The sequence below is a fragment of the Mesorhizobium yinganensis genome, from assembly GCF_040081985.1.
GTDB lineage: Bacteria > Pseudomonadota > Alphaproteobacteria > Rhizobiales > Rhizobiaceae > Kumtagia > Kumtagia yinganensis.
In genome coordinates this window covers 1-57,671 of record NZ_JBEBMH010000033.1, presented here as the reverse complement: position 1 = coordinate 57,671, position 57,671 = coordinate 1, and the positions used below count along the sequence as shown (strand labels likewise).

Genomic DNA, 57,671 nt, shown 5'->3' with positions numbered 1-57,671 from the left:
TTCGCCGTGCCCACCGGCGAAGGATTTTCCACGAACGCACCACCGATCGGAAGAAGGGAAATGCTCTCAAGCTTGAGCTTGAGTTCGTTCATTTGTTGTGCTTTCGGGCGGAGGCCCCGCTCACCCTGCAGTGGTGGAGGCGGAGGCGCACATTGTTCGTCTGATCTTCGCATGGGTCGGCCTGGAACGCATGAGCCTGCGGGAGGTGTGCCGGCGGCTCGAGCAGATCTGTTGCCAGACGCGGGCAGGAGCCATGCATTGGCACGCCTCCACGATCCGCGGCATGCTTGCCAATCCCGCCTATGTCGGACGCGCCGCTTTCGGGCGGGCGCGCTACTTGCCACCACGACCACGGTTGCGACCAATCCGCGGCCATCCGCAGCCCTCGCCGCGCGCCACTTGCCGCGTTCCCGTTCCGCCTGACGAGTGGATCGCGATCCCTGTTCCCCCACTCGTTGATCCGGGCGTATTCGAGGCAGCCCGTGCGCAGCTTGAGGAGAACCGCAAGCGCAAGCGCCAACGCATGCCAGGCGCGGACTGGCTGCTGCAGGGCCTCACGGTCTGTCGGCGTTGCGGCTACGCTTATTGTGGCAAGCGCGCGCCGCGTTCCCGCACATATGACCCGACGGACACACTGCGCTACTATCGCTGTATCGGTGCGGATGGCTACCGCTTCAGCGGCCACACCGTGTGCAACAACCCGGCGGTACGCGGCGATCACCTGGAGGAAGCAGTGTGGGATCAGGTGAAAGGCCTTCTGGAGGACCCGCATCGTGTGGCAGACGAATATCGCCGCCGCCTCCGCCAGGCCTGCGACGAAATCCGGGAGCCGGATGAGATCGTCCGCCTGGAACGACAGATGCTCACCTTGCGTCGCGGCATCGGCCGGCTGATTGACAGCTCTGCGAAGGATGTCATCGACAAGGCGGAGTTCGAACCGCGTATCGCGGGCCTGAAACAACGCTTCTCCCAGCTTCAGGAGCGACACCGGGCGGCGGTCGAAGTGGTCGAGAACGAACGCGACCTCTCACTCCTCATCAGCCGTTTGGAAGACTTCTCCGCCAAGGTGACAGCAGGGCTCGCCCGCCTTGATCGGGCCGGCATGCGGCAGATCATCCGCTCCGCGGTTCGTCGGGTCGAAATCGACGACGCCAACATCGAGATCATCTTCCGGGTTCCCCCGCTCGATGGACCAGTCCGCCCAAAATCACCAAGAAAAATGACCAGTTCCACGCAACATTGTACAGATGTTCGTGAAGCGGATCTTCGGATGGATGATCAGACGGCGGCGCCTCGTGCGCGACTACGAGCGCCGCATCGACGTATCAACCGCCAAGGCCCTCCTGGCCAGGGGCGCAAATCTCACGCGAAGAAACGCGCCCCCATGATTTTCCGAACGCGCACTAAGCTACAGACGGAGCGGAGGCGCGCTCCTGCTGACCGTATGTCTTGTAGCGCGCCTTGACGACATCGAGTTCCTGCTGCGTCAACATCACCGGCCGGCCGATCGATCTCGCAAGCAGATATTGCTTCACAAGAGTCTCGAGCTTTTCGGTCCTGGCCAAGGCCGTCGCGAGGTCCGGGCCGTAGGCGATCATGCCATGATTGGCCAACAGGCAAGTGTTCCTTTCGGCCAGCGCGCGCACCGCCGCCTGCGCCAGTTCATCGGTGCCGAAGAGCGCGTAGTCGGAACAGGGCACGTCATCGCCGCCAAACGAGGCGATCATGTAGTGGAATGGCGGCAGCGCCTCCCGCAGGCAGGAAAGTGCGACGCAATGGTCGGGATGGGCGTGCGAAATGGCATGAGCCTGGGGAAACGCCTTGTAGACAGCCGCATGCATGCTCCATTCGCTGGATGGACGCATGCCGCCGCTCCATATTCCGTCGAACGACATCTCCACCATTGATGCCGGACCGAGGCTGGAAGGCGCCACGCCTGTCGGCGTGATCAGCATCCCGGTGGGTGTCCTGACGCTGATATTGCCTGACGTGCCGCTGTTCAGCCCCTTGGCTTCGACATAGCGCGTGGCATCGACCAGGGATTGCCGCGACTCTTCTTCATCGATCATCGCATCCTCGCTTGCGGCGGCCATTCGTCGACATAGGGTTTTATGCTGACCGGCCGTGTCATCTCGTCCAGAACGCTGGAAAAGACGTCCAGCGCGCCCAGCTTTCCGGATTTCAGCATCAGCGCCACGGGAAATGGCATCTCGGCCACCATGCGTCCGGTCCCGAGCCCCTGATAGGGGCCCACAATGAAACGCGTGATCGGCAGCTTGGGGACGATTGCTCCGGCGGTCTCGCCGCCTGCGATGATCAATCGTCGGACACCAAGCTCGAAGATCAGCCGATGCGCCATGCCGGTCAAAAAGTCTTCCGCAGTCCGTGCGGCCACTTCACGCCCGTGCTGGCGCTGCAGGCGTTCTACTTCTTCCTGAGGAACGGTGGTCGCTATGGCAATCGGACGATCGCGCCTGATGGCGTCTTTGGCCGCTGCAAGCGCAGCGCCGGCAATATCTTCGCCCGCCAGCACGCGCGACAGATCGACGGTGAATATCTCGCCCTGTTTGCCGAATTCGGCCAGCTGATCGTCAGTCCGGGGGGCCACGCTCCCTGCCAATATCGCAGCCGACCCGTCGACGGCCGGCAGCTCGGCTGTCCTCGCCTCGTCCAACCGGCCGCTACGCCGCCAGACAGGAGGCAGATGCGCCGCGACCGATGCATTCCCAGTCAGCAGCGGCATATGGGCGGCCGCCTCGGCGATTGCCGCCAAGTCTCGTTCGTAGATAGTGTCGACGATGGCAAATCGGCTGCCTTCGTCAATCAGCTCGGCGCAGCGATCTCTTATCGCCTGTGACCCTCGATCGACCACCGGATGCGCAAGCAGCCCGACGGGAACGGTGCTTTGCACGGCCAGCACACGCACAAGATTGGAATCCGTCATTGGCGTCAGTGGATCGAAGCGTTTCGGCGACTCCGAAAGTATCTGCGAAACACCGAACATATACCCCTGGAAGATCGTCCTTTGCGTCTCGCAAAGGGCCGGGCTGAACAGGACGAGTTTGGCACCGAGCAGGTCCGCCAAGGCTTCCGCGCACGGCCCGATATTGCCGGCGGGCGTGGAGTCGAACGTCGCGCAGTACTTGAAAAAAATCTGCTCACAACCGACGGACAGAAATTTTCGTGCGGCCCGCAAGACGAGGTCGACCGCATCGTCGGCGGGAATGACGCGGGTTTTCAGTGCGATAACGTGGGCAAGCGAATCCGGAGTGATATCCGCGTCCAGATTGGTGGAAAAGCCGGTCGGCACACCCCGCGCGACCATCATCGCGGCGAGCTCCGAACCACCCGTCAGATCGTCGGCAATCGCGCCGAAAAGAAGCGGGCGCTTGCGTTCTATCGCCATAGGCTGACCCGCCTCCTGAGTTCAGCGCCGGTCGGCGCTGAATGAATACGCCTATCGTGGCTCAGGGCGAGCATGAAATCAAAGCCCCATAAACTCACGAAGCAGAGCCAGTTGCCCATCCATCATCTGCCGTCCGAAGATCAATCGGCACCCGTTCTGCTCGGCTGCCTCGAGCAGCCTGGTCTTCTCGGGCGACATCACGACGTCCGCGACGATCATGTCCGGAGAGAGGGTTTCGAAGTCGATCGGGTTTTCTTCGCCCTTCCCGACCATGCCAAGCGATGTGGCGTTGATGACCATGTCGAAACCGGTCGCATCGGCGTCGGCGACTTGAACCCATAAATCCTGATGCACATTGACGACGGCGGCGGCCAGCTTCAGCGCCTTTTCACGGTCGCGGTTGGCGATGACGAGTTCGCGGATGCCGGCTTCGGCCAAGGCGAAAGCAAGGCTGCGCCCCGCTCCGCCGGCCCCGACAAGCAGCACACGGAGCCCTTCGAGGTTCACGCCGGCTTCGGTCGCACCCCGAACAAAGCCGCTCCCATCGACATTGTCGCCCGTCAACGTTCCATCGGCGTTGCGACGGATATAGTTGACGCTCCCGATCCCGCGCGCCCTCGGCGTCAGGTCGTCCAGCAGGGCAGCCACGGGAATCTTGTGCGGGATCGTGACGCCGGACCCGACGCAATTTCGAAGCTTCCGCAACATGTCGATCATCGCCGGCAGATCGTCCGAGCCGACATGGGTCGGCACACAGATGAAGTCGTGGCCATGCGAGCGCATGAACGCCGTTATGGCTTCCGACCCCACCACATGAGCCACCGGATCCGCCATCAGCAGCATGATCTTGGTCTGCCCGGTAATGCGGCGCGCGTCCATTCAACCCTCCCCCACCTAGTCCTTCATTAATATGAGAAATATCGATTATCAATCGCCATGGCAGGAATACCGCGCGACCCATCCCGAGAGCTCAGTTCAGCCGCCTTCGCATAACGAAAATCGACGTCAAACAAGTGATTTGGTTATGAGAAAGTTTCTGTATTTACAATGTGATAGCACGTAAATGCAGATTGATAGCGAATAATTTTATCTGTAATCATAACGCAGCGCCGCACCCAGACGCAAAAAGGACGCAACTCATGTCGCATCGGCAAATGCATCTCGTCGGTTATGTCCTCGCCGGACCTACGTGGCATCACTACGGCGCATGGCGCCATCCGGAGAGCGACGGTCTGGATATGCTTGATCCTACACGCTACGAGGAAATCGCGAAAATACTCGAACGCGGCAAGTTCGACGGCCTCTTCTTCGTCGATTTCCTCATGCTGTTCGATTCCTATGCCGGCGGTTACCGCACAAATCTGCGCGAAGGCGGCCAGCAATGCATGATGGACCCGATGCAGCTGCTGTCGGCGATGGCGCGCGTCACGTCGAGGATCGGCCTCGCGTCGACCATGTCGACGACCTTTTATCATCCCTTCCACATCGCGCGAGCCTTCGCATCGCTTGACCACATCAGCAAAGGACGCGCCGGCTGGAATGTCGTCACCTCGGCGATGGACCGCGAGGCCAAGAATTTCGGCATGGACGCGCTGATGGACAAGAACAAGCGCTACGACATGGCCGATGAGGCGCTCGAAGCCTGCAACAAGCTCTGGGAAAGCTGGGAACCCGGCGCCTTCGTAGGCGATCGCGAAAACAATGTCTTCGCCGACGCCGACAAGGTCCACTACGTCAACTATGAGGGCCAGTACGTCCGCACGTCGGGGCCGCTGACAATACCAAGCTCACCGCAAGTCAAGCCGGTGATCATGCAAGCCGGATCATCGCCGCGCGGCCGTGAGTTCGCGGGACGCTGGGCCGAGATCATTTTCACTTTGCAGAACTCGAAGGAGCACATGCAGGCCTTCTACCGCGACATCAAGGAACGCGTCGTCGCGAGCGGCCGCAAACCCAAAGAATGCGCCATTCTTCCAGCCGTCGACATCGTGCTGGGCGATACGGAATCGATAGCCAGGGAACGCGCCGAGGCAATCAACAAATATGCTAGCCCGACCTTGGGCGTGGCCGAAATCTCGAACGCGCTTGGCGTCGACATGTCCAAGGAGCCGATGGACAAGCCGCTCGAGGATCTTGAACTGACGCAGGGTTGCCGCGGCATTCTCGACATCATGCTCCAGGGCACAAAGAAGGACGGGCTGACGCTCGGACAGGCCGGCAAGGCGTGGGCGACGAGCCAGATGACGCCGCAGCTCATCGGCACGCCGACGATGATAGCCGACCATCTGCAGGATTTCTTCGAAGCTGAATGCTGCGACGGGTTCATGATCTGCCCGTCCATGAGCCCCGGAACCTATGTCCAGTTCGTGAAGACGGTTGTGCCTGAATTGCAGCGTCGTGGGATATTCCGGAAAGAGTATCAGTACGCCACGTTCAGGCAAAATTTGCAAAACTGAGGCGTTTTGTCGACCGGCGACGCCGTCGGCCGATAGCTTTGCGTTTCAGCTGGCATGTTCCCGTGGGATCAGGATTTCGGGGAGGTAGCATCGCAGGTAAGCAACGCCAGCCTGGTGCGCCTCTGCGATATAGTCGTCCCGTATGAACCCGTTCTCGCTGTATGAAAGCGAGAATACACCGTCGATCAGCGCGAAATAGGTTGCAAGCCGCCGCTCCCAATCCGGAACCATCGGCATGTGGAAGTAGTGGTTGAGGAGTTGCGAGCGCCCATCCACCAGCCGGTGATACTGCGAGATGTCAGCGCTTTTCACCTCCACGCTGATGTTTGCTCCCAGGAACAGGCGCAGGGCGGCGGGATGACTGTTGTGATACTGCGCGGCGCTTGTCACTTTTTGTCGGAAAAGATCCTGCCATCGGAGTGGGGAAACAGGGAGGTATTCCTTTGAAAGCTCCAGAAGCGCGTTGTGATGGACCTCCGCCAGCGCCAAGAGCGCAGCTTCGGTACTTGGAAAGAAGTGATATATCGATGCATTCGGCACTTTCGCCTGGGCAGCGATCTGGTAGAGGCCGATGTCCTGCACGTTCTTGTCTGCAAGCAACTGATCCAGGGCGTCCAGCAGCTTGCGGAAGCGGACCTGACCGGGCTTACGCTGCGGCTGGCGGGCGACCACCCGTTTCAGTGGGCGATCGGCGATGGAAAATCCTTCGACGTCGTTTTTCATATCGACCTCGCGTCGCGCGAATGCAAAGCCGACACAAGGAGAGTCTTTCCTAAAGGTCAAGGTACCAACTCAAGATAGGCATTCGCCTGGATTACGCTCCTGCCTCAAAAAATGGCGATGCAGTCCTTCTCATCGGTTGCTGGCGCCGCCCTAAAGCGTCAGTCACTTGGAAGGGAAAGTCTCTGTCAGGAGGCGCTCCGTTCCGGTTGCCGCCGCATCCCGTCGGATCCTGTCGTAGAGCCAGTTGCAGAACTTTTCGCAGCTCTGCTTGCGAACCTGGCCAAGCGGTTCAACCACATAGTAGTTGGACGCGCGAACCCGATAGGGAGCCATGTCCATCGCCGGGACAAGAACGCCGCTGGCGAAGAGATCGTCAACGAGCGGGCTTCCTCCAAGGGCAATACCATGGCCGCTCAGGGCCGCCTGGATAAGCACGGAGAAACTGTTGACCGTTATCTGGTGCTTGCTCTCGGCGGTGTCGACCCCCTGCGAGGCAAACCAGTCGCTCCATCCACCGCCCTGCACCGACGTTCCCTCGATGCCGAGCAGCATCTCTCCGAGAAGGTCCGACGCTTCGAATGGGCGCTGCCGACCCTGCCAGTATGAAGGGTGGCACACTGGCTCAATCTCACAACCGATCAGGAACTTGGCCGACATCGAAGGCCAGTTTCCTCCGCCAAAGCGGATGGTCATGTCGATGCGTTGTTTCGTGATGTCGACCAGCTCATCGTTGACGGCCAGACGCAGGTCCACATCGGGGTTTAGCTTGCTGAATTCGGCCAACCGTGGCGCAAGCCAATAGGTGCCAAATGCGTATGTCGTGCCGACAACCATCACCTGAGGGTCGCGCAACTCCCGGATTCGATCCGATATCGAAGCAATCGCGGTCAAGTGCGCCGGCAGGGAGCCATTCAACATCAGGCCGGCTGAGGTAAGTTCGATCGAGCGATGGCCGCGCTCGAAGAGCGCGACCTGGAGAAAATTTTCCAGCTCGCGGATTTGCCGGCTGATCGCCGCCTGGGTGATGTTTAGCTCGTCGGCCGCCTTAGTGAAACTCAGCAGCCTCGCCGCGGCTTCGAACGATATCAGCGAGACAAGGGATGGTATGCTTTGGCGGAGCGATGACATAATGAATGTTAATGCCAGCGGGACGAAGTGCGCAAGGTGACTCTTTGTGACTGAGAGCGGGATCCCTGGGAATCATGGGCCAAATCATAACGATCCAGCTTGGCCGTCTTAGCCCTCGCTTTATAAAACCTTCCGACGCTTGGCGCATTATCGCCCTTTGGCAAAAGGAATAGTTATGGATGTCCAAGGATTTTACGCGTTTACGCGCTTGTTTTCCTTGGGCATTGTGAAGCTACGAGCAACTCGTGTCAGGATCGCAATGCCCATGAACGCTCCCGTACTCGACACACGCGCTCACGTGGCGCTGTCGACGGAACCGGACCTTTTCAAGACGGTGTCGAGCCATTGGCCCTCCGGCGTCGCCGTGGTAACGACGACCGCCGATGACGGCAGCCTGCATGGCTTGACCATGAGCGCCGTCATCGCGCTATCGCTGGACCCGATGCAGTTCCTGATTTCCGTCGACCGAAAATCGAACACCTTGCCAGTGCTGAAAGCGACGCGTCGCTTCTGCATCAACTTTCTCAGCAAGGAGCAGCGCAACGTCTGCATGACGTTCGCCAGCAAGGCGGAGGACAAATTCGCCTCCGTGGGGTATCGCCTGTCCAAGATGGGATTGCCGGTCATCGACGGCTCCATGTCGTGCATCAATTGCGACGTCAACAGCATCATCCCCAGCGGCGATCATGAGATCATGATCGGCGACGTGCGTGATATCGAGCATTTTGGCGGAGAGCCGCTCATCCACTTCAAGCGCACCTTCCATACGACAGTTAGCGCATGAAGCTGTCGTGCCAGAAATATTGGTCCGACAGGTCAAACACAGCATTTTCCGACGTTTGAAAATCGCCTCTGTCAAAGACGGTCGCGCGCGAAACGCCGGCGCAGGCGGCGCTTCCATCGCCCACTCGTCTTCCGATCAAGCAGCCAGAAACTCTTCCGCAACGCTCCTGATTCCGGCGGCGTCCAGCCTGTAGTGGGCGTAGAGATGCGTCGGCGGCGCGATCAGACTGAATTCGTCGTAGATGCCGTGACGCTTCAGCTTGACGCCGATGCCTTCGTCGGTCAGCACCTCGGCGACCGCCGAGCCGAGACCGCCCAGAACGTTATGTTCTTCCACGGTCATCATCTTCCGGCTGTGCGAGGCGGCCTCCAGGATTGCGTCGCGGTCGAGAGGCTTGATGGACGCCATGTCGATGACGCCGACGGATCGGCCAGACGCGTTCAGCGCCTTGGCGGCCTCCAGCGCGCCATGCACCGCCATGCCGCAAGCGATGATCGTCAGTTCCTCGCCCTGCTTGTGCTTGTAGGCCTTGCCGAACGTGAAGCTCGGCCTCTCTGCATAGACGACGGGGTCGCGTCCGCGTCCGATGCGAAAATAGATCGGCCTGTCATAGTTGGCGGACGCCTGGATGATGGCTTCCAGTTCCAGCCCGTCGGCCGGCGACACCACCGCCAGATCGGCAATGGACCGCATGGTTGCGATGTCCTCGGTGGCGTGATGAGAGGTGCCATAGAAGCCAAGCGAAATACCGGTGTGATGACCGATCAGACGGACCGGCTGTGCGGAATAGGCGACGTCCATGCGGATTTGTTCGCAGGCGAGCAGTGCCAGAAATGAGGCGAAGGTGGCCACGAACGGCACCACGCCGCAGCTTGCGATGCCGGCGGCCGCGCTGACCATGTTCTGCTCGGAAATGCCGAAATTGATGTAGCGATCCTGGTGGACGGCGGCGAAGCGGTTCAGCCCGTTGGAATATTGCAGGTCGGCCGAGCCGGCCACGACGTTATGCCCGGCTTTGACAAGATCGATCAGGCCGTTCGACAGATGATCGAGGCCAGGATTGACGGCGTTCAGGCCGCGGTACTGCCAGGAATTGGGGGAAAGAGGACCGTTCATGTCAGGCGTCCAAGGCATGGATTTCGGCGATCGCCTTTTCGGCGTCGGATGGGTCGAGATAACCGAGATGCCAGCCCGGCTCAGTTTCCATGTAGGAAACGCCCCTACCCTTGCTGGTCCTCGCGATGATCACGCATGGCTTGGTGCGCTCATCGTCGGCGCGCACCCGCCGGAGACACTCGGTCACCTCGGCGACGTTGTGGCCATCGACCGTGTGAACTTCCCAGCCGAAGGAACGCCATTTGTCGTCGAGCGGCTCGATGTTCATCAGATCGTCGACCTTGCCGTCGAGCTGGTAGCCGTTGCGGTCGATGATCGCGATGAGATTGCGCGCTCTATGCTGCGCGGCGTTCATGGCGGCCTCCCAGACCTGGCCTTCCTGCATCTCGCCGTCGCCCATCATACAGAAGACCTTGTAGTCCTCTCCGGTCCAGCGCTGCGCCAGCACCATGCCCAGCCCATTCGACAGCGCGTGCCCGATCGAACCGGAGGAAAAGTCGACCCCTGGCACCTTTCGCATATCGGGATGGTCGCCCAGGGGACTGCCGAGGCGCGTGTAGTCATCCAGCCATGATTTGGGGAAAAAGCCGAGATCGGCATAGATCGGGAACAGTCCGACGGCCGCATGGCCCTTGCCGATGGTGAAGCGATCGCGCGACGGCCAGCGCGGCTCGCCTTTTCGCAACCGCATTACGTCATAGTAAAGTGCGGCAAAGATTTCGGCGGCGGAAAATACCGACGTGTAATGCCCGGTCTTGGCAATCTCGATCAGCCGGACGGTTTCGAGGCGCACGAAACGCGCGCGCTCCTTCAGCATCGCCACCACGTCCGGCGACGGATCGAAGCTGTTGCGAGGCGCGGAAAGAACCTGAGTGGTTGGCGGTGCTGTCATTTCGGTCGTCCGATCGGTATGCGGAAAATTGTCGTTGGCGCTGTCATGAGCGCAGATTTTCCCGGAACGTCTTGCCCGCATAATCCTTGCGGTAGATGCCCCGGCGCTGCAGTTCCGGCACAACCGACTTGACGAACTGGTAGAACGAGCCGGGCGTGATCGACGGGCAGATGACGAAGCCGTCGCACGCCTCCGCCTCGAAAAGCTCGTGGATGTGGTCGGCGATCATCATCGGCGTGCCGATCAGTTGCGGCGACATCTGGGTGGTCGCGTACTGGTAGCCGGCGTCCCGCAGCGTCTTCCCCTTGCCGCCGCTCATGATGATGTCGAAGACGCCACGCGCGCCCTGCGTGATCTCCATCTCGCTTAGGGGCTTGTCCATGTCGAAGCCCGACAGGTCGACGCCAATGTGGTTGGACATTTCCGACAGGCCGAGTTCCGCATTGGCAAGCGAGTTGATGTAATTGGCGCGCTCCCGCGCAATCGATTCCGTCTCGCCGATGACAATGTCGGTGGCAGGCAGGATCGCGCATTGCGACGGGTCGCGTCCTGCATTGGCGACGCGGTCCTTCACGTCGCGATAGAATTTCTGCATGTCGGCCTTGTTGTTCTGCAGCGTGAAAATGACTTCGGCCCAGCGCGCCGCGAACTGCCGGCCCCGCTCGGACGAACCGGCCTGCATCAGGACCGGGCTGCCTTGCGGTGAATGCGGCGTCATCAAAGGTCCACGCGTCTTGACATACTTTCCCCTGTAGTTGGCGTAGTGGACCTTCGACGGATCGCCGAAGATGCCCGCCTGACGATCGAGGACCAGCGCATCGGCCTTCCAACTGTTCCACAGGGCCTGGCATGCTTCGACCACCTCATCAGCGTGGTCATAGCGCAGCGACTTTTCGAGCAGCTGGTCCATGCCGTAGTTCTGCGCCTCGCGATCGGTCGCCGAGGTTACGATATTCCATGCCGCCCGCCCGCCGCTGATATGGTCGAGTGAAGCGAAGGCGCGGGCGATGTGGAAGGGATGGTAAAGCGACGTCGACATTGTCGCCGACAGGCCGATGTGTTCCGTCACTCGCGCCATTGCCGTCAGCATCTGCATGGGATCGAGCATGCACATGTGCCCGCCATACTTAATGCACGGGTCTACGGAGCCACCGAACGTGTCATAGAGGGTCTGCACATCGACAAAGAACAGGCCGTCGAATTTTCCGGCCTCTAGAATCTTGGCAATGTTCTCGTAGCGAGCCGGATCCAGGAAGTCGGTCCCGTCGCTCTCGTCATGACGCCAGCTACCATTGTTGTGCCAGGACGGTCCTATCGTGCAGTAACCAACGAAATGTACCTGACGTCCCATTCAATTCATCCCCAGCCGGCTCTTTGGGATGTGGCCGAGCCGGCATTTCCGCTAAGTTTCCCAGGCATTTCGTGCTGGGTATCCCAGAAAATCTTTATGCTTGCTTCGTTTGAGAAGGCCAAACCTCCGGCCATCATTCCCAACGGGCGCAAGGTGATTTAGGCATTCCGGCGGCTACTCGTGTACTCGCAAAAATCTTTCTCTGGGATACCAGCCGGTTATGCGAAACCTATCGGAGCGGCTTCGACAAAATCGAAGCCTCCGCCCCCGCGCTTTCCGCTAAGTGTCGCTGCGTCAGCCAGACTTCACGCCGCCTTTTCGGCCACATATTGGCGGACGACGCCGTGGCTGATCAGTTGCTCGATCTCGCTCTCGCCATAGCCCAGGACGTTGCTGAGCACCGCCATGGTATCCTCGCCGAGCATGGGCGGCGCCTTGAACCGAGCGTTCTGTTGCGCAATTAAACCTTGCGCCGGTCGAACGAGCGATACAGGGCCGAGATGGGGGCTTTGCAACGTCTGGACCACTCCGCGCGCCTTGACGGACGGACTCTCGAACGCCTCCGGAACCGATTTGACCTCTCCCGCCGGAACTCCGTGCCGCAGGCACGCTTCCATCCAGTGGCTACGCGTGTTCTGAAGAAACGATTTGCCAAGCGTTGCAAGCAAGCTTTCGCGGTTGATAGCGCGCGCCGCTGACGTGGCGTAGAGCGGATTTCTCGCGACATCGGAGATGCCGAGCACCTTTTCGCACAGGGCAACGAACTGTTTGTCGTTGCCGACCGCCAGCGCGAAATTGCCGTCCGAACATTCGCATATCTGATAGGGCACCACCGTCGGATGCGCGTTGCCGTAGCGCTTGGGGATCACACCGGCGTTCAGATATCCGCTGCCGACATTGATCAGCGTGTTCAGCGCGCATTCGAGCAGCGAAATGTCGATATACTGGCCTTGTCCGGTGCTTTGGCGCTGGTACAACGCAGCGAGCACGGACTGCACCGAGACCATGCCAGCAATGATATCGGTCATCGCGACCCCTATGCGCTGCGGCTCGCCACCCACGGGACCGGTAATCGCCATCAGGCCGCTTTCCGCCTGGACGACGAAATCGTAGCCGGGTCGATCCCATTCCGGACCCGTCTGGCCGTATCCCGATATCGAACAGTAGATGATCGCAGGATTGATAGCCTTCAGCGTTTCGTAGTCGATCTTCAGACGGGCGACCGTACCAGCGCGAAAATTCTCGATGACGACATCGGCCTTGGCGGCAAGCTCGTGAATAATCTTGAGCCCTTGTGGGTGCTTGAGATCCATAGCGATGCTCGATTTCCCCCGATTGGCGCTGAGATAGTAGGTGCTGACGCCCTTGAAGTTTGGAACTGACCAGGCGCGGGTATCGTCTCCGCCATCGACATTCTCGATCTTCCAGACCTCGGCCCCCATATCGGCAAGGCTCATCGTCGCCCAAGGGCCGGCCAAGACTCGGGACAAGTCCAGAACCTTTATGCCTTTGAGCGGCAAAGCGGGCGCGGCCCCGCCGGAGGGGCTGCCCTCAACGAACTGCGACATGTGTCCTCACTCCCTGGCGTCGACTGTACGCCGTTTTTTCAAGCCGGCAGCGCGCCTTCGATGGGCGCTGGAAAATGACATGCGGCGTAGTGGCCCGGCTCTATCTCGGCGAGCCGCGGCTTCACCTCAGCACATATGTCTTGTGCTTTGAAACATCGCGTCCTGAACGGGCAGCCGGACGGCGGGTTGATGGGACTCGGCACGTCACCCTTCAGCACGATCTGCTGTCGACCGCGCTCCAGGTCCGGATCAGCCACGGGCACGGCCGACATCAGGGCCTGCGAATAGGGGTGCAAGGGACGCGCATAAAGACTGTTCGCTGGCGCGACCTCGACAAAATTGCCGAGATACATCACCGCGACCTTGTGCGAGATGTGGCGCACCACCGAGAGGTCATGCGCGATGAACACATAGGCGGTGCCCATCTTCTCCTGGATCTCCTTGAGGAGATTGAGCACGCCGGCCTGTACCGACACGTCGAGCGCCGACACTGGCTCGTCCAGCACAAGCACTTCCGGCTTCAGCGCGAGCGCCCTGGCGATTACGACGCGCTGGCGCTGCCCGCCAGAGAGCTGGTGCGGATAGCGCTTTCCATGCGCCTCGCTCAGGCTGACCAGCTCAAGCATCTCCAGCACGCGCTCGCGCCGATGGGCGCGCGTCATCTCGGTGATGCGCAGCGGCTCGGCGATGCTGTCCTCGACGCGCATGCGCGGATGCAGCGAACCGTAGGGATCCTGGAACACCAGTTGCAGATGCCGGCGCATCTGTCGCATCTCCGCCGCGCCAAGCGTCACGATGTCGACGCCCCGCGTTTCGATGCTGCCGGAAGTGGGCTCAATCAACCGCAGCAGGCAGCGCCCGAGCGTTGACTTGCCACACCCGGACTCGCCGACAAGGCCGAGCGTCTCGCCACACTTCAGATCGAAGGAGATATCATCCACCGCTTTGAGCTGGGCGACCTCGCGGCGGATCACCCTGCCGCCCATGATCGGGAACACCTTGCGCAGGTTCCTGACCGAGAGGGCGGCGCCTTCAGACTCCGTTCGCGGCGAGGCAGAAGACGTCTCAGCCATTCCCGGCGCCCTCCAGAATCTTGCTTGGCTTGCCTTCGCGCCAGGGCGGAAGACTATCGGCGCAGTGGCAGGCGGATTGGTGCTTTCCAAAGCTGGTCGTCGGCGGATCAACCTTGCGGCAGATGTCCTGCGCATAGGCGCAACGCAGGTGAAAGGCACACCCCTCCGGCAGCGCGCCCAGCATCGGCGGCGCGCCGGGGATTGAGTACAGCTTGTCCTCGGAGACGGTCAGTTTCGGTATCGAGGCAATCAGACCCCGCGTGTAGGGATGGCGCGGATTGGCGAACAGTTCGTGGACGTCCGCCTCCTCGACAACCCTGCCCGCATAGATCACCGCCACGCGGTCGGCATGGCCCGCGACAACACCCAGATCATGGGTGATCAGGATCAGCGCGAGGCCGAGCTTTTCTTTCAAATCGCGCAGCATCAGCATGATCTGCGCCTGGACGGTGACGTCGAGCGCCGTGGTTGGCTCGTCCGCGACCAACAGTTCGGGGTTGTTTGCAATCGCCATCGCGATCATGACGCGCTGGCGCATGCCGCCGGAGAATTCATGGGGATATTGGCCGATCCGCCGGTCCGGCTGGGGTATCGCGACGAGCCGCAACAGTTCCATCACCCGTTCCGTGGCTTTCTGCTTGGTCATCCCCTCATTGTGGAGGAACAGTGCTTCCCTGATCTGGTCGCCGACCGTCATGACCGGATTGAGCGACGAGAGCGGGTCCTGGAAGATCATGCTGATCTGCGATCCGCGCAGACCACGCAAGTCCTTGCGGGCACGGCCGACCAGTTCCTGTCCCTTGAACACCACCGAACCGCCGACGACCGCGTTGCGCGCCTGCAGGCCGAGAGACGCCAGCATCGCCAGCGACTTGCCAGAACCCGACTCGCCGACGATGCCGACGACTTCGCCGCGCGAGACTTCGATGCTGAGCCCGCGAACCGCCGGCAGAACGCCGTTCCGTCCGGAAAAGCCGACGGTCAGGTCGCGGATTCGCAGAAGCGCTTCATTCGGCTGCGTTTCGTTCGCCGTGGTCGATGTCATTTCGAGGACCTCGGATCGAAGTAGTCGCGCAGTCCGTCACCGATGAAGTTGAAGCCAAGAACAACCGTCAGAATTGCCATTCCGGGGCCGAAGGCTATCCACCAGCTGTAGAAATAGGTTGCGCCGTCGGCGATCATGGCGCCCCATTCCGGCGTCGGCGGGGTTGCTCCAAGCCCGATGAAACTGAGGGATGCGGCCAGAAGGATGACTTGGCCAATATCCATTGTCGCGCTGATCAGGATCGGCGTCCAGCACAGCGGCAGGATGTGCTTGCTCAAGATGCGAAAATGCCCTGCGCCGGCGGCTACCGCGGCCTCGACATGTTCGCGCTCGCGCACTTCCAGAACCTGCGCGCGCATCAGACGCGCATAAACGGGCCACCACACGATAACCATCGCAATCGCTGCATTGCCCAGACCCGGCCCGAGCGACGCGGCCACCGCCATGGCAAGCAGCATCGGCGGAAACGACAGCGTGATGTCGACGAGGCGCATTATGGCAGCGCCAATCAATCCGCCTCTGTATCCCGAAATCGCACCGGCCAGCGAACCAATGACGACCGCGCTGACCACGACGACGAGCGCAATCGGCAGCGAATGCCGCGCGCCGTACAGCGTTCTCGAAAGGACATCGCGCCCCAGGGCGTCGGTCCCGAGCCAGTGGTTGGCGCTCGGCGCCTGCAGCCGCCGGCCGGCCAGTTCCAACGGGTCGTATGGCGCCATCCAGAACGGAAAGGCCGTGGCCGCCAGCCAAAACAGCACGACGACACCGCCGACAATGAAGACAGGAGACGCCCAGGCCGGAAGTTGAATGCGCGCACGCACCGTTTGAACCGCTGACATGCGTCTCTCCGTCAATTCAGCCGCACGCGCGGATTGGCCAGAACATAGGCGATATCCGTGAGCAGATTGGTGATCAGGAACATGACGCCGCCGACGATGGTCACGCCTATGATTGCCGGAAAATCCAGCGAACGGGCCGCGGTGACCGCGTAGCTTCCGACGCCCGGCCAGGCAAAGACCGCTTCGGTCAGCACCGCTCCGGTAATGAGATAGGCGAAGGAATAGCTGATCACCGTCAACACCGGCACAAGGATGTTGCGAAATGCGTGGCGCATAACGACCCGCAGTTCGCCTGCGCCCTTGGCGCGCGCCGTGAGGATGAATTCACGCTCCATGACCTCGAGCATATTGGCCCGCACCAGGCGCGAAATTGTACCGGCAACGGTCCAACCCAGGACGATCGAGGGCAAGACGAGATGCGCCTGCGCGTCCTTGAAAGCCGCGAAGTTTCCGGCAAGCAACGAGTCAATCGTCATGAATCCCGTCACGACAGGCGGCGGCGTCATGCGCGGGTCGAGGCGTCCCGGTCCGGGAAGTATCTGGAAATGCACCGAAAAGATGAAAAGCAGCGCCAATCCCATCCAGAAGATCGGCACCGAAGACCCGAAAAGGGAAAACAGCCGCGCCCCCTGGTCGACGGCCGAGTCACGGTAGTAGGCGGCCAAAAGTCCGAAGACGATCCCGACGACGCTGCCGATGATCATCGCCGAAATCACCAGTTCGAATGTGGCCGGCAGGCGAGCCATGAGATCCGTCGACACGGCGCGGCGCGTCACGAAGGAGGTGCCCATATCGCCCCTCAGCAGATTGCTGACATAGATGACGTACCGTTCGGGCAGCGAGCGATCGAGACCCCAGCGTTTCTTTGCCGCCGCGACGATTTCCGGGTTCGTCATCTGCTGTTCGCTGACGACTGCGGTCAGCGGGTCGCCCTTCGTGATGGTCGTCAAAAGGAACGCCATCGTCACGATGCCCAGGAGAATGAAGGGCATCGCGATGCTGCGTCGAAGAATGTAGTTCAGCATCGCCTTCTCACTGGGTTGTTATTCGCCTGCGCCTCCTCAAGCGAAGCCTTTTTGGCAATATTGACAAGGCTGGAAACACACGTCAATAGAAATGAAATTAAGTTCCAACTTTGCACAAAGGCAGGCTGGCGGCCTTGAGGGCCAGCGCAAAAGCTAATGCCGGATATTGCCGGAATGTCGCGATGTAGGCAGGAGCAGCATGCGAAAACGCAATAAGCCCATTGTCGCGCCAACTGAAGACGATGCAGGCCAGCATTCCCTCGCGCTCGTCCGCGGCCTGCAGATTCTGCGCACCTTCACGCCCGCTGATTCGAGCCTTGGCAACCAGGATCTGATCGAGCGAACCGGGCTGCCGAAGGCGACGATCTCCCGCCTGACCTACACATTGGTCGGGCTTGGCTACCTTCTCTACGACCCTGCCCTGGGCCGATACCGGATCGGTCCGGCCACCGTATCGCTCGGTTACTCCGGCCTCAGCACCAGTGCCGTGATCTACATGGCGAAACCGTTGATGCAGGCCCTGGCGATCGAGACCGGCGTCGCCGTCGCCATGGGCATGCGGGACGGACATGAAATGGTATACGTCGCCAATTGCCGGCCTGAAACGCCTGTCACGCTCCGACTGAATGTCGGATCGCGGTTGCCGATATGGCAGACATCGATGGGACTGGCCTACCTCGCCGCCATGGAAGAAGGGGCGCGCGACAAAATCATAGGCAAGCTGCTGGTCGCCTATCCCGACATTCGTGACAAGATGCTTGGCACGATTGATCGTGCACTGGAAAGCTATGCGCGGCAAGGGTTCGTCACCTCGTTCGGTGAATGGTACAGCTACATCAACGCGGTGGGCATGCCGTTCAGGCCGACTGATGGGTCGCAGTTGGTCGCCATCACATGCGGCGGCATAAAGGATCTTGCGCCGGTCGAGGAATGCCTCACCAGCTTCGCCCCCAAGCTGAAGGCCCTGGTCGAGGAACTCCAGAGCCGCCTCCTGCGCTCGGATCCACCATCCCAGCCTGAGACGTTTGGAGCGCCCCTGCAGGGGTTCTCATACGAAGGATAGCCCCATGCCAGTTGCCGTCGTTTTCCCGAAGGTCAGCCTGGAAACGGATGTCGGCGCCATAGCGCGCTGGCTCAAGGATGATGGCGTCGTCGTCAGGGAAGGCGAGGCGCTTTTCGAGATCGACAACGACAAAGCGGCAGTCGAGGTGGAGGCCAAGGCGTCGGGCATCGTCGCGCATCTGCGCAAGGCCGGCGACCAGGTCCAGGTCGGCGAAGTCGTCGGGCATATTTTAATGGCGGGAGAACAGCCGGCCGGCGACGTCAAGCCCGCACGAAAGGAGGCGTTCCCTCCTGTGGCCGCAACGGCTCAACAAGTGGCCACACAGATAGTGCTTCCTGGCTCGTCGCGCATCGTAGCGACGCCTCTTGCGAGACGGTTGGCGCAACAGCGCGACATTGACCTGTCGACGATCCAAGGCTCCGGTCCGCGGGGCCGCATCCAGAAACGCGACGTTCTGGACGTGGACAGCGCGCCCACCGAGCCGGTAGTTGTCGCACCACGCAATGCGATGTTGAACTCCGTCTGGTTGCAGAGGGAAGGAGCGGCAACGGTGGTCGCCCTGCACGGATTCGCTTCCGACCATAACGCCTGGCGCAGCCTGCTGATCGCGGGTCGGCCGAAGGCGCGCATTCTCGCGCTGGACCTCCCAGGGCATGGGCGTTCTCAGAGAACCACCCCGCCCGACCTGGATGCGATCTGTGAAATGGTCGAGCAGCGCCTTACGGCGGAAGGGGTCGAGTCAGCCACCATCGTCGGCCACTCCTTGGGCGCCGCCGTGGCGGCGCGGCTTGCAAGCCGTGGCTTCGTCTCTGTCCGTTCGCTCCTCCTTATCTCTCCCGCCGGCCTCGGCCCGGAAATCAGATCGGAGTTCGTCAAAGGATTCGTGGCGGCCAAGCAGGCGTCAAGTCTGATGCCATGGCTAAAGGAGCTCGTATTCCGCCCCAACGTCATATCCCAGGCTTTCGTTCGAAGTGTGGAGGAGCAACGAAAGGACGATGACCTCTCGCGTGCTATGCGGAGGTTTGCGGAAAACTACTTCTGCGATGGCACACAGACCTTCTCCATCCGCACCGACCTGGAGCGCATCAGACTGCCGGTGCGGGTGATCTTTGGCGCTCAAGACAGGATCATCCCCTTCTCCCACTGCCACTCGTTGCCAGGCCGCGTCGGGCTGCACGCCTTTCAGGAGTGTGGCCACCTGCCCTATTTGGAAGAGCCGGAAATGACGATGTCGATCCTCGATGAAATGCTGACCCTCGCTCATCCGGGAGGACTGATCGCATGACCATAGACGCAGACGTTTTCCAGCAATTGCTCCAGATGGTGAGCCGCTTCGTAAGGGAGCGCCTCATCCCGCTCGAAGCCGAGGTGGCCCGTTCGGATCGGGTTCCCGAAGAGATCAAGCAGGAGATGCGCGATCTCGGCCTCTTTGGCCTCTCCATTCCGGCGGAATACGGCGGTTCGGGCCTGAATATGGAAGAGGAAGTGCAGGTCGCTTTCGCGCTCGGCCATACCTCGCCCGCCTTCCGGTCGGTGTTCGGCACCAACAACGGCATCGGCGCGCAGGGTATCGTCATGGACGGTACAGAAGAGCAGAAAAACTACTATTTGCCGCGCCTCGCGACTGGCGAGATCATTAGTTCCTTCGCCCTGACAGAACCGGAAGCCGGTTCGGACGCTGCGTCCCTGCGCACCTCCGCGCGAAAGGACGACGATACATACGTACTCAACGGTACCAAGCGTTTCATCACCAACGCGCCCTACGCCGATATTTTCACCCTTTTTGCCCGCACGGAGTCGTCGGAGCGGCCGGGAGGGGTCGTCACTGCGTTTCTCGTCGAAGCAAAGACGCCTGGCTTGTCGCTTGGGAAGATCGACAAGAAGATGGGACAGGCGGGCTCCCACACCTGCGATGTCATCTTCGACGAATGCCGGGTCCCGGCATCGGCGGTGCTCGGCGGCAAACCCGGACAAGGGTTCAAGACCGCGATGAAAGTGCTCGATCGCGGAAGGCTCCACATTTCGGCGTTTTGCGTCGGCGTCGCAGAGCGGCTGATCCAGGACAGCCTGGCCTATGCCATGCAGCGCAAGCAGTTCGGCCAACCCATCATCGAATTCCAGCTGATCCAGGCGATGCTGGCTGACAGCCGGGCGGAAGCCTACGCCGCGAAATGTATGGTACTTGAGACAGCGCGCGCCAAGGACCGCGACGCCAACGTGTCCACGGACACCGCATGCTGCAAGATGTTCGCCAGCGAGATGGTCGGACGGGTCGCCGATCGCGCGGTGCAAATTCATGGCGGAGCCGGATACATGGAGGAATACGGCATAGAACGCGCCTATCGCGACGTGCGGCTGTTTCGCATCTATGAGGGCACGACGCAGATCAACCAGATCCTCATCGCGCGCAACATGGTCAAGGAAGCGGCGGCGGCGGCGTAGACTTCCCCGGAGACCTGCCCGCGCGCGATCTGACCTATAAACGCCTGCCGCAATGGAAATATCTGACTGACCTTACCCCGCGATTGAAAATCAATTTTTTTATCATTAGGCTTTCACGGCTCCTCCGGTGATCAGGTGAATCCTCCCATGCTTTCGAATGGACAATCCGAAACCAAAGCAACAGATCTCGCCTACCATTTCCATTCCCAGACCAACCCGCAGACGTTGTCGTGCGAAGGCGCCTATGTCGTCGTGAAGGGCGATGGCCCACATGTCATCGACGAGGACGGCAAACGATATATAGACGCAATGGCCGGCCTTTGGTGTGCGGCGCTGGGCTTCAACAATGAACGCCTCGGGCAGGTCGCGGCCGCGCAATACAAGGAGCTCGGCTACTATCATAGCTTCTACGGGCGCACGAACCCGAAGGCTGCGTCGCTCAGCAAAAAGCTCGTCGAATTGACTGGCATGGAGGGAGGGCGGACATTCTTCGTGACGTCAGGCTCCGAAGCCAACGAAACCATGGTCAAGCTCGCCTGGCTCTATCATCTGTCGCGCGGTAAGCCAACGAAGCGCAAGATTATCGCGCGCGACCGCGCCTTTCATGGATCGACCATCGTCGCCGGCTCGATGTGCGGCCTGGAGATGATGCACCGCGAGTTCGGGCTGCCCTTGCCCGGCTTCCTGCACACGCTTCATCCCAACACATACCGTGTAAAGATGCCGGACGAGAGCGAAAGCGAGTTTGTCGCCCGTCTTGCCACCGAACTCGAACGGATGATCGTGCGCGAAGGGCCGGACACGATTGCCGGCTTCATCGCGGAGCCGGTCATGGCCGCCGGAGGCATCCTTCCGCCGCCGGCCGGCTATTTCGAGGTCGTGCAGAAGATCCTTGCCAAGTATGACATCCTTTGCCTCGACGACGAGGTCGTCTGCGGCTTCGGCCGGACAGGCAACTGGTTCGGCCGCCAGACGGTCGGGATGAAACCCGACATGATGTCTCTGGCCAAGGGCATCACCTCCTCCTATTTCCCGCTCGCCGCCGTCGTCGTCTCGCCGAAGATCATTGAAGCCGTGGAACGTTACAATGAAGGCGGCACCGCCTTCGGCCACGGTTTCACCAACGCCGCCCATCCCGTCGGGGCGGCGGTCGCGTCAGAAGCGATAGCGATCTACGAGGAACTGGATATCGTACCGCACGTCCGCAAGATGGGCGCTCTCCTCTTCGACAGGCTGAAGCAGGCGACGAAGGACTCACCCATCGTCGGAGATGTCCGCGGCGTCGGGCTGATGTATGGCGTCGAACTGGTCGAGGATCCGGCCGCCAGGACGCCCTTTGCGCCAGCCCGGATGATCGGCGCCAAACTCGCCGCCAGCGCTTATGAACATGGTCTCGTCGTTCGCGCCATGCGCGACACTGTCGGCTTCTGTCCACCTCTCATCATCGATGAGCGGCATGTTGAGGAAATCGGCGGCAAACTGGAAAAAGCCTTCCGCGATGTTGAAAAAGCCCTGAAGGAGAAATCTTTCTAGAATTCTGCTGACGCGTTGCGCCGGCATCTTTTTTCATGGCGCCCGCCTCTGGTGGGCGTCCATCCATCGACAAGCAGCCGCATTGATGTCGAACAGGCAATCCCTTCTGACCAATGTCTATGCCTGTGCCTTTGCGGCCTATGCCTGCTTCTCAATGTCGGACGTGTTCACGAAGGCCATTACCGGCCAGCTGAGCGTTTTTGAAATCGGCTTCTTCGAGAATTTTTTCGCGGCGGCGGTTCTGCTGACCACCCGCCACGATAACGAACGTTGGATCGAATTCTGGAGGATGGAGCGGCCTTGGCCCATCCATCTCCGTGCGCTCTGCGGCGTCCTCTCAAGCCTGTGCGCCATTTACGCGTTCACGACAGTTCCGCTGGTCGACGCCTACGCGCTTATCTTCCTCGCGCCTTTCTTCGTGACGATCATGTCGGTCGTGATCCTGAAGGAGTATGTCGGCGCCTGGCGTTGGTTCGCGGTGGTCCTTGGCTTCATCGGCGTGCTCCTGGCGGTCAAGCCAGGCTTCCGGCAATTCCAACTCGGCCATTTTACCGCCGCGATAGCTGGGCTTTCCACCGGCACATCGATCATCATCATGCGGAGGCTTGGCTCCAGTGTGAAGAAGACGAGCATTCTGGGAATGCTCTTTCTCTACCTCGTCGGGGTCAATGCCATCGGCATGTTCGTTTGGGGCTTCACGCCGCCATCCTCGCGTGACCTGTTGTTCATGGCGTTGTCCGGGCTGTTCATCGGTCTCGGACAATTGTGCTTCGTTACCGCGGCCAGAATTGGAAATGCCAACCAGATCGCGCCTGTCGCCTATTCGCAGCTGGCGTTAGCAATGCTTTTCGGCATTGTCGTCTTCAACGAGTATCCGGATTTTCTTGCGATCCTCGGTGTGACCATCATCGCCACAGCTGGCCTACTCACCGTCGTGCGCGAGCGCATTAGGCGCATCAAATCCGAGAATCCTCCCGGCATATGCTGAACAGGGCGGCCACAACTCCAGTTCCTGGACCGCCCCCGCGCGGGATGGCTATGATGTTTTCATCTTGGCGAGCGCGGCGGAGAACACATCGGCCGGACCGATTTTGCCGGGCTTGAGAAACAACGAGATGCGCCTTTCGTCGAGGGATATGCACGAACCGGCGCCCAACGCATCGAACGGCCGCACCTGCATTCTCTGAATTCCGAGCGCCTCGACGATCGCGCCCGACGTCTCGCCGCCGGAAACCACAAATTTGCGAAAACCGAGCCTAGCGAGCTCCTTCGCAATCGCCGCGAGGACACGTTCGGCCTTGCGCGCCGCGCCCATTACGCCAAATCTGCTCTGAGCACGGGACACCCCCGCCGGATCGCCTGCCACCGAAAATCCCAACGCCTGGCCTGGATCCGCGAACGTCCTGGCCCATTCCAGCGCCTGGGCTACAAGCAGGCCCTCCTCGCCTTCGCATATGTCGATGTCGAGCATTGGATTCGATCTGGCGAAGTGGTCGCGCTGATTGAGCGTGATTTCGCTGCAACTGCCAACCAGAACCGCTTCCCTGCCCGTTCCACGTACAGTTTTTTCCCGCTCTTCCGCAACGAATTTGCCTTCGGAATCTCTCCATTGCATCGCTAGTTCGATGGCCAGAGCATCCGCGCCAGTCGTGACCCGATCATGTCGAAATATCGTGGCCCCGCATCGGACATCGTCGTTGTCGACGCAATCCATCAGGAAGTAGCTGATACCCTGCGCCTGCTGCTCCTCGACATAGGCGCGCGCCGCATCGACGCCGCCATGCAGGACGCGATGTGGCAGCAAGCCGACCTTGGACTCGGTCTGCCGTTGCAACACCCGCACCATGTCCGGATCATTCATTGGCGTGATCGGATCGAAGCGTTTGATGGACTCGGAAATCAGGCGATCCTTGTAAAACAGGTAGCCTTCATGAACGTAGGTACGAAAATCGGGATATCCCGGGCTGAAGACGAGGCGATCTCCGCCGTATCTCTTCAGCAGGAAGTCTGCGCAGGGCCCAATGTTGCCGTCGTCGGTGGAATCAAAGGTGGAACAATATTTGTAGAAAATCTGCCGTGTTCCGATAGCTTCGAGCGCGGTCGTCACCGCATCCAACAGGAAGACGGCTTCCGCCGCCGGCATGAACCGCAGTCGGGTCGCAACAACCACGACTTCCTGTTCACCGACATCCGGCAGGACATGGAGGTCGCTCACATAAACCACCGGGATGCCGAGCCGCTCCAAATGGCTCGCCACGAAAAGACCGCCTGTGAAATCGTCGGCGATGACCGCGAACCTGACGCTCATGCGACCGCCCCTCCCCGAGTGTCCTACAACCTGATCTATGGTTCTGAAATCCCGCCGGTAGCGCCACGCGGCCAAGCTTTCCGAGTAGCGCGGCGAAACGCCTAACCGACCTGGAGATGCGTGACGAACTTGGTGTTCAGGTAAGGTTCAAGCGCATCCGCGCCGCCCTCCGTACCATAGCCGGAATCATTGACCCCGCCGAAAGGCACCTCGGGCAGCGCAAGGCCTAGATGATTTATTGAAACCATGCCCGAGCGAATGCCGCCCGAAATCCTTGCCGCATTCTCTGCCGAACTGGTGAAGGCGTAGGCCGCGAGTCCGTAGTTCAACCTGTTCGCTTCTTCCAGCGCCTCGTCAAGGCCGCCAACAGGCACCATCAGGGCGACTGGCCCGAACGGCTCCTCGTCCATGATCCGCGAGGTCGTCGGAACCTTCGACAGAACCGTCGGCTCAAAGAAATAGCCGGAATTGCCGATTCGCTTGCCGCCGGCGAGCAATTCGGCGCCGGACTGCACGGCATCCTGCACCAATGCGCCAACAGCCTCGATGCGGCGTTCGCTGACCAGCGGACCCATCGTCGTTCCCTCGGCCAGACCGTCGCCAACCTTCACCGACTTCGCCACGGCCGTGAAGGTTTCAACGAACTCGTCATAGACGCCCTTGTCGACCAGGAATCGGGTCGGCGAAACGCACACCTGCCCGGCATTGCGATATTTGGAAGCTGCGATCAGCTTCGCCGACCGCTGTATGTCCGCGTCGGGCATAACGATGACCGGAGAATGGCCGCCAAGTTCCATGGTAACCCGCTTCATGTGCTGGCCAGCCAGTCCGGCCAGTTGCTTGCCAACCGCGGTCGAACCCGTGAACGAGATTTTCTTGATGACCGGATGCGGGATCAAGTAGGAAGAAATCTCGGCCGGCACGCCATAGACGAGGTTGATGACACCGGCGGGAGCGCCTGCGTCGACAAATGCCCGGATCAGTTCCGCCGGAGATCCCGGCGTCTCCTCGGGGGCCTTGACGATGATCGAACAGCCGGTCGCAAGCGCCGCCGACAGCTTGCGTACGACCTGGTTCAGCGGAAAATTCCAGGGCGTGAACGCGGCAACCGGACCGACCGGCTCCTTGACCTCGATCTGGCTTACTCCACCCGTCCGAGCCGGGATGACGCGGCCATAGGTGCGCCGCCCCTCCTCGGCGAACCAGTCGATCAGATCGGCCGCGGCAAGCGTTTCCATCCTGGCTTCGGCCAGTGGCTTGCCCTGCTCCATAGTCATGATGCGCGTAATCGTCTCGGCACGCTCGCGAACGATCTCCGCAGCCTTGCGCATCAGTTTGTAGCGCTCGAAAGCCGACGTCCTGCTCCAGGTGGCAAAGCCTTTCGACGCAGCCGCCAACGCCTCGTCGAGGTCCGCCGTTTCGGCGTGAGCCAGTTGCCCGAGCACCGACTCATTGACCGGATTGATGATTGGCAAAGTCTTGCCGGCAGCGGCAGGCTTCCACTGCCCGTCAATGTGCAGAAGCACCTCGTTCGGATAAGACATCTCGATTCCTTCGGTAAGCTATTAAGTTCTGTTGAGTGGCCGCTCCGAGCCAAGCTGGCCAAGGCTTCGGCCACAGTCGCAACGCCCGCATTCATGTGGGCCGGCACCCGAACCAGCACAATAGAGCATTCCAGGCGATCTCTACCAGTTGAGTTTGGGAGTTAGTCGATTTTTTTCGTGCTAATCTGCGTGGCGTTAAGTGGCAAAGTGCAATTTCAGGCCAGGCTCATGCCAGTCGAGACAGACGAGGCGCGCCTGATGCGACAGCGTCGCATAGCATTTTCGCATATCGGCGCCGCCGAAGCAGAGATTTGTTACCAGCAAGTCCGGCACCGGATGGACGATGGCCGCGTTACCGTGACCTCGGAACTCCAGGATCGCGCAGAGATCAAGCGCCGCGGCGCAAACTGCTCCGGACTGCGTAACGGCAAGACCATCGAACCGCGTACGGCCGCCGGGACTGGCGAACAGTTCGCCGCCGGCCGACGAAGGCCACGCCAGTTTGCGAACCTGGCCCGGGCCATTCACCTCCCAGGACCAGATGCGGCCCGTATAGGTCTCGGCGACGTAAAGCGTGCTTCCGTCGGGCGAAAGCGCGATGCCGTTCGGGGAGATAAGGCCGGAAATGACCTCCCTTATCTCAGACCCATCCGCCGCCGCCCAGTAGACGGCGCCCAGGTCCATATCGCGCTGCCGGCGCTTGCCCATGTCGGTGAACCACATGCCGCCGGCGCTGTCGAAGACGAGGTCGTTCGGCCCACGGAGAAGGTACTCGCCGCACCTGTCGTAAAGGCGCTCAACGCGAGCGCTTTCAAGGTCGACAACATCGACGCTGCCTCCTCGATAGTCGGCGCGCTGCGGTCCCGTACGCAGACGCCCACCCTGGACATCGATCCACTCAACGCCGCCATGGTTACAAATGTAGACGCGGCCGTCCGGCCCGAGCGCGGCGCCGTTCGGACCGCCCGGAACCGCAGCGATGAGCTCGACCCTTCCATCGGGCAGAACCCGTTTCAGGCTTTCGTCCGCTATATCCACAAGGATGACCGAACCGTCCGCCATTGCGATGAGGCCTTCGGGATAGACCAGTTTGTCGGTAACAACCTGCATGTACTGCCCCGACTATGCCACTGGCTGTGAGGAATGCGCCAGCTCCCGCAGATAGAGATCGGCGTCGACGTTGCGCCCGCTGAGAACAACCGCCACGTTTCTTCCCTTTGCGTCGATCTTTTCGGCCAGGGTCGCGCCAAGCGCAAGCGCGCCGCTCGGCTCGGCGACAAGACCGAATTCCTCGAACGCAGCCCTCATTCCGGCCCGGGCGTCGTCGTCGCTTGCCAGGGCTATTCCGGACAACACGGTGCGATTGATCTCGAATGTCAACTCCCCGGGGACCAGGGAGAGCAAGGCGTCGCAAATGGTCTCGCCAGATGCGGGAACGGTTACGCGGCTACCGACCGCGAGGCTGCGGGCCGTGTCGTCAAACGCCTCGGGCTCGACGCCCCAAATCGCTGTCTCCGGCGACAGCGCGCCAAGCGCCAGCGCACTGCCGGCAACCAAGCCGCCGCCGGAACAAGCCGCCGCGAAGAGATCGATCCTGATGCCTGCGGCGATGGCTTCACGGGCAACCTCATACGCCGCGGTCGCCGCGCCCGCGATGATATGGGGATCGTCAAACGCCGGGATGAAGACCAGTCCCTCGTCGTCGCGCCATTTTGCCACGAGCGCGCCACGGTCGGTGCTGCGGCGATCATAGGCCACCACGTGCGCACCGAAAGCCCGCGCCTGCTCGATCTTATTGATCGGCGCGTCCGCAGGCATCAGCACGACCGCCCGTTCGACGCCGGCCTCCTTGGCAGCATAGGCCACGGCCAGTCCATGATTGCCCGAGGAAAGCGCGAGCACCCCGCGTGAACGTTCGTCCGAAGATAATTGGGCGATCCGGTTCCAGGCGCCGCGAATCTTGAAACTGCCCGTCGTTTGCAGCGTCTCGGCTTTGACGAACAGGCGTCCGCCAATACGCCGATTGAGCCGCGCGCTCTCGAATAGAGACGTCCTTCTCAGGACTGGAGCCAGTCTGGCGACGGCCTCCTCGATGGCTCGGATATCCGGCGCCATTGTCACTTTGCAGCCTTGCGTTCGGCCAGCATTTTTGTCCCGATCTCCTCGTTTTTCCGCACCACGTCGAAAAGCCTGCGCGGATTGGTTCCAATGGCCTTCACCACACGGCCTCGCGCCGAGGGGATGCAGACTTCGATCTTTTTCGCGCGGATTGCCTTCAAAATGACGGTCGCGATTTCCTCGGGCGACGCGGGTGTCCGCGAGAATGCGGCGACGACGCCCTTTTCGGCCTCCTGCTCGAGCATCGGCGTCTCAGTCGCGCCGGGATGAACGATCGTGAAATCGAACGGCGACCCGCGCTCTTCTAGGGCGATGCCAAAATGCATCGCCCGTAAGGCATGTTTGGACGCCGCGTAACTCACCAAGCCGGGCAGCGCCAGGAACGAGGTCATCGAACACACGGTCACGAGATGACCTGAGCCTTGCGACCGAAAATGAGGAATAACAGCCATCATCCCAAGCATCGGGCCAAGGGCGTTCACCCGCAGCGTACGTTCGTGCAATACATAGGGTACGTCCTTGGTCGGCCCGGGATGCGCAATGCCCGCGTTGTTGATGAGGATATCCAGTCCGCCGAAGCGAGAAAGAATGGCTGCAAGCGCGCGCTCCCAGCCGTCCTGCGAACAGATATCGAGATCGACGGCGAACGCCGCGTCGCCGAGTTCGGCCGCGAGCGCCGTCGCCGCCTTGGTATCGATATCGCCGATCGCCACGCGGTAGCCCTGTCGGACGGCAAGCCTGACGATTGCCGCACCGATCCCGCTCGCCCCGCCGGTCACCAGCATGACCTTAGCCATGACCTGGGCTCGTCGTTTTCCATCAGCCACGGCGCGATGTGTCCCTATGCATTGTCAAATCCCCGAAATTCGGCTGTGAAAGGTTCGATTTGGCGGCTTTTCGAAAAGGTACAACCGCCTGTTCGCCGCAAGGACATCGGCGGGTGCGTGGCCTCCGAGTTTGAGGCAACGGGAACATCCGCGAAATGCGCCTTTTTGCGATTATGGCTGGTCCAAGAAACAGGCAATCACGACATCGGTTTTTTTGTTGCAGCTCCAATTTCCCCTCACTATATTTCGAACAAGATATGAAATTTAATTCCAGGCACGTTAAACTTGATTCGAGTGGTGTGACCCAGGTCGTTATCGAAAGTCTGCTCGTTGACGGTGTCGGGTTGGTTGAAATCGACCGACCGGAAGCGCGCAACGCCATCAATCTCGACGTTCGCGAGCAACCGGCGGACGCCGTCGCAAAATTTGCGGCGGACAAGGTCATCCGCTGCATCATAATCCCTGGACGCGGTGGAAACTTCGCCACTGGGACCGATATCAAGGCTTTCGAAAAGCTCGGTTCAGCCGACATGCTTGCACAGCGGACACATCGCTACTGGGAGGCGATCGCACGCTGCCAGAAGCCGGTCATCGCGGCTGTCGAAGGCTATGCGCTCGGCGGAGGATGTGAGCTTGCAATGCATACCGGCATCATTGTCGCTGCGCGCACGGCAACGTTTGGACAGCCCGAAGTGAAGCTCGGCCTGATGCCCGGCGCCGGTGGGACGCAGCGCTTGCTGCACGCCATCGGCAAGTTCAAGACGCTGATGCTGGCTCTGACAGGCGACCTCTTCCCGGCGGAGGAAGCAGAGCGCGCCGGCCTGGTCAGCATGCTGACCGAGGAAGGCGAAGCACTGCAGCACACGCTGCGGATCGCCGGAAAAATCGCAAAATTCCCGCCGTTTGCCGTCGAGCAGATCAAGGAAGCCGTGTTGAACGGCGAGGACGCGCCACTGGAGACTGCGTTGCGGGTGGAACGCAAGGCGTTCCAACTCCTCTTCGACACAGCCGACAAGCGCGAGGGAATTGCGGCGTTTCTTGAAAAACGCAAGCCTGAATTCAGAGGCCTCTGAGACCATGGCGGCTGCGTCGCGTGCGTTAGACATCGACACGGCGGGCATTGTGGGCGCCGGCGTCATGGGCGCCGGCATCGCCGAGGTCTTCGCTGCAGGTGGGCTCGATGTGTTTCTGGTCGACAGCGAACCTGGAAAAGCCAAGTCAGCCATTGCCCAGATCGCTTCCAGGCAGCTTGCGAGAGCCGCGGCTGGCAAGGCCGATCCCGACACCGTGGAAAAGCTGGTCGCCCGGATCAGGCCGCTGGAAAGTCTCAATGGCCTGGTAAAGGCCGATCTGGTCGTGGAGGCCATCGTCGAACGCCTGGAGCCCAAGCAGGACCTCGTCCGCTCCTTGGAAACAATTGTTGGTCCACAAGCCATCATTGCGACGAACACATCTTCCCTTTCCGTGACAGGCATCGCGGCCGCGGCCAAGCGGCCGGAACGGGTGGCGGGCTACCATTTCTTCAATCCTGTCCCGGCCATGAAACTGGTCGAAATCATCCGCGCTGCCCACACCGCACCGGAGGTCGAAGACGCTCTGGTGAAGTTGACGGGGCGCTTCGGACATCGCGCGGTGCTGGCCGCCGACACGCCGGGCTTTATCGTCAACCATGCCGGTCGGGCCTTCGGAACGGAAGCCCTGGCCATACTACGCGAAGGCGTCGCATCTATTCCTGAAATCGATGCAATCCTGCGCGACGCGGCCGGCTTCCGGATGGGACCGTTCGAACTGATGGATTTGACCGGACTGGACGTTTCACATCCGGTCATGGAAAGCATCTACGGGCAGTTCTACCACGACCCGCGCTACCGTCCATCCGTGATCGCCGCGCAGCGCGTCGCCGCGGGCCTGCTGGGGCGCAAGACCGGCCGGGGCTTCTACGAATACGAAGGCAACCGCCAGATTCTGCCGGATCCGGTCGAGCAGGACCTGGAGCCTGTGGCGCCTCAAACAGTGGTTGTCGTTGGCGACGGTGAAGATGGCCAGATGCGATCGCTTCTGGAGGCGGCCGGTCATAGCGTCACGAAAAACCCCGCAGACGCAAAGTCTGGCAATGGACTCGTCCTTGTTGGTCTTGAAGGCGAAGATGTCGCCGGCGCCGTCACACGCCGTGGCCTGTCCGCCGCCTCATCCATTGGTTTTGATCCCTTCTTCGGCATCGACCGGCATGTCACGCTGGTGACATCCGGGGCGACTTCGAAGGAGGCGGCGGCGAACGCCCTTGCGCTTCTCTCGGCTACCGGACGAAAGGCCACCGTGGTCGGCGACAGTTGCGGCGCGATTTGTCAGCGGACTGTCGCCATGATCGTCAACATCGGCTGCGCTATCGTCGAGCAGAATATAGCGTCGCCAGTGGATGTCGACGCAGCCGTTAAGCTTGGTCTTGGCTATCCCCATGGTCCTTTGGAATGGGGAGACCGCGTGGGAGCAACTCGCATTGTCCGCATCCTCGACGCGATCCATGATCGCACACGGGATCCGCGCTACCGGGCAAGCCTGTGGTTGCGTCGAAGAGCGGAGCTTGAACTGACGCTTAGCGAAAGCCGGACGGGAGGACGGTAGTTGGTGCAAAAGCATGAATTGAGCCCGTCGGCGCCATGGTACAGGATCGAGACGGACGAAGCCGATTGGGCGGCGATTCCGGAACTGGAACTTGTGCAACTGTACAGCCAGATGCAGTTGATCCGTCGATTCGAGGAGAAGATTCTGGACCTTGAAAAGGCCGGGCTTGTCCACGGTCCAGCGCATGCCAGCATCGGACAGGAAGCGGCAGCCGTGGGGGCCATGTCGATCCTGCGAGCGAGTGACCAGATCAACGGTACGCATCGCGCCCATCATCAAGTGCTGACGAAACTCGTGAACGCGCAGACGGCGGCTGATTTCGACATCCGGGCCGAAGATTTCGCACCGGAAATGAGCGATGCGGTCTACCGGCTGATGGCTGAGATCATGGGCCTGACGCCGGGTTATTGCCAAGGCCGGGGCGGATCCATGCATATGCGCGACGCGGCGTCGGGCGTGGGGGGCACCAGCGCGATCGTCGGCGGAAATATTCCGCATGGCGTCGGCTATGCGCTGGCCGACCAGGTGCTCGGCCGCGATGGAATTTCCGTTACCTTCTTCGGAGACGGCGCCTCGCTGCAGGGCGCCGCGTATGAGTCGATGAACATCGCCGCCGCCTACAGACTGCCTGTCATCTTCTTCGTCGAAAACAATCTCTATGCCGTGTCCACGCATATCAACGACGTGACCGCCGAGCCGCGCATCGCCTCGCGCGGTCCCATGCTCGGATTCACCGGCATAGAATGCGACGGCATGGATGTGGTGGCGGTTCATCGCGCCATGGCCGACGCGGCGGAGATCATCCGCGATGGGCGCGGGCCGGTGGTCATCGAAGCAAGATGTTACCGGCATTTCCACCAAAGCGGCAGCAAGACGGGAAGCGATTTCGGATACCGCAGCCGCGAGGAGGAACAGGAGTGGCTGAAGCGCGATCCGCTCCGTTTCGCGGAGGCACGCCTAGCCACGCTCGGCATTCTCGACAGCGCCGGCTTCGCCGCAATCGATGAAAGCGTCAGCGCGGTGGTGCAGGTGGCGGCGAACCGCCTGACTGAAACCGCGCCGGGTAGCAACCACTTGCGGATTCCCGATCACCTCTGGCCCTCGCCTGGGAGTGTCGACCACGGCATCCTCGCAGACCCTTCGGATACAGCCGGTCTGAAATTCCGCGAGCTCGAGGATTATTCCGAAGACGAAATGGTCAAGACGCGGTTCGTCACCGCTGCCGGCGAGGCGCTTGCCGCTGCCATGGCGGCCGACCCGACGATCATCGTGCTTGGCGAGGACGTCCACCGGCTTCGCGGCGGAGTCAGCGGCTTCACCCGCTCGGCGCTCGAGCAGTTTCCTGGCCGGGTGCTGGCGATGCCGATCGCGGAGAACGGTTTTACCGGCGTGGCGCTTGGCGCCGCGCTACGCGGACTAAGGCCGGTCGTCGAGATCATGTTCGGCGATTTCTGCCTGGTCGCCGCCGACCAGATCGGCAATGGCATCGCCAAGGTCCGCCACATGTTCGGCGACGGCTTTCCAGTGCCCGTCGTCATGCGCGTCCGGTTGTCTCCGCACACGGGCTACGGCTCACAGCATTCCGGCGACCCGTCTGCGCTGTTCAGGCTATTCCCCGGCTGGCATATCGTGTCGCCGACCAACGCCTTCGACTATGTCGGACTGCTGAACACCGCGTTGAAATCCAACGATCCCGTCGCCATCATCGAGCATGTCGAGTTCTACCAACGAGAAAGCCTGGTGCCGCGCGACGAGCGGGACTTCTGCATATCTTTCGGCAAGGCCAAGATCGTCCGATCGGGATCCGCCTGCACCGTGCTCGCGACATCCGCGATGGTCGGCATCGCCCAGAAGGTCGCGGAGGAAACCGGCATCGACGCCGAGATCATCGACATGCGCAGCGTCGGTCAGCTCTCAACCGACTGGCCGCTAGTGCTTTCTTCCGTCGCCAAGACGAACCGGGTCATCATCGCCGAGCAGGTCGCGAGTGGTTTCACGCTCGGCCGCCACTGGATTGCCGAAATCCAGGCGCGAGCATTCGATGACCTTGACCACGAGATACTTCACGTGACTGGCAGTCTTTCGGCTCCCGTCGTGTCGGCCGTTCTCAACAAGGCCGCCCTCGGATCCGCCGACAAGCTGCGGGACGCGATGGAGTTGATCACCCAGAACGCATAACCGGGTAAACCAAGAAGGAGCATGATAATGAGAATGGGGAACTTCAAACAATTTTCAAAGCTGCGCTGGAAGAGCCTGGCTTCGGCGACGATGCTCGTCGGACTGGCAGCCATTGCAACGCCCGCGAGCGCCAAGACGCTGGTCATCGCGCGCGACATGGACATCAACTCGCTCGATATCACGCGCGGCTGGTGCGACACCTGCATGATCTACAACGCGGCCGTCTATGACGGGCTGCTCGGCCTCGACGCCAACAACAAGCTGGTTCCGGTCATCGCCGAAAGCTGGGAGGCAAGCCCCGATCAGACAACCTTCACCTTCAAGCTGAATCCGAAGGCCAAATTCTCCGACGGTTCGCCGGTCGAGGCCAAGGACGTGAAATGGTCTTGGGAACGCCTAAAGAATATCAAAGGCAGCCCGTCCGACCTCGCAGCCTCGATCGCCTCCATTGAAGCGCCCGACGCGCAGACCGTCGTCGTGAAGACTTCCGAGCCGAACTCGGAACTGCTGAACGTGCTGGCCGCCAGCTATTTCGGCGTCGTCAACAGCGATGTCGCCCAGGCCGAAGGCAAGGCGTCGGCGGCGGCGGATGCCGCGACGGCCGACCAGGCAGAGCCCTGGTTCCTGGCCCACTCGGTCGGCGCTGGTCCGTTCGTGCTCGACTCCTACCAACCTGGCGCCGAGTTGCGCCTGAAGCGCAACGAGAACTACTGGCGCGAGCCCGCCAAGGTCGATGACATCGTTATCCGCCAGGTCGGCGACGCCGTCGCGCAAGCCCAGCTGCTGCAGAGCGGCGGGGCTGACGTGGCTATGAATATCGACCCGGAAACCGCAAAGACGCTGACCGGCGACAGTGTGAAGGTCGAGTCGGCGCCGTCGAATAACTTCGTCTACATGACGCTCAGCCCCGGCGCGGTTTCCAACCCAGTGCCGATGACGCCGGAAATCCGCGAAGCGATCTCCATGGCCGTCGACCGCAATGCTCTCATCGAGTTCACCCTCGGTGAAGGCAATGGCCGCCTGATCTCGGTCCCCTTCCCGCTCGACTTCCCCGGCGGAGCGAACCACCCGATTCCGGAATACAATCCGGAGAAGGCCAAGGAGATCCTGGCGAAGGCGGGTCACGCCGACGGCTTCACGCTCGATGCGACCTACCCGAAGCTCAACGTCTACGGCGTCGACTTCACCCTTGCCATGCAGAAGATCCAGCAGGATCTGGCCAAGGTGAACATCAAGCTTGAACTGGCGCCTGTCGAGTTCCCGAACTGGCGCGAGAAGGCGACGAAGGAGCACATCCCGCTGTCCTTCGTGTTCTTCGCGCCGGACTTCTACGGCACTTCGCAGTATGTCGGCTATTTCGGCCTGGCGCCGGACTCGGCTTGGGCCAAGCGCGGCGGCGCCGAACGGGATCCGTCCTTCCTGCTCCCCGAGACCAAGGCGATGCTGGCGGAAGCGCTGAAGTCTACGCCAGAGCAGGCCGAAAAGATCTACTTCGACATTGGCGAAAAGATCCGCGCTCAGAACGTGATCGTTCCGATGATCAGCCCGAACACCATTCTTGCTTATGGCAGCAAGGTGAAAGGCGTTCGCAATTCGCCGAGTTCCAACGTTCCGCTTTACGAGATTTCCATCGAAGACTGAGGTCCCAGTGCCATGGAAAAGGCCCCTCATCGGGGCCTTTTTCTTTGTCAGAAATTCATATTTTTCTTGACAAAACAGACACTTAAGAACAGTCTGGCTTACTCGAAAAATATCGACTATCGCGGAGGTGAATTTGGCCTATACGGATTTCATTTTCACGGATTATCGCAAGCGCGTCGCGGAACTGCAGGCGAGCAACAACCCGTTCGCGCAGGGCCTCGCCTATATTGAAGGTGAGCTTTATCCGATCAACGAAGCCAGGATTCCGATCCTCGACCAGGGCTTCCTTCATTCCGATCTGACCTACGACGTGCCCTCGATCTGGGACGGGCGTTTCTTCAGGCTTGACGACCACCTCGACCGTTTCGAACGTAGCCTGAGGCTTCTGCGTCTTCGGAGCCCGCTGGATCGCCATGGCATCCGAGAGAAACTGGTCGAGATGGCGGCGAAGAGCGGCATTCGGGACGCCTATGTATGCATGATCGTCACGCGCGGCATAAAATTTGTCCGCCAATACGCGCCAGAAGAGATCGAGAACAATCTCTACCTCATCATCCAGCCCTTCCTCTGGGTGATGGGCGAGGAGATGCAGAAGACCGGTGGATCGGCGGTGATCGCGCGCGACGTGCGGCGCGTGCCCCCAGGCGCCATCGACCCGACGATCAAGAATTTGCAATGGGGCGATTTTGTCCGCGGCATTTTCGAGGCGCGCGACCGTGGCGCCAACTATCCCATCTTGACCGACGGCGACGGCAATCTGACCGAGGGCTCCGGATTCAACGTCTGCGTCATCAAGGACGGCGTTTTGCGCACACCGAAGCGCGGCGTCCTGGAAGGCGTAACGCGCAGGACCGTTCTGGAAGTCGCCAAGGCGAACGACATCAAATGCCATGTCGAAGACGTACCCGTCAGCGCCGCCTATGATTGCGACGAACTGTTGTTCGTCACCACTGCAGGCGGCGTCATGCCGATCACGAAGCTCGACGGCGCGCCTGTCGGCAACGGCGAAGTCGGCCCGCTCACCAAGACGATCTGGAAGGGCTACTGGGAAGCACACTACGACCCGATGCGCAGCTTCGCCCTCAACTACTGAGGTTGGTCCGCGCACGGCCAACAACGAACGCGAAAAGGGCGGCCTTCACGGCCGCCTTTTTGTTGGAGCATCAGGCAAGCACGCAGGCGTCATCGAACGCCAGGCGTGGCAACCTGCCGAACAATCCTGCCGGATCGCCGTAGCCAAGATTGATCAGAAAATTGCTCTTCCACGTCGTCCCGACAAAGAATTCGTCGTCGACCAGCTTGTTCTTGAACCCGGACATCGGACCTGCGTCGAGCCCCAGCATCCTCGCGGCGATGATCAAATAGGCGCCTTGCAGGCTGCCATTGCGGAAAGCGGTCTCATGGATCGTTTCCGGGCTGGACGTAAACCAGGACCGCGCATCGGCGTGCGGGAAGAGCTCCGGCATCCTCTCATAGAATTCTTCGTCATGGGCGACGATCACAGTGACCGGGGCCGCCATCGTCTTGTCGGTATTGCCGCGGCTCAACGAAGGACGCAGCCTTTCCTTGCCCTCCTTGGTGCGCACGAAAACGAACCGTCCCGGCGAACAATTCGCTGAGGTCGGACCCATTTTTACGAGATCGTACAGCCGTTTGAGGGTTTCGTCCGCGATCGGCCGATCCGACCATTTGTTGTGGGTGCGCGCCTCGGTGAATACAGAGAAATCAGTCATTGCCTGCCTTGGATCTTGTGTGGGGCGGCGCGCCAATGCCAGTCCGGCCGCGCTCCAGCCGAGCCTCGGCCGGCATGTGCGCGGTCTAGATGCCGGCCGTCACGACAGTCGGTCGACGGTCTTGCCGCCCTCAGCGGGCAAGCTTCAGGCGCGCCAGCACCAGCGGATTTTCGTTCGCGGGAATGCGCGTGCGATCCGCCTTGAGCTCGGCGAAAGCGCGCTCGCTGGCCTTCAGCGTCAAGTCGATGTCGGCCGCGGTCATTGCCGCGTTCAGGAACATATTGTGATAGGGGTGGAAATACACGCCGTGCTTGAGCGCGTTGGCCGCCCAGGCATAGCCGAGACGCATGTCCGGATCCTCGTGGAAAAGGATCTGCGGCATCTGCGACGGGCCGGTCTGGCGCAGCGAGAAGCCGAACGCCGAGGCCTGCTCGTCCAATCCGGTGCGCAACTTGTCGCCGAGTTCGACCGTCTGCTCCAGATATTTCGTCTCGCCAATGAGCCGTAGGGTTTCGACGCCGGCTGCCATAGGCACGCCGGAGAACCAGAAGGATCCCGTCGCAAAGATGGAGCGCGCCGCCGCATAGAAGCGCTGCGAGCCAACCATCGCCGAGATCGGATGTCCGTTGGCAATCGCCTTGCCCCAGCAGCTGATGTCCGGCTGGACGCCGAGGATGGACCATGACGAATCCCGCGCCAGCCTGAATCCGGCGCGCACGTCATCGACGATGAGCGGCACATCGGCTGCGTCGCAGATCTTGCGGACACCCTGGGCGAAGGCGACTGACGGGAGCATCTGGTCGGCGAACACCTCGTGCTTGAACGGCGTCGCGAAGATGCCGGCGAGGTCGCCTTCCGCCGAGCGCACGGCCGCCTCGAGGCTTTCGATGTTGTTGTACTCATAGGTGATGATGTTGCGGCGGTCGTCCTCGACGATGCCGGTGCGGTTCGGCGTGCACCAGGGCTGGCAGCCGTGGTAGGCGCCGACCGCGACGATGATCTTGCGCCGACCCGAATAGGCGCGCGCAGTCGTCATGGCCATCGAGGTGGCGTCGCTGCCATTCTTGCAGAACATCGCCCAATCAGCGTGCGAGATCATCGAAACGAGCGCCTCGGCCAAATCGACCATGACATGTGACGGACCGGTCATGGTGTCGCCGAGTTCGGCCTGCTTTCGCGCGGCGGCCTCGATATCAGCGTTTCCGTAGCCGAAAAGGTTGGGGCCGTACGCACTCAAATAGTCGATATATTCATTGCCATCGACATCCCAGAGGCGCGCACCCTTGGCGCGACTGAAGAACTGTGGGAAATCGGCAGGCAAAAGCGCTGTCGATTCATGGCCATACATGCCGCCCGGTATGACCTTGCGGGCTCTCTCGAGCAACTCGGAATTCTTACGATTCGACCAAGGCATTGGTGAATGACCTCCATTTCCTGTCTCGCGATATAGCAATAAAAATATCCACTATCAATGCGAATCGGGATGGATTGCCCGGCTCTTTTCCGCTACAAATTCTAAAGGCAGGCACCGATGCGACAGCGAACGCGGCCGTGCATGCTCCCGGAACCACGCAGCGCAGGAGGCACTGATAGTTGGAAACCCGTTGCAGACGCCGCTTCGCGGCCTGACGCGAGTGTCCGACCGACAGCAGACCGCGTGGCGCCGACAGGAAGCGCAATTCACAATCCAAAAAAGGGGAATTTCATGAAAAACATCACGAATCGCCTGAGCAGACGCACCGTGCTGAAGCTGGGAGCAGGCTCCGCCGCCGCGTCGCTCATCGGCATGCCGGCAATTGTTCGCGCCGCGCCGACCTCAATCTCGGTCGCAAACGGCGGCGGCGCCCTGGGTGACGCCTTCAAAGTGGCTTTCTTCGACACGTTCGAGAAGAAAACCGGCATCAAGATCATAAGCGCTCCATATCTCGAGGGCGCACGGTTCAAGGCGATGGTCGATGCCGGCGCGGTTGATATCGACGTCGCCGATACTGATTCCTCGGAAGTGGCGCCGCTCGCCGTGGCGGGATTGCTCGACGAGATCGACTACAGCGTCGTGCCGAAGGATACCCTGATCGCTGGATCGGCGAGCAAATACTGGACGACCTGCTATGTCGCCGGCTGCGTACTCAGTTGGAACACAGACGCCGCCGCGAAGAATGGCCGCCCGAAGAACTGGCAGGAGTTCTTCGATCCGAACGACAAGGGTCGCCGCACCCTGTGGAAGAATGCCGCCCAGACGCTGGAAGTCGCGGCGCTTGGCGCCGGCCAGCCGATCGACAAGCTCTATCCGCTCGACGTCGACAAGGCCTTTGCCGCGCTGGACGGCATCCGCGACCAGATCACTTGGTGGACCTCCGGCGCCCAGAGCGCCCAACTGCTCGCCAGCAACGAAGCCGACTACGGCATGTGCTGGAACGGCCGCGTCGATCCGATCAAGCAGCAGGGCGGACCGGTCGACTACACCTTCGACTATTCCCTGCACACCCCGGGAATCTGGAGCCTGCCGAAGGGCGGCAAGAACCGCGACACGGCGATGCAGTTCATCGCGCACTGCATGGATCCGGAGCATCAGGCCACTTTCTCCAGGCACATTCCCTATGGCCCAACCGCGACGGCCGCATTTGACCTGCTGACGCCCGAGGAACGCGCCCGCATGCCGAGCGCGCCGGAAAACTCGAAGACCGCGGTCGAGATCAACGGCGACTTCTGGCTGGAGAACGGCACGGCGATCTACGAGCGCTTCAACACTTGGGTCGTTTCGCAGTAAACGGCCGACGACGCTGCCAGGCGGCGCGCGCACCTCCAGTGCTCGCGCCGTGATCTTTCATGTGCGGCGGGTGACTATACCGTCTATCGTCATCGTCGCGTTGCTTTGCGGACAGGCCGAGCGGCCTGCGTCGGAAAGGCCTGATGTCATGAGATTGCGCAGATTCCTGCTGTTCGTACCCGCCGCGCTTCTGCTCGTGCCGTTTTTCCTTGCGCCCCTTTTTGTCATCGGCACCGAGAGCTTCAGCGGCCAGCAGGCACCGGTCGGCGAATACATCAAGGTCGTCACTGATCCCGGCATCCGCAAGGTGCTCTACAACACGTTCTTCGTTGCCCTCGTGGTCACGATCTGCTCCCTGTTGATCGGCTATCCCGTTGCCTATGTCCTTGCCCGGTTGAAGGGCAAGATGGCGACAATCGGCCTTTTCCTGATTTTCCTTCCGTTCTGGGCCAGCACGGTTATCCGCTCCTTCGCCTGGATGATCCTTCTTGGTAGGAACGGGCCCGTGAACTCGCTCCTCACTGGCGTCGGGCTGATCGACGACCCAATTCGCTTCATCGACAACGGTATCGGTCTGATGATCGCCATGACCTACATCATGGTGCCATTCATGGTCGTGCCGATCCTGAACGGCCTGCGCGCCATCGACGCCAATCTGCCTCGCGCGGCCGCCGTCATGGGCGCGAACCCGTGGCGCCAGTTTCTCGCGGTCACCCTGCCCCTCTCGATGCCTAGCATCGCAGTTGGATGCACCATCGTTTTCGTCACCGCGCTCGGCTTCTTCGTCACGCCTTCACTTCTCGGCGGCGACCGGACCGTCGTCTCGATCCTGATCAGCGAACAGGCGAACCGGTTGCTGAACTGGCCGCTGGCGTCGGCGCTAGCCATCGTCGTTCTGCTGCTGACCATCCTCGTCTTCGCGCTGCTCCGGCTTAGCCAACTGGCATCGCGCCGCAGAGGCAAGACACAGGCGGGAGTGCTCGCATGATCGGAGAAAAGCAGCTCTGGTCGGCCTGGAGCCGGTTCCTCGGCAGTTTCGTCGGCGCCGTGCTGATCGGCTTCCTTGTACCGATCCTTGTCGTCGTCGCCGTGTCGTTCCAGAGCAAGTCCTACCTTTCCTTTCCGCCTACCGACTTTTCGATACGCTGGTACGAGCAGTTTCTAGGCAATGACGATTATCGCAACGCAATCCTGAACAGCATCATGATTGGCGGGGCGGCTGCCGCGCTGGCGACGATTGCCGGCATCTGCACCGCGCTTGCCGTCGTTCGCGCGGAAGTGCCGGCCAGAACGATTGTCAGCATCCTGTCGATCGCTCCCGCCGTCCTGCCGCAAATCGTGCTGGCGATAGGGCTTTTCCCGATCAGCGTCTGGCTCGGCCTGCAGGGTACGCTTGGCGCGGTCATACTGGCGCACGCCGTGGTCGGACTGCCCTTCCCCTTCATCACCGTTTGCGGCGCATTGAGTTCATATTCCAACCGCATGGAAATCGCGTCGATGACGCTCGGGGCAAACGCGTTCCAGACGTTCCGACACATCACATTCCCAATGATCCGCGCCGCGGTCATCGCCGGTTTCATCTTCGCCTTCGCCGCTTCGCTCGATGAGTTGGTGCTGGCGCTGTTCCTCAGCAGCCCGTCGACGCGAACGCTGCCTTTGCTCCTGTGGGAACAGCTCAACTTCCAGGTGACCCCCGAAATCGCCGCTGCGGCGACCGTCATCCTTCTCGTTACAAGTGTACTCATTGTTGCGGCCACGCTGTTGCCGCGCCTCGGCAAGGGCGATTAGGATGTTGCAGATGGCACGTAGTTCGCAAGCAACAGGTCAGATGGGTGTCGGCGGCGCAGCCGTGTCCATTCGGAACCTGAGCAAGCGCTATAACAACTACAATGCGGTAGTTGCGACCACGATCGATATCGAGTCCGGCGACTTCTTCGCCATCATAGGGCCGAGCGGCTCGGGTAAGTCGACCCTGCTCGGCATGATCGCCGGCTACATCGACCCGACGGCCGGGCAGATCGTCATAAACGGCCGCGACATCGTCCCGGAGCCGATCTACCGACGCAACATCGGCATGGTTTTCCAGAACTACGCGCTGTTTCCGCATCTCACCGTCGCGCAGAATGTAGGCTATCCCTTGAAAATCCGGGGCGTTTCGTCTGCCGAAATCGCCAAACGCGTCGGCGAGAGCCTGGCCATGGTGCGGTTGGACGCCTTCGCCTCGCGCATGCCTTCGGAACTGTCCGGCGGACAGCAGCAGCGCGTCGCGCTGGCCCGCGCCTCTATCTACAAGCCTTCGATCCTGCTCATGGACGAGCCGCTCGGCGCCCTGGACAAGAATCTACGCGACGAGATGCAGGAGGAGATCAAGCGTTTCCAGCAGGAGATGGGCGTCACAGTCGTCTATGTGACGCACGACCAGCAGGAGGCCGCGTTTCTCGCCGATCGCATCGCCATCATGCGCGACGGCGCCATGACGCAGATCGGCAGCCCCCGCCAGCTCTACGAACAGCCTAACAGCCGTTTCGTGGCGGAATTTCTCGGAGAAGCCTCCATATTCCCCGTCAAGTCGGCCTCCTCTAAGGGCGACGGTCAGCTTCAATTAATCGTGCTGGAGGACGGCACGCAGGTTGCCATCCGCAGTGAGTTGGACGCAGGGCCAGGGAGCTTCGCTTGCATCCGTCCCGAGCGTGCCACCATCGGCCCGAAAGCAAGAAGTCTGAGGAATGCTTATACCGGCACCGTGCGCGAAAGCCTCTATACGCCGGGCAGCATCCGCTATCGCGTGGATCTTTCCGGCACCGGCTGCTCGCTGAAAGTCCGGGTGCTGCCCCAAGCCGCAATAGACTTCTTGGAGACCGGTTCGCTGGTCGATATCGGCTGGTCGGATGACGACATGACGATTTTGACGGAATAAGTGTCGGTTCCGAAAAGGAGTGAGTGATTTCAGCAGGTTGTGATTTGGTCGGATTGCTGAGATTCGACGGAGATCAGGACGCCCTGGACCGAAACCACTCGCCCGCACTATGAGCGACGCTGCCCTCGCTATGCAAGCGATCTGACCGACGAAGAGTGGGTGCTGATCGAACCGCTGATGCCGTTGCCGAACCGCACTGGGCGGCCGCGCAAGACGAACCTGCGCGATGTCGTGAATGCGCTTTTGTACATGGCGGCCTCCTCGGGCGATGCGTGGCGCCTTTTGCCGAAGGATTTTCCGCCGTTCTCGACGGTGCAGAAATACTTCTACCGCTGGCGCGATGCAGGCCTGCCGCGCACCATCAACAATGAATTGGTGATGGCGGCGCGCGAACGGGAAGGCCGAGAGGCAAGCCCCACCGCCGGCGTCATCGACAGCCAGTCGGTCAAGACCACCGAAAGCGGCGGAATACGGGGCTTTGACGCCGGCAAGAAGGTCAAAGGCCGCAAGCGTCACATCGTCACCGACACGATCGGTCTGCTGGTCGGCCTGGTCATACACGCTGCCGATGTTCAGGATCGCGACGGCGCACCGGCCGTCCTGGAATCGATCCGCAAGCGCTGGCCGTGGTTGCGCCATGTCTTTGCCGATGGCGGCTATTCCGGGCCGAAGCTGAAAGGGGCGCTACAAAAGGTCGGCAAGTTCACGCTGGAAATCATCAAGCGATCGGACGGCGTCCAAGGCTTCGAGGTCCTGCCCAAGCGCTGGATCGTGAACCACTGTACAATATTGCCAAGTTAGCCTTTGAGTGGTTGGTGCGCATCGAGCGTCCAAACCGTAGGCGGCACCTTGTTGAGGCTCGTGGTGGTCGTAATGCGAGTCGATTTGTCGCGGGCAAATCAGAGCCGGCGCGGGATTTTATACGCCATCGACGGCCCAGCTGCGAGCTGGCCGATGGAGGCGCACAAGGTCCGGCGCATGGATCGCCCTGTGCTGCGCGTGCACGTGTCGTTCGAAGCGACAAGAACCGGCCCCCAACATCTGCTCGAGGCCTATGGCAAGGTCGAGAACGGCCGCACCGTCAACCAGGTCGGCGCGCACGTCGAAGGCTGGAATTCAATCTCGCTCGGCATCTGCCTGATCGGTGGCATCAGCGAGGCCGGCAGGCGCTCGCCCTCCTTGGCCGCATCGACCTTCTTGAGGTGGTCGATGAGTTGGGCCGCCTGTTCGCCGCCCCCCTCGCGCACCGCCTCGAGTAGGGGCGTTGCGGGGGCGTCCCAGCAGAAGGGGTAGCGCAAAACCGCTTGTGGGTTGGGCGGTGTAGGGGAAGCGTTCCCCCAGGACCCCGTTCGAAGGCACGCACGATCCGGACTATCATCCCGACAGCACGACCTGAGGAGCCGCGCCCCCGGCGCCAGGCGACCGCAACAGACTTCCGTGGCCCGCCGCAGAGCGGATTGACCCCACGAGACCGACGGCAAGAGCTGCCGGACAAGTCGTTCCGCACGCCCTCCGCGTGGCGAACGGCCTCCTTCCCCTTCGTCGATCACTCAACGCGCGGGGACTGAAATGTTTCTCAGCATCTAAGTTTACAAATGTGCTCACGTACGAACCACGGCAGCCGCAAGAGGTTCACGCTTTAAGGATCGGCAAGCACGCAGGCCAAATTATTCCTATCGATGAGCAGATTTTCGAACAATCTATAAGTAACACCAACTATCTCATAGTTGATAGCACTATTCATTTGATCAATGTAGCCTTGCGCATTAGTACCTTTGCTTGGGGTCTTTCCATTTAGATTTGCATAGTCCAATAGTCCGTCTTCCACACCCAAATTGCCCCATTCAACAATCCCGACGCTTGGCGGAGATAAGGGAAGATCATTTTGTTGAATGCGAGTCTCCTTGCCATCCTTGAAAAGTTTTACCTTGGTGCCATAGTATAGTTGTGGCAATCGTCGTAGCTCCGTGTCGCCAGATTGACTAGCTTCGTAACGCATGAATGTGTAGTGCTCGGCGGCGGCCAGGAATAGGGGGTTGTCCCGATATTTTGCGACCGTCCTACAGGCCTTCAACCTGCTGAAGCCAAGGGCAATGGTGTTCTCATCGTAGCGCTGTGCGAGCAGCGCCTTCATTGATGCGAGATCTCCCGGGGGTGGACCACTGGCATCTGAATACGCGTCGAGAATCATCCCCGCCGTCTTACGGTTGACGGCATCGTCGAAAGGCCGCGATTCCTTGCCGCCAAATTGTTTGAGAGCCGCGCTCAAAGCCCACTTCGTGACCAGCGCAGTGCGCCCCTCTCTGTGAATCAGCACCGAACGTTGACCCCGTCCGAAATGGCAGCAAGTGCCTGACTTTGCTTGCAAACTCGCAACATAGGTGGGGTCATCATCGGCGCCGATCGTGACCCCATCCAATCTCCACTTCATCTCGCCAGATCAAGGCTTTGCGGAGCCAATAATAAGGGGGGTCAACCTTCGGTGCTGATCGACACTGATCGGCGGGAATGCAGCGAAACCGTTTCGCGGCATTGTTCACCAAGCCTAGAAGCCGGCGAGCCTTTTGACTAGACAAATAACTCCGCCGATTTCATAGCCGCAAGCTCAGGCTGTGAGGCGTCGTAAGTGACTGACGGTTTTCGCTAAAAACAGGATGGGCGCGAGAATGAGCCGGACCGCGATCAGCAGGACCAGACATAGCGTCGAGAAGACCAGGAACACCCCCAGCCAAGCAGGAATCCCGATCTGTTCAGCAACCCATCCCGCAGCGGTGGCAATGAGCTGCGGGCGGGTGATGGCTAGGTAGGGTATCGCCACCACTGCCGCAACGCCGGTCACTTTGGCGACCGCGGACAAAGATCGCACCGCCCCTCCCCCAACACGCTGCAGAGTGGCGAGCTTAGTTGAACCTCGTCCCACAATCGTTGCGGGTGTCTTGGCGACACGCAAGGATTTGACGGCAACTCCGATGCCCCCGGCGATCACGGTTGCGTCGACGGCAGCCCAGCCAATCTCGCTCCATTTCGGCAGCCTCTCGCCGCGGGCAATCACTGTCTCAACATCGGAAATTCCACCAAGGAATAGGCTCTTGGCTCCCAAGACCGTTCGAGTGAATTGTTTGCGAACTGCTTTTCCGTCGACGATCTCGAACTCCGACAGCATCTCGTGTCCGCGGGTCCGAAGCTCCTCAAGAGCAATCAGCCCGTACTGCTCAGGCGTAAGCTCCGCAACACCAAAGCCAATCGCCTCGCCGTTCCACAAGTGAGAAACACCTTGCCCGATCGTCTCCTGCAGCAGGTACTGGGTAGACCCGTTGCGGACGAAATAGGTGACGACCGGCACGACAGGTGGGCCGAGCGTCTGAAAAACCTCGTTGAATGTCCGGTCGTTGCCAAACGTAGTGAATACCTTGGCCGCATCATCACCATATCGCTGTGCCGCGTCATACCAAGCCAAACCGCCCTCAGCGCAGGCTGCAAGTAGCCATGACGCGGCTGAGTTGATTGCGCGATCCGAAAGTGGACAGCGCGAGTCCGCGGCCGTCAGCGTGTCCGCCATAGCGGCCCTGACAATCGCTTCCTCCAGGTCGATAGGACTACCGTCACGATGCCAGGCAAGGGTCAGGACCGCCGCGAGGACGAATGAAACAGCAACCCAATATCTCTTTCGCATGAAAGTCCCCAACGGGCATCAACCGCGACGCTTGCGGTTGACTATGTCGCTAGGCCGGACATTTGTTGGAAATTGGATCGACATCGTTATCGCCGGCACGATGGATCTGCCAACGCCCATCCTGAAAACGGGGACTTTGCCGAAAGCGTGCACGAAGGCCGCGATCGACGCACCCGGCCAATCGCTCGACGTCGTTGACTTCTACGCTCGAAAGCCTAACTCGGGCACGCACGCGTTGACCGGGCCGTCTCCCAAAAGGTCAAGGTGGAGCGGCCTGGTCGAGACGGCGCCAGAGACCACGTTTTCTGGACCGACGTACTTTCGGCAGCGAAAAGGTGCCATTCGGGACCGGCGGCCCAGCCTGGACCCTCCTCCCTCTGACTGGATGTCGCGTCGTGGACGGAGCGGGTCCGCAGTCTCATTGTCGCTCGAGTAGCGATACCTAGCTTGCCTGTGCTAGTGGCCATCGACCGTGCTTCTCGAACAACTCTTGCACGGCCTCATCGAATTCGCCACGGGCCATTGCGTCCACATCGATGGTCTTCTCGTGCGCGGCCTGGATAAGGTCCTGGAGGAAGGTGATCGTTTTGACCACCTTTCGGCTGGTTCCGATCGTATAACCACGCTTCACTTTATAGCCCAGCGAATGCCACTTTCCGTAGAGGACTTTCAGCAGCTCGCGTTTGGACATCGTGTCGTAGTGCATCTGACGCTGGACCATCTCCAGTGTGGAAAGCCGCAGCCTCGGCGGAATGGCCCGCTCCAGTGTAAAGACAATGACCAGCGCTCCACCAGGTCGATCCAGTGGATCTGCAGCCTCAGGTCCGGTCCACAAGCGCTCTTCAAGGACGTCCTGCATGATGAGCAGGTCCCTGAGTGCAATCGTGCCTTGCAGCCGTTTTTCTTCGGTCGCGTCCAATGGGCCAACGAAACGAGGGCCGGTTTGCAAGTCGATGATGACGTCGTCGGGGTGCGGAAACAGCTTCGGCTCCGGTTCGCCCCGTTCGCGTGCTGCGCTTAACTCCAGCGCCGCGGATTTCTTGTAGGCCTCCCAGAGTGCAATATCCTGCTGCACCTCTCGTGCTCGTTTCTCATCGATGCTTCGAAACATATCGGCCAGAAGGCCCTGAGCGCGAGCGTTGCCTTTTAGCGCTTTGGCGACGATCGACTCTGCCAAGGCTCCCCGCATGCCGATCTCGGTAACCTTGCCAGCCTCCCGTTTCTTCACAGTTTTTGCAGCAGTGTCCAAAATCGCTTGCAACATCGGCTGTTCGGCGATCGAAAGATCGGGAGCCACACGCCGGGGACGTCCGTTCGGATTGCCGGACCGGCCTTTTTGGAATCTCGTGTGCTCCGGCGGATTGCCATAACCCGTTCCAAAGATCACCTGCCGCTTGACCTGTTCCGACATGTCGTCACTCGGTCTCTTTCCGCCTTCGGGTTTTTCAGCGGCCATTGGACCGCCTCCGTTTTGCCGGCGCAGAGGACGATGCAGGCGCAAGACCAAGGCGCTGCTCCGCGACGGTCTCAAAGCTCAGATTGCTGTCGGCCACCACTGCCTGCTTACCGGTATAGGTCTGCCACCGGCTCATGATGGTGTCGCAATAGGCAGGATCGTATTCGACTATTCGCGCCAGACGGCCGCAGCTCTCGGCGGCGATCAGTGTCGATCCGGAACCACCGAACAGATCCAGCACGATCTCGCCACGCTTGGAGCAATCCTTGATCGCATCGCCAACCAGCGCCACGGGCTTGACCGTCGGATGCATCGCGAGTTCATCGCCACGTTTTGCTCCCAGGCTGCTGATGCCAGGATAGTCCCAGACATTGGTGCGATACCGCCCGGTTTCGCCAAGGCCGAAACTGTTCGTATGTGCTTCAGTCCCGACTTTGAAGACGAAGACCAGCTCATGCTTCGAGCGGTAGAAGCTTCCCATGCCGCCATTGGTCTTGTTCCAGACGCAGAGGTTCTTCAGTTCCGAAAAGACCGCCTCCCCTGCATCGAGCAGCTCGCGCATATGCCGCCAGTCCATACAAACGAATGCGATAGCCCCGTCCTTTGCGGATGATGCCGCATTTCCGAGCGTCGTAGCCAAAAACTGCGTGAACTCGGCTGGAGACATTTCTCCCGAAGCAAATGCGAACTCGCGGTGCCGGATAGATCCCAGCCCACCGACATGGCCGTCGATTGGCACATTGTAGGGCGGGTCCGTGAAGATGAGGTCCGCTTTCTCCGCGCCCATCAGACGCTGCACATCTTCACGCGAGCGCGCATCGCCGCAGAGCAGCTTGTGGCGCCCGAGCAACCAAACGTCACCCGTTCGCGAGACGGGACGCATCGGCAACGCCGGAATTCGATCTGCACTGATATCGGTCGTGGAAGTGGATGACTCCCTTGCGTGATCAAGCGTCAGGTCGATCTCCGCCAGCGAGAAACCGGTCAAGCCCAGGTCGAACTCGATGTCGCTCAATGCCTGCAGTTCGATCGCAAGGATTTCGCTGTCCCAGCCGGCATTCAGCGCCAGCTTATTGTCGGCGAGTACATAGGCGCGACGCTCATCCGCAGTCAGGTGAGATAGCTGCAGGGTCGGGACTGCACTTAGGCCAAGCTCCTTGGCCGCCATGACACGGCCGTGACCGGCAATGATCTCGCCATCGTCGCTTATCAGGACCGGATTGGTGAAACCGAAGCGTGAGATGCTGTCCGCGATCTGTCGCACCTGCTTTTTGGAGTGGGTGCGAGCGTTGCCTGAATAGGGTCGAAGTGCCGTTATCGGAACGCTCTGAATTTGGGTAGAATGGGACATCGTCCCGGTGACTTGTGTCATCTGCTTTCCTTGGCCTCGTTAGCCTTTATTAACCAAAGACAGCTACGGCTGATTTGATGATAATGCCGCCATCAGGGCTTCGGCGCATCTGTCGGCCAGTAGCTGTACGAAAGACGCTGAGCAGTTGCAGCGCCGGCGGCACGCGCGACCAGAGCGTCCGAATAGTTTCGCGTCCGCGCTGCGTTTTGCGAACGGCAGTACCTGTGACGACGCGTTGTGACCAGCGGAAGCCGATCTCATGGAAATACAGGTCGGCATGCTGCGGGCTGATATGATGAAAGACACCAGCGATGGTGCGGCGGACGCGAGAGTTGAAACCTTCGGCCGAATTGACGTGGACGGCGTCACGAACATATTCGCCGCTGGAATGCTTCACGGTCTCGTGCTCGGCGAAGCTCTCGCCAATGGACATGAACGCCTTCCACTCGTCACTCATTAGACGGGCATGGGGTTCGATCTGCGTTTCGACAGCACGCTCCGCAGCGCGCAATGAAAGGCCGGTCACGACTGCGGCGCGTGCGTCGCCGGCAGGCGTGCCGGGTGCGACGTCATTAGGGCGCTGCACCATTGTCAGAACCGACGTTTTCTCCGTATTCGCCTGACCTTTGCGGCCTCGTCCGGGAGGCAGGTCGTCCGGATGCTTCCGGGGCTTTCCACCAAGATGGAATGGTCGATCTCCACTGTACCGTCGAGCATGTGCTCCCGCGCCATCATCAGACGCAGAGCATGTCCCATCCGCCAGGCCGTCGGTTGACTCACTCCAAGGCTCTCGGCGAGCCGAACCGAGGACAGACCCTTATCCGATTGCAGGATCAGCCACATTGCCTTCAGCCAGACACGCAAGGGAAGCTTCGTGGAGTGCAGCGGCGTGTGCGTTGTAACCGTGAACTGGAACCGGCAATCGCCGCTGGAGCATTGGTATAGTCCCGGCCGGGCCCGCCGCTTGCCCATGTCACGACCGGCTATCGCGATTGAGCGCTTGTATCCGCAAGAGGGGCAGACCCGACCGTCCCGCCACACCATGCCTTCCAACAATCTCCGACAATGTTCCTCATCGCGGAAAGCCACGACCATCTCTTCGATTGTTCGGATCCTGGAAAGCATTTCGGTCATGGTCTCATGCATTCAGGCCTCCTTCGAACAAGGCCAAAGAATCGCATGTAGCAGCTGCCATTTCAAGAGAATTACTGTCTTTGGTTGATAAAGGCTGCCTCGTTAAACCGGGAACAAGGAGGGAACAGGCGCCAAGAGAAATCAACTGACACAAGTTGAAAATCGCAACGAAAAGAACGCAATGCTCGGCAGCGAGGTCGAACAGCTTTTCAAAACCTCTTGAAATACCCTTGAAAGGCCCTTCAAGGATTTCGCGTTTTTTCAAGGCGCTGTGGCTAGTGAATTTTCCACAGGGCACGTCGCGCAAAATCGACGCTCAAACCCGGAAAATGCGGGCGGCCCGCGAATCACCTGACTTCGGAACCGAGCATTGATCAGACGGCGATCGGGCTTCAGTGGGGGAAATGAAGCAGAAACGGTCGCCAGGGGGTACGCCACCTTCCCCGTAGCAGCAACCTGCAAACGCAGGGCACCAAACCGGACCGGCGATTTCCCGGTTGTCGGGCGACCGGCGCGCTAACAGCCTCTTACGAAGTCTGTCGCGAGCGACCCGGTCATTGCTTGGCTCTCGGCCCGCAGTCAACCTCCGTGTACCGAGAACCGCAAAATGCGAGGGTCGTCACCAGTTCCCTTTGCGGCGCAATCTAGTCTTGTTAAAACGGCAAATTAACTCGCAGCATGCCGGAGTTGCTGGATGTATCCTCCGAGAACTCACCGGCATATTGCAGCTCGATGTCCATGCCGCCGATCTTCGATAGGTGCAGGCCGGCACCGACCTTGAACAGCACGTCGCCCATCGGCAGCGATGCCTCGAACATGCCGACGCCGGCTGGCGCGCCGCTCAGCCTGGCGTCGGCGGTCCATTCGTCCGCCGTCGAGAAGCTGGCGCCGACATAGGCGTAGGGCCGCAGCATGTAGTCCGCGCCGAACGCTACCGAGCCGCCGATCTCGATCATCGGCGAGGCGACGAAGGCGAATTCGTCGCTGCCTTCGACCTTCAGCCCGGCGACCCCTGCCCCGCTCTCGGCGTAACCCGACATGCGGGTGTAGACCGCGTCGAGGTCGAGATAGGGTTTCACGTAATAGTCCGTGCCGGCGAAGGTTCGGGCGACGCGGAAGCGCAGCGCGCCGCCATAGACGTCGGGCGAGCTTTCGGCGGTGCCGGCAAATCCGGGAAGGCCGGTCCTTCGCATGTCGTAGCTGCCGTAGCTGCCGCTGATGACGCCGGCGAACAGCCATGGTCCCATCTCGCGCTTAAGCGCCGCACCGATGAAGCCGGCGTCGCCCGAGCCGCTGACAAAACCGTCGTCGCCGTCGATGCTGCTGTGCTGGTAGGCGCCGGCCAGGCCGAGGAACCAGCCGGGCGACAGATCGACCTGCGTGCCCATGCGATAGGTGATGGCCTCGTCGGTGTAGCCCGACGAGCCGTTCTGGTCGAAGCGACCACCGCTGATGTCGGCCCAGACGCAGCTCGTCTCGCCGAGTATCAAGCCGCCGGCCGAAGTCTTCGGGCAGCTCATCAGCGAATCGTTGAAGCCGATGATCGTCTGCTGGAAGCGGGCGGCTGGCGCGAGGCTGACGCCGGGCAGCAGGCCGGCAAGCATGGACTGATACGCTTCGTCGCCTCTTTCCGCACCGTCATAGAGGGCCGCGAACAGGCGGCCAAACTCATCATTCTGGTCGGCTTCCCAAATCTGCTGGAGATGGTCGGCGATCTCGTCTGTGTTCCGGTCCAACCCGGTTCGATCGAAGTCGGCGGAGGCTGACAGGCTGTAGTCCTGACCTGCCTTGGCGACGTCGATGTCGAAGGCAAGGTTGGATGCCGTCTTGAGCGAGCCGGTCGCCGCGCCCTCCACGCTAAGGAACACGACATCCTTGCCCGGCAGCACGCTTGCCGCATTGATGTCGAGAACACCGCCGAGGGCCGCGTCGCCGCGCACCGTGAGCCGGTCCGACTTGGCCGCCGCCATGTCGAGGTCGAGCGACAGCGTGCCTTCGGAGGTTTGGCTGAAGTCGCCGGTGATCACGGTGCTGTCGGTCTTGCCGCCATGGCCGACCGCCAGCGTGCCGCCATTGACGACATTCGCCTCGTAGAGCGACGCGCCGACCAGCACGCCGCCGGACGGAGCCGCCGCAACGGCGGATGGGCCGCCGGCCGAGGCAACGGCGGCCGCGGGATTGAGCGTCCCATAGTTGTTGACCGTGCCGGCGCTGTCGCCATCCGTGTTGTTCATGAGGATGTTGCCGGTGATCGTTCCGGAGTTGTTGACGGTTAGCAGACTGCCGTAAGCGGTAGTCGAATCGCCGCTGTAACGGATGGCCGTGCCGGCGCCGGCCGAGACGCTGCCGCCGCTGTTCACCGTCAGCACATTATGCTTGCCTGCGGATATCCAGACACCCGCGCCCTGGCTGCCACTTCCGCCGCCCGTCACCGAGCCGCTGACATTCACGGTCACCGCCTCCTGGTCTTCCGGACCCTGGCTCTGGGCGAAGATGCCGACCGAATTGTCGCCTGTCGCGCTTACCGTGTCGTTGACGGTGACGTTCACCAGACTGCCTATACCCGAGCCATCCGACGAGGTGCTGCCGGCAAACGCACCCGACTGGTCACCGCCAAAACCGCCGCCGCTCCCGATCGATTGGGCGATCACGCCGAATGCGTAGCTGCTCGTCGTCGTGACCGCGCCGTCGATCGTCACCGAAACTTCGCCGCCATTGCCGCTCCCGGTGCTCTGGACGCGTGGGGTCAGCGAAATGGGACCGGATGCATCGCCGCCGTAACCGCCGCCGCCGCCGATCGACTGGGCAATGATCGCATGCGAGCCGTAACCGCTCGTGGTGATGTAGCCTGTACCGGGAAGAGTGAGGTTGACTGTCCCGCCGTCTCCTTTGGCGTTCCCCTGCCCGCCGATATTCAGTGCCGGGCCATTGTCCGGCGTATGGATTTCCGACGCCGCGCCGGCTGCCGCGAGCCCGCCGCCGCCGCCGATCGACTGGGCGACGATACCGAAGGCCCGGCTGCCTTTCGTCGTGACGCCGACCGTCGCCGTGGACGTGACACTGCCGCCATTGCCATTGGCGCCCTGCAGTCCGCCAAGCTGGATTGCATATTCGGAGGTGCCTCCATCGGCCGAGAAGGCGCCGACACCGCCGCTGCCGCCGATCGACTGCAGAACAACGGCATGCGCGTCATCCCCGCTGGTGGAAACGTACCGGTATGCGTCCATGACGACGCTGCCTCCGCTACCCCTACCGCCGCCGCCGACCGTCAAGGTGCTGTCGAAGGAGGATGTCAGGGCGGTACCAAGGCCGCCGCCGCCGCCGATAGACTGGGCCAAGACGCCATAGGCGCCGGCCCCGTTCGTGTTGCTCGAGATACCCAGGGCCGAGCCGTAATGCACGCCGACGCTGCCGCCGTTGCCGTCGCTGCCCGTGCCGCCGCCGACCGAGACCGTCGCGGTGGCGGTGGCCTCACCGTCGGCCTGCATCGATCCGTTGCCGATGCCGCCGCCGCCGCCGATCGACTGGGCGATCGTCGCCATCGCCCAGCGGCCCTGCGTGCCGACGTAATCGTAGAGAGCGACGCTGACGGCCTCCTGGCTGGAGGTCGGAATGAAGCTGTCGCCCGATGCATTGCCGCCGCTCGCCGCGCCGCCGACGATGACCCTGGCGTCGAGCACGTCGCTGACCTGGTCGCCGGAAATGATCGTCGACATCGTGGTGCCCGCGACGCCGCCTCCACCGCCGATCGACTGGGCGACCACGCCGTGGGCCCAGTCACCCGCCGTTATGACCTCGGGCCTCACCTCTAGGTCGACCGAGTGTCCGTTGCCGCCGTTGCCGCCGCTGCCGCCGAGGTTGATGGAGAGCGTGCGGTCTCCGGAGAACGGGCTATCCTCGTTGTAACCCGCCGCGCCGAAGCCGCCGCCGCCGCCGATCGACTGCGCCAGGATGCCGACGGAAAGATCGCCATAAGTGGCGACCTGAACATGGCCGCTCGAGATGGAAACGGCGCCGCCGTTGCCGCCCTCGCCGCCGCTGCCCCCGAGATCGAGCCCCAGGCTGAAGTTGAAGCCGTTGTGGCTGCCGCTGGGATCGCCGGCGCCGCCGACGCCGCCGCCGCCGCCGACCGACTGCGCCAGAAGTCCGACAGCCCGATCGCCACTGGTCTGGATCGACAGCACGCCGTCGCACGTCAGACCGTCGGAACAGAAGCGCACATCGCCGCCGTTGCCGGCAGCCCCGCCGCCGCCGCCGATCGCCAATTCGATCGCTCCATCGACAAGCCAGGTATCGGTGGTGGTGTTGCCGACTCCGCCGGTGCCGCCGCCGTTGCCCACGGATTGCAGGATCACACCGTGCGAGTTGTCGCCGGCGGTCGTGATGGTTGCGTCCGACGTGTTGACGAACTGGACCAGCCCGCCATTGTTGCCGAAGCCGCCGCCGCCGCCGGTGCCGCTGCCGATATTGAGCGTGGCGTTGGAAATGGCCGAGCCGTCGCCGCCCATTCCGCCGCCGCCGCCGATCGACTGGGCCAGCACGCCATAGGCGGAATACCCGCCGGTCTGGATCGTCGAATTGTTGCCGAGCAGGACATCGACCTCGCCGCCGGCGCCACCGGTGCCGCCCTTGCCGCCGACCGCGACATTGGCGCTGATCAGCGACTTGTAGCCGTCGACGTCGGAAGAGCCGCCCACGCCGCCGCCGCCGCCGATCGACTGCGCAACGATGCCGTCGGCGTAGTCGCCGCTCGTGCTGATCGCACCGTCGTGGGAGACGACGACCTTCTCGCCCGAACCTCCCAACCCGCCCTTGCCGCCAACGGAGACGAAGAACTCGCCGCTCATCTGGAAGCTCATGCGATCGTAGGTGTCCTTCAGGACCTTGATGGCATTGGAAACGTTGTTCAGCGTCCAGTCGGAATCGCCGCCCAGCGAGCCGCCCATGCCGCCGCCGCCGCCGACCGACTGGGCGACGATGCCGTCGGAATCGCGTTGGGCGGTGACGATCGTGCCGTCGTTGGTGACTGTCACCGCGCCGCCGTTGCCGCCGTTGCCTCCGGTCATTCCGACATCGACCTGCATGGTCACGGACGGGATCGAGGGAAGGCCGCTCACGCTGGCGCTTCCGGTGCCATAGATGGAGAGGCCTTGCGACGTGCCGCCGCCGCCGCCGATGGACTGGGCAATGATGCCGCGCGCGCCCGCGCCGCCGGTCTGGATCACACTGTTGGCGCCGAGCGTCACGTCCACCGTTCCGCCACCGCCGCCGCCGCCCTTCGCGCCGAGACCGACCGCGACGCCGGCATTCACCGAGGAGAACAGGCTGTAGATCGAAGCACTGCCGGCGCCGGCATTGCCGCCGCCGCCGCCCGTCGACTGGGCGAGGATGCCGTTGGCGTAGTCGCCGGCCGTTATGATGCTGCTGATCGAGGAGCCGGAGGTACCGGTCGAACTGAGGTCGACAGAAACATTGCCGCCGTTTCCGCCGCCGCAATTCGAACTGGTGCAAAGCCCGCCAACGGCAGCCGCCGCCTGGAAATTGACCGAAACGGTGGCCGGGTTGTTGATGGTCAGCGAATAGACGGAGGAATCGCCGCCACTGCCGCCGCCGCCGCCGACCGACTGGGCATGAACGCCCATGGAGTACTGGCCGAATGTCGCCAGCGCAGTGTCGGTCAAATTGACGTCCACTTGCTCGCCGGCGCCCGCGGCGCCACCCGCGCCGCCGGCACCCATATTGATCGATGCCGAGAAGGTGTTGGCGTCTTCGTCGACCGGAATGCCGATCACCAGATTGTCGAGGGTGGATTTCCCTCCCGTGCCGCCGCCGCCGCCGACCGATTGCGCGAATACGGCCGTGGAATTGTCAGTCGGAGCAGCGCTGGTCCCGGTGACGACGCTGCCGCCGTCAAGGCTGAGGTTGACCGTGCCGCCGTTGCCGCCGACGCCGCCGCTGCCGCCGACAGCGACGCCAAGCGACAGTCCGACGCTGACGTCATAGGCGCTGGCGCCGCCGCCGTCGCCGCCGCCGCCGCCGACGGACTGAGCCTTGACGCCGATGGATTCCGAACCCGTCGTCGTGACCGTCAGATCGTTCTGGTCGATGGTGACGCCGCCACCCACGCCGCCGCCGCCATGGCCGCCGACTTGCACCGTCACGACCGAAAGACCGGCGGCCGTGGCGTCACCACCGGTGCCGCCGCCGCCGCCCACGGACTGCGCCAGGAGGCCAGTTGCGTGATAACCTGAGGTAGTGATCGTGCCAGTCCCGCCGCTGCTGGTGTTGTTCACGGTGACGGCGCCGCCATTGCCGCCGCCGCCGGCATTGCCGCCCACGCCAGTGCTGATCCCTGCGGAGAAGTCGAGCACATTGCCGCCATTGCCGCCACCGCCGCCGACAGATTGCGCGAGCAGGCCGAACGCGAATCGGCCGGCGGTGGAGATCGTTCCGATATGCGCGTTCGTCACCGACCCGCCATTGCCGCCAGCGCTGCCCTGGCCGCCGACGCCGATGATGCCGGTAGCGCCCGCCGCGTTGCCGCCGCCGCCGCCGATCGACTGGCCCATCAGGCCGATGGCCGCGTCGCCGGCGGTGGTGATCCGGCCGATATTGTCGACGGTCACGCTCTCGCCGTTGGCGGTGAAATCGACCGGGGCGTCGCCGCCGATGGCAATGATGCCGCCGGCCGAGCCGGCGGAACCGCCGCCACCGGCAATGGATTGGCCGATCACGCCGATCGCCGCATAACCGCTGGTACTGATGGTGCCGGAATTGTCGATATCGACCGTGTTGGTCGTGCCGCCGGCGCCACCGTCACCGCCGAGTTCGACGATGAAGCCGTTGCCAACGCCGCCGGTGCCGCCGCTGCCCGCGGTCGACTGGCCGAGGATGCCATAGGCGTAGTCGCCACCGGTCCTGATTTCGGCGCCGTTGTCGACGGTCACCGCGCCCG

At 61.4% G+C, this 57,671-nt stretch carries 43 protein-coding genes and 4 pseudogenes; 20 read left to right on the top strand and 27 right to left on the bottom strand.

Annotation, left to right across the window (positions count from 1 at the left end; all coding sequences use genetic code 11):
• Positions 1-97: 97 nt before the first annotated feature.
• Both ABMA59_RS31800 and ABMA59_RS31795 read left to right on the top strand, forming a co-directional pair.
• Positions 98-739 (top strand): annotated as a pseudogene (locus ABMA59_RS31800) (recombinase family protein); the annotation flags it as partial.
• A 514-nt stretch (positions 740-1,253) separates the two neighbouring features.
• A pseudogene (locus tag ABMA59_RS31795) lies at positions 1,254-1,388 on the top strand (IS5/IS1182 family transposase); the annotation flags it as partial.
• Between the two features lie 15 nt (positions 1,389-1,403).
• On the opposite strand, the gene ABMA59_RS31790 reads toward ABMA59_RS31795, so the two are convergent.
• From ABMA59_RS31790 to ABMA59_RS31780, 3 genes are all read right to left on the bottom strand, one after another.
• Positions 1,404-2,069: a class II aldolase/adducin family protein gene (locus ABMA59_RS31790; protein ID WP_349009389.1), complete on the bottom strand. Its 666-nt coding sequence runs from the start codon at positions 2,067-2,069 to the stop codon at positions 1,404-1,406.
• On the bottom strand, positions 2,066-3,406 hold the full coding sequence (otnK, locus tag ABMA59_RS31785; protein ID WP_349009388.1) for a 3-oxo-tetronate kinase: 1,341 nt from the start codon (positions 3,404-3,406) through the stop codon (positions 2,066-2,068). The genes ABMA59_RS31790 and otnK overlap by 4 nt, the downstream gene beginning before the upstream one ends.
• A gap of 78 nt (positions 3,407-3,484) precedes the next feature.
• The gene (locus ABMA59_RS31780) at positions 3,485-4,285 is read right to left on the bottom strand and encodes a shikimate dehydrogenase family protein (protein ID WP_349009387.1); all 801 of its coding nucleotides are present in this window, start codon (positions 4,283-4,285) and stop codon (positions 3,485-3,487) included.
• A 260-nt stretch (positions 4,286-4,545) separates the two neighbouring features.
• On the opposite strand from ABMA59_RS31780, the gene ABMA59_RS31775 reads away from it, so the two are divergent.
• Positions 4,546-5,862 carry an LLM class flavin-dependent oxidoreductase gene (locus ABMA59_RS31775; RefSeq protein ID WP_349009386.1) on the top strand — a complete coding sequence of 439 codons (1,317 nt, stop codon included), beginning with the start codon at positions 4,546-4,548 and terminating at the stop codon, positions 5,860-5,862.
• Between the two features lie 45 nt (positions 5,863-5,907).
• Here the strand turns inward: ABMA59_RS31775 and ABMA59_RS31770 are convergent, their stop codons facing one another.
• Positions 5,908-6,585, bottom strand: a complete 678-nt coding sequence (locus ABMA59_RS31770; RefSeq protein WP_349009385.1) for a TetR/AcrR family transcriptional regulator — start codon at positions 6,583-6,585, stop codon at positions 5,908-5,910.
• A gap of 162 nt (positions 6,586-6,747) precedes the next feature.
• A complete protein-coding gene (locus tag ABMA59_RS31765; protein ID WP_349009384.1) occupies positions 6,748-7,713 on the bottom strand; it encodes a LysR substrate-binding domain-containing protein in 966 nt (321 codons plus the stop codon).
• 265 nt (positions 7,714-7,978) lie between these two features.
• Here ABMA59_RS31765 and ABMA59_RS31760 point away from each other — a divergent pair, with 265 nt between their 5' ends.
• A complete protein-coding gene (locus ABMA59_RS31760) occupies positions 7,979-8,497 on the top strand; it encodes a flavin reductase family protein (RefSeq protein WP_349009383.1) in 519 nt (172 codons plus the stop codon).
• Between the two features lie 135 nt (positions 8,498-8,632).
• Here the strand turns inward: ABMA59_RS31760 and ABMA59_RS31755 are convergent, their stop codons facing one another.
• The 8 genes from ABMA59_RS31755 to ABMA59_RS31720 form a co-directional block, all read right to left on the bottom strand.
• Complete coding sequence (locus ABMA59_RS31755; RefSeq protein ID WP_349009382.1) at positions 8,633-9,613, bottom strand: transketolase family protein; 981 nt, start codon at positions 9,611-9,613, stop codon at positions 8,633-8,635.
• Position 9,614: 1 nt separating this feature from the next.
• Positions 9,615-10,505: a transketolase gene (locus ABMA59_RS31750; protein ID WP_425476020.1), complete on the bottom strand. Its 891-nt coding sequence runs from the start codon at positions 10,503-10,505 to the stop codon at positions 9,615-9,617.
• A 43-nt stretch (positions 10,506-10,548) separates the two neighbouring features.
• A complete protein-coding gene (locus ABMA59_RS31745; protein ID WP_349009381.1) occupies positions 10,549-11,856 on the bottom strand; it encodes an LLM class flavin-dependent oxidoreductase in 1,308 nt (435 codons plus the stop codon).
• 305 nt (positions 11,857-12,161) lie between these two features.
• Complete coding sequence (locus tag ABMA59_RS31740) at positions 12,162-13,424, bottom strand: CaiB/BaiF CoA transferase family protein (RefSeq protein ID WP_349009380.1); 1,263 nt, start codon at positions 13,422-13,424, stop codon at positions 12,162-12,164.
• A gap of 38 nt (positions 13,425-13,462) precedes the next feature.
• Entirely contained in the window at positions 13,463-14,497 is a 1,035-nt protein-coding gene (locus tag ABMA59_RS31735; RefSeq protein WP_349009379.1) for an ABC transporter ATP-binding protein, read from the bottom strand.
• Positions 14,490-15,542, bottom strand: coding sequence for an ABC transporter ATP-binding protein (locus ABMA59_RS31730; protein ID WP_349009378.1), 1,053 nt, complete (start codon positions 15,540-15,542; stop codon positions 14,490-14,492). The genes ABMA59_RS31735 and ABMA59_RS31730 overlap by 8 nt, the downstream gene beginning before the upstream one ends.
• Positions 15,539-16,384 (bottom strand): ABC transporter permease, encoded by an 846-nt coding sequence (locus tag ABMA59_RS31725; protein WP_349009377.1) that lies wholly within the window; start codon positions 16,382-16,384, stop codon positions 15,539-15,541. The genes ABMA59_RS31730 and ABMA59_RS31725 overlap by 4 nt, the downstream gene beginning before the upstream one ends.
• Before the next feature lie 11 nt (positions 16,385-16,395).
• Positions 16,396-17,409 (bottom strand): ABC transporter permease, encoded by a 1,014-nt coding sequence (locus tag ABMA59_RS31720; protein ID WP_349009376.1) that lies wholly within the window; start codon positions 17,407-17,409, stop codon positions 16,396-16,398.
• Positions 17,410-17,608: 199 nt separating this feature from the next.
• Between ABMA59_RS31720 and ABMA59_RS31715 the strand changes: the two genes are divergently transcribed.
• From ABMA59_RS31715 to ABMA59_RS31695, 5 genes are all read left to right on the top strand, one after another.
• The gene (locus ABMA59_RS31715; protein ID WP_349009375.1) at positions 17,609-18,472 is read left to right on the top strand and encodes an IclR family transcriptional regulator; all 864 of its coding nucleotides are present in this window, start codon (positions 17,609-17,611) and stop codon (positions 18,470-18,472) included.
• A 4-nt stretch (positions 18,473-18,476) separates the two neighbouring features.
• Complete coding sequence (locus ABMA59_RS31710) at positions 18,477-19,757, top strand: acetoin dehydrogenase dihydrolipoyllysine-residue acetyltransferase subunit (RefSeq protein WP_349009374.1); 1,281 nt, start codon at positions 18,477-18,479, stop codon at positions 19,755-19,757.
• Positions 19,754-20,914, top strand: a complete 1,161-nt coding sequence (locus ABMA59_RS31705) for an acyl-CoA dehydrogenase family protein (protein WP_349009373.1) — start codon at positions 19,754-19,756, stop codon at positions 20,912-20,914. Before ABMA59_RS31710 ends, ABMA59_RS31705 begins: the two co-directional genes overlap by 4 nt.
• A gap of 147 nt (positions 20,915-21,061) precedes the next feature.
• The gene (locus tag ABMA59_RS31700) at positions 21,062-22,447 is read left to right on the top strand and encodes an aminotransferase (protein WP_349009372.1); all 1,386 of its coding nucleotides are present in this window, start codon (positions 21,062-21,064) and stop codon (positions 22,445-22,447) included.
• 85 nt (positions 22,448-22,532) lie between these two features.
• On the top strand, positions 22,533-23,435 hold the full coding sequence (locus ABMA59_RS31695; protein WP_349009371.1) for a DMT family transporter: 903 nt from the start codon (positions 22,533-22,535) through the stop codon (positions 23,433-23,435).
• A 48-nt stretch (positions 23,436-23,483) separates the two neighbouring features.
• Here the strand turns inward: ABMA59_RS31695 and ABMA59_RS31690 are convergent, their stop codons facing one another.
• From ABMA59_RS31690 to ABMA59_RS31670, 5 genes are all read right to left on the bottom strand, one after another.
• Complete coding sequence (locus tag ABMA59_RS31690) at positions 23,484-24,755, bottom strand: four-carbon acid sugar kinase family protein (RefSeq protein WP_349009370.1); 1,272 nt, start codon at positions 24,753-24,755, stop codon at positions 23,484-23,486.
• A 101-nt stretch (positions 24,756-24,856) separates the two neighbouring features.
• Entirely contained in the window at positions 24,857-26,305 is a 1,449-nt protein-coding gene (locus ABMA59_RS31685; RefSeq protein ID WP_349009395.1) for an NAD-dependent succinate-semialdehyde dehydrogenase, read from the bottom strand.
• 189 nt (positions 26,306-26,494) lie between these two features.
• Positions 26,495-27,409, bottom strand: a complete 915-nt coding sequence (locus tag ABMA59_RS31680; protein ID WP_349009369.1) for an SMP-30/gluconolactonase/LRE family protein — start codon at positions 27,407-27,409, stop codon at positions 26,495-26,497.
• A 12-nt stretch (positions 27,410-27,421) separates the two neighbouring features.
• A complete protein-coding gene (locus tag ABMA59_RS31675) occupies positions 27,422-28,414 on the bottom strand; it encodes a threonine ammonia-lyase (RefSeq protein ID WP_349009368.1) in 993 nt (330 codons plus the stop codon).
• Between the two features lie 2 nt (positions 28,415-28,416).
• Positions 28,417-29,202: an SDR family NAD(P)-dependent oxidoreductase gene (locus tag ABMA59_RS31670; protein ID WP_349009367.1), complete on the bottom strand. Its 786-nt coding sequence runs from the start codon at positions 29,200-29,202 to the stop codon at positions 28,417-28,419.
• 299 nt (positions 29,203-29,501) lie between these two features.
• Here ABMA59_RS31670 and ABMA59_RS31665 point away from each other — a divergent pair, with 299 nt between their 5' ends.
• From ABMA59_RS31665 to ABMA59_RS31645, 5 genes are all read left to right on the top strand, one after another.
• Positions 29,502-30,317, top strand: a complete 816-nt coding sequence (locus ABMA59_RS31665) for an enoyl-CoA hydratase-related protein (protein WP_349009394.1) — start codon at positions 29,502-29,504, stop codon at positions 30,315-30,317.
• Positions 30,318-30,321: 4 nt separating this feature from the next.
• Positions 30,322-31,866, top strand: coding sequence for a 3-hydroxyacyl-CoA dehydrogenase (locus ABMA59_RS31660; protein WP_349009393.1), 1,545 nt, complete (start codon positions 30,322-30,324; stop codon positions 31,864-31,866).
• Entirely contained in the window at positions 31,867-34,044 is a 2,178-nt protein-coding gene (locus ABMA59_RS31655; protein WP_349009366.1) for an alpha-ketoacid dehydrogenase subunit alpha/beta, read from the top strand.
• 27 nt (positions 34,045-34,071) lie between these two features.
• Entirely contained in the window at positions 34,072-35,685 is a 1,614-nt protein-coding gene (locus ABMA59_RS31650; protein ID WP_425476019.1) for an ABC transporter substrate-binding protein, read from the top strand.
• A 127-nt stretch (positions 35,686-35,812) separates the two neighbouring features.
• Positions 35,813-36,778: an aminotransferase class IV gene (locus ABMA59_RS31645; protein ID WP_349009364.1), complete on the top strand. Its 966-nt coding sequence runs from the start codon at positions 35,813-35,815 to the stop codon at positions 36,776-36,778.
• 70 nt (positions 36,779-36,848) lie between these two features.
• On the opposite strand, the gene ABMA59_RS31640 is transcribed toward ABMA59_RS31645, so the two are convergent.
• Positions 36,849-37,418 (bottom strand): malonic semialdehyde reductase, encoded by a 570-nt coding sequence (locus tag ABMA59_RS31640; RefSeq protein ID WP_349009363.1) that lies wholly within the window; start codon positions 37,416-37,418, stop codon positions 36,849-36,851.
• 130 nt (positions 37,419-37,548) lie between these two features.
• Positions 37,549-38,832 (bottom strand): aminotransferase class III-fold pyridoxal phosphate-dependent enzyme, encoded by a 1,284-nt coding sequence (locus ABMA59_RS31635; protein WP_349009362.1) that lies wholly within the window; start codon positions 38,830-38,832, stop codon positions 37,549-37,551.
• A 291-nt stretch (positions 38,833-39,123) separates the two neighbouring features.
• Here ABMA59_RS31635 and ABMA59_RS31630 point away from each other — a divergent pair, with 291 nt between their 5' ends.
• The 6 genes and pseudogenes from ABMA59_RS31630 to ABMA59_RS31605 all read left to right on the top strand — a co-directional run bounded on the left by ABMA59_RS31630 (position 39,124) and on the right by ABMA59_RS31605 (position 44,395).
• A complete protein-coding gene (locus ABMA59_RS31630; protein WP_349009361.1) occupies positions 39,124-40,185 on the top strand; it encodes an ABC transporter substrate-binding protein in 1,062 nt (353 codons plus the stop codon).
• 148 nt (positions 40,186-40,333) lie between these two features.
• Positions 40,334-41,173 carry an ABC transporter permease gene (locus ABMA59_RS31625; protein ID WP_349009360.1) on the top strand — a complete coding sequence of 280 codons (840 nt, stop codon included), beginning with the start codon at positions 40,334-40,336 and terminating at the stop codon, positions 41,171-41,173.
• Positions 41,170-41,973, top strand: a complete 804-nt coding sequence (locus tag ABMA59_RS31620; RefSeq protein ID WP_349009359.1) for an ABC transporter permease — start codon at positions 41,170-41,172, stop codon at positions 41,971-41,973. Before ABMA59_RS31625 ends, ABMA59_RS31620 begins: the two co-directional genes overlap by 4 nt.
• A 10-nt stretch (positions 41,974-41,983) precedes the next feature.
• Complete coding sequence (locus tag ABMA59_RS31615; protein ID WP_349009358.1) at positions 41,984-43,102, top strand: ABC transporter ATP-binding protein; 1,119 nt, start codon at positions 41,984-41,986, stop codon at positions 43,100-43,102.
• A gap of 72 nt (positions 43,103-43,174) precedes the next feature.
• Positions 43,175-43,876, top strand: a pseudogene (locus tag ABMA59_RS31610) (IS5 family transposase); the annotation flags it as partial.
• Between the two features lie 180 nt (positions 43,877-44,056).
• Entirely contained in the window at positions 44,057-44,395 is a 339-nt protein-coding gene (locus ABMA59_RS31605) for a peptidoglycan recognition protein family protein (RefSeq protein WP_349009357.1), read from the top strand.
• 346 nt (positions 44,396-44,741) lie between these two features.
• On the opposite strand, the gene ABMA59_RS31600 is transcribed toward ABMA59_RS31605, so the two are convergent.
• From ABMA59_RS31600 to ABMA59_RS31570, 7 genes and pseudogenes are all read right to left on the bottom strand, one after another.
• Entirely contained in the window at positions 44,742-45,521 is a 780-nt protein-coding gene (locus ABMA59_RS31600) for a hypothetical protein (protein WP_349009356.1), read from the bottom strand.
• A gap of 186 nt (positions 45,522-45,707) precedes the next feature.
• Entirely contained in the window at positions 45,708-46,775 is a 1,068-nt protein-coding gene (locus ABMA59_RS31595; RefSeq protein WP_349009355.1) for a hypothetical protein, read from the bottom strand.
• A gap of 442 nt (positions 46,776-47,217) precedes the next feature.
• Positions 47,218-48,231, bottom strand: a complete 1,014-nt coding sequence (locus ABMA59_RS31590; protein WP_349009354.1) for a DUF5681 domain-containing protein — start codon at positions 48,229-48,231, stop codon at positions 47,218-47,220.
• The gene (locus tag ABMA59_RS31585) at positions 48,221-49,603 is read right to left on the bottom strand and encodes a site-specific DNA-methyltransferase (RefSeq protein WP_349009353.1); all 1,383 of its coding nucleotides are present in this window, start codon (positions 49,601-49,603) and stop codon (positions 48,221-48,223) included. The genes ABMA59_RS31590 and ABMA59_RS31585 overlap by 11 nt, the downstream gene beginning before the upstream one ends.
• Before the next feature lie 28 nt (positions 49,604-49,631).
• A pseudogene (locus ABMA59_RS31580) lies at positions 49,632-50,728 on the bottom strand (IS1595 family transposase).
• Entirely contained in the window at positions 50,721-51,023 is a 303-nt protein-coding gene (locus tag ABMA59_RS31575) for a hypothetical protein (RefSeq protein WP_349009352.1), read from the bottom strand. Before ABMA59_RS31575 ends, ABMA59_RS31580 begins: the two are co-directional and overlap by 8 nt.
• Positions 51,024-51,369: 346 nt before the next feature.
• Positions 51,370-57,663 carry a hypothetical protein gene (locus ABMA59_RS31570; protein WP_349009351.1) on the bottom strand — a complete coding sequence of 2,098 codons (6,294 nt, stop codon included), beginning with the start codon at positions 57,661-57,663 and terminating at the stop codon, positions 51,370-51,372.
• Positions 57,664-57,671: the final 8 nt, after the last annotated feature.

Coding starts and splice junctions, on each gene's coding strand:
- ABMA59_RS31790 (WP_349009389.1), bottom strand. CDS start 2,069: ATGATCGATGAAGAAGAGTCGCGGCAATCCCTGGTCGATGCCACGCGC.
- otnK (WP_349009388.1), bottom strand. CDS start 3,406: ATGGCGATAGAACGCAAGCGCCCGCTTCTTTTCGGCGCGATTGCCGAC.
- ABMA59_RS31780 (WP_349009387.1), bottom strand. CDS start 4,285: ATGGACGCGCGCCGCATTACCGGGCAGACCAAGATCATGCTGCTGATG.
- ABMA59_RS31775 (WP_349009386.1), top strand. CDS start 4,546: ATGTCGCATCGGCAAATGCATCTCGTCGGTTATGTCCTCGCCGGACCT.
- ABMA59_RS31770 (WP_349009385.1), bottom strand. CDS start 6,585: ATGAAAAACGACGTCGAAGGATTTTCCATCGCCGATCGCCCACTGAAA.
- ABMA59_RS31765 (WP_349009384.1), bottom strand. CDS start 7,713: ATGTCATCGCTCCGCCAAAGCATACCATCCCTTGTCTCGCTGATATCG.
- ABMA59_RS31760 (WP_349009383.1), top strand. CDS start 7,979: ATGAACGCTCCCGTACTCGACACACGCGCTCACGTGGCGCTGTCGACG.
- ABMA59_RS31755 (WP_349009382.1), bottom strand. CDS start 9,613: ATGAACGGTCCTCTTTCCCCCAATTCCTGGCAGTACCGCGGCCTGAAC.
- ABMA59_RS31750 (WP_425476020.1), bottom strand. CDS start 10,505: ATGACAGCACCGCCAACCACTCAGGTTCTTTCCGCGCCTCGCAACAGC.
- ABMA59_RS31745 (WP_349009381.1), bottom strand. CDS start 11,856: ATGGGACGTCAGGTACATTTCGTTGGTTACTGCACGATAGGACCGTCC.
- ABMA59_RS31740 (WP_349009380.1), bottom strand. CDS start 13,424: ATGTCGCAGTTCGTTGAGGGCAGCCCCTCCGGCGGGGCCGCGCCCGCT.
- ABMA59_RS31735 (WP_349009379.1), bottom strand. CDS start 14,497: ATGGCTGAGACGTCTTCTGCCTCGCCGCGAACGGAGTCTGAAGGCGCC.
- ABMA59_RS31730 (WP_349009378.1), bottom strand. CDS start 15,542: ATGACATCGACCACGGCGAACGAAACGCAGCCGAATGAAGCGCTTCTG.
- ABMA59_RS31725 (WP_349009377.1), bottom strand. CDS start 16,384: ATGTCAGCGGTTCAAACGGTGCGTGCGCGCATTCAACTTCCGGCCTGG.
- ABMA59_RS31720 (WP_349009376.1), bottom strand. CDS start 17,409: ATGCTGAACTACATTCTTCGACGCAGCATCGCGATGCCCTTCATTCTC.
- ABMA59_RS31715 (WP_349009375.1), top strand. CDS start 17,609: ATGCGAAAACGCAATAAGCCCATTGTCGCGCCAACTGAAGACGATGCA.
- ABMA59_RS31710 (WP_349009374.1), top strand. CDS start 18,477: ATGCCAGTTGCCGTCGTTTTCCCGAAGGTCAGCCTGGAAACGGATGTC.
- ABMA59_RS31705 (WP_349009373.1), top strand. CDS start 19,754: ATGACCATAGACGCAGACGTTTTCCAGCAATTGCTCCAGATGGTGAGC.
- ABMA59_RS31700 (WP_349009372.1), top strand. CDS start 21,062: ATGCTTTCGAATGGACAATCCGAAACCAAAGCAACAGATCTCGCCTAC.
- ABMA59_RS31695 (WP_349009371.1), top strand. CDS start 22,533: ATGTCGAACAGGCAATCCCTTCTGACCAATGTCTATGCCTGTGCCTTT.
- ABMA59_RS31690 (WP_349009370.1), bottom strand. CDS start 24,755: ATGAGCGTCAGGTTCGCGGTCATCGCCGACGATTTCACAGGCGGTCTT.
- ABMA59_RS31680 (WP_349009369.1), bottom strand. CDS start 27,409: ATGCAGGTTGTTACCGACAAACTGGTCTATCCCGAAGGCCTCATCGCA.
- ABMA59_RS31675 (WP_349009368.1), bottom strand. CDS start 28,414: ATGGCGCCGGATATCCGAGCCATCGAGGAGGCCGTCGCCAGACTGGCT.
- ABMA59_RS31670 (WP_349009367.1), bottom strand. CDS start 29,202: ATGCTGGTGACCGGCGGGGCGAGCGGGATCGGTGCGGCAATCGTCAGG.
- ABMA59_RS31665 (WP_349009394.1), top strand. CDS start 29,502: ATGAAATTTAATTCCAGGCACGTTAAACTTGATTCGAGTGGTGTGACC.
- ABMA59_RS31660 (WP_349009393.1), top strand. CDS start 30,322: ATGGCGGCTGCGTCGCGTGCGTTAGACATCGACACGGCGGGCATTGTG.
- ABMA59_RS31650 (WP_425476019.1), top strand. CDS start 34,072: ATGAGAATGGGGAACTTCAAACAATTTTCAAAGCTGCGCTGGAAGAGC.
- ABMA59_RS31640 (WP_349009363.1), bottom strand. CDS start 37,418: ATGACTGATTTCTCTGTATTCACCGAGGCGCGCACCCACAACAAATGG.
- ABMA59_RS31635 (WP_349009362.1), bottom strand. CDS start 38,832: ATGCCTTGGTCGAATCGTAAGAATTCCGAGTTGCTCGAGAGAGCCCGC.
- ABMA59_RS31630 (WP_349009361.1), top strand. CDS start 39,124: ATGAAAAACATCACGAATCGCCTGAGCAGACGCACCGTGCTGAAGCTG.
- ABMA59_RS31625 (WP_349009360.1), top strand. CDS start 40,334: ATGAGATTGCGCAGATTCCTGCTGTTCGTACCCGCCGCGCTTCTGCTC.
- ABMA59_RS31620 (WP_349009359.1), top strand. CDS start 41,170: ATGATCGGAGAAAAGCAGCTCTGGTCGGCCTGGAGCCGGTTCCTCGGC.
- ABMA59_RS31615 (WP_349009358.1), top strand. CDS start 41,984: ATGGCACGTAGTTCGCAAGCAACAGGTCAGATGGGTGTCGGCGGCGCA.
- ABMA59_RS31605 (WP_349009357.1), top strand. CDS start 44,057: ATGGAGGCGCACAAGGTCCGGCGCATGGATCGCCCTGTGCTGCGCGTG.
- ABMA59_RS31595 (WP_349009355.1), bottom strand. CDS start 46,775: ATGCGAAAGAGATATTGGGTTGCTGTTTCATTCGTCCTCGCGGCGGTC.
- ABMA59_RS31590 (WP_349009354.1), bottom strand. CDS start 48,231: ATGGCCGCTGAAAAACCCGAAGGCGGAAAGAGACCGAGTGACGACATG.
- ABMA59_RS31585 (WP_349009353.1), bottom strand. CDS start 49,603: ATGACACAAGTCACCGGGACGATGTCCCATTCTACCCAAATTCAGAGC.